Below are 57,671 nucleotides of genomic sequence, written 5' to 3'. Positions count from 1 at the left end.
CGTGGTGCGCACCTCCATCACCCGGCCGCTGTCGGGGTCGGAGAGGACGGCGGCGACCCGCGGCTCGCCCACGGCCTCGCCCGTACCGCCGCAGTTGCCGCGCAGCACGAAGCAGTGGTCGTACCCTCCGGCCGTCTTGATCTGCGGGTCGGCGTCCCGCACGCCGTCGCCGAGGGGGCGCGGCTCGTTGAGGTCGAACGGCGTCCCCTCCACGGCCTGTTCCGGCCCCCAGGGGATGGACTCGGGCGTGGCGGGCAGGAAGCGGTCGGCGTCGACGTACAGGGTGTGGCGCAGCACGTCGCCTCCCGCGATCCGCGACGCGGCTTCGGCGCCGTCCCTCGCCTCCGACCCGCCCAGGTTGAAGTACGCGTGGTTGGTCAGGTTGACCACCGTCGGCCGGTCGCTGCGCGCCTCGAAGTCCAGCGACAGCGTCCCGTCGTCGTCGAGCGCGTACGTCACCGTGACGTCCATCGCGCCGGGGAAGCCCATGTCGCCGTCCGGGCTGTGCAGCGTCAGCCGCAGCGCGCCGGGCAGCGGCTCCGCCCGCCAGACGCGGCTGTCGAAGCCCTCGGGGCCGCCGTGCAGATTGTGGCCGCCGTCGTTGTCCGGGAGCCGGTAGTGGCGGCCGTTGAGCGTGAAGCGGGCCTCGCTGATCCGGTTGGCGTAACGGCCGACGAGCGCGCCGAAGTACGGGGTGTCGGAGGCGTACGCCGCCAGGTCGGGCAGGGACAGCACCACGTTGGCGGGGCGGCCCGTCGGGTCGGGCACGTGCAGCGCGTGCAGGACGCCGCCGTAGGTGAGGATCTCGGCGCTCACCCCGGAGGCCGAGCTGAGCCGCCAGCGTTCCACTCGCCACCCGTCGGGAGTGGTGCCGAAGGGTTCGCTGAGCGGGGTGGGACGGGGCATCGGCAGTCCTCGTAAAGGGGGTCGGGGCGATGGATGCCGGACGCAGCGGGCGTCCGACGGCGGGAAGGGCGGCGGGAAGGCGGCGGGAAGGCGGAGAGAAGACGACGGGGAGACCGGGCGGGGAAACCGGCCGGGGGCGCGACCACGGGCGACCAGGGTCGGGCACCGGTGGCCGACCCCCCGGGGACAACGCTACGCGGCGCGCTCACCCCGCTCTGGGCGCGGTCGACTCCCTGGTGACCAGCGTGTATCCGGGCGTGATCCGCTCCGGCCTGATCTGCGGCGTACCGGTCAGCCGCGCCACGACCCGCTCCACGGCGAGCCGTGCGATGGCCTGTTTGTCCGGGGACACCGTGGTGAGCGCGATCGTCGAGAAGCGGCCCTCCTCGACGTCGTCGAAGCCGACCACCGACACGTCCTGCGGCACCCGCAGCCCGCGCTCGACCAGGGCCCGCATCGCGCCGAGCGCCATCAGGTCGTTGTACGCGAACACGGCGTCGGGGCGGGTGCCGCGGTCGAGCAGCGCGTTCATCGCGGCGGCGCCGTCCCAGCGGCCGTAGCCGTCGGTGGCGGCCACCAGCGAGTCGTCGTCCGGCAGCCCGGCCGCCGCCAACTCCTCGCGCCAGCCGCGCAGTCGCAGGTGCGCCGGTTGCCTGGCGCTCTCCCTGCGGGCGCCGAGGAACGCGATCCGCCGGTGCCCGAGGCCGGTCAGGTGCCGTACGGCGGTACGGGCCGCCGCCACGTTGTCGATGGCGATCTGGTCGTACGGGGCGTCGTACTCCCGCTCGCCGAGCAGCACCAGCGGCGCGTCGTCCATGCGGCCCAGCAGGTCCGCGGCCTCCAATTCGATCGGGCTGAGGATCAGGCCGTCGATGACGTGGGCCCGGAAGCCCTGCGAGACCAGCACCTCCTTCTCGCGCTGGCCCGCGGTGTGGTCGAGCAGCACCGTGTAGTCGTGCCGGGCGGCGGCGTCGATGACGGCCCCGGCCAGCTCCGCGAAGTACGGGTTGCCGAGTTCGGGGACGGCCAGCGCGATGATGCCGGTGCGGCCCTTCCGGAGATGGCGGGCCGTCAGATTCGGCCGGTAGCCCAGCTCGTCGATGGCCCGCTGCACGCGCTCCCGCATCCCCGGCGTGACATGCGGATAGTTGTTCACCACATTCGACACGGTCTTGACGGACACGCCCGCCAGTCGCGCGACATCCTTCAGGCTGGCGCCCACGGAGTTCCTTCCCTCGGCCGACCTCGTGCGAGGCGCGGCGGTTCCGGCCTCAGTGTGCTGGAGCCGGTCCCGCGGATCGCGGACGGCCCCTCCCGGCCCGGTCAGGTGCCCCGGCGGGCGGCCGACAGATAGCGCTGGGCGACGACGACCACGATCAGGAAGCCGCCGCTGACCACCGACTGGTAGGAGGAGTTGAGCGAACCGATCTGATTGATCAGATTCTGGATCACACCGAGCAGCAGCACGCCCCACAGCGTGCCCGACACCGAACCCGCGCCACCGACCAGCAGCGTGCCGCCGATCACCACCGCGGAGATCGCGTCCAGCTCCATGCCGACACCGATGATGGTCACACCCGAGGACAGCCGGGCCGCGTTCAACGCGCCCGCCAGCCCCGCGAGCAGCCCGCTGAGCGTATAGACCAGCACCTTCGTACGGGCCACCGGCAGCCCCATCAGCAGCGCCGCGTCACCGCTGCCGCCGACGGCGAACAGCGCCTGGCCGAACGAGGTGCGCTGGAGCACGAGACCGCCGACCCCGAACAGGGCCAGCGCGATCAGCACCGGGTAGCCGAAGCCCCACACCGCGCCGCCGCCCAGCTCCTGGAAGGCCGAGCCGCGCGGCACGAGATACGTGGTGGCGCCCTCGTGGGTGAGCGCGAGCAGCAGCCCGCGCGCGCCGAGCAGCGAGGCCAGCGTCACGATGAACGGGGCCATCCCGGCCCGCGCGACCAGCAGTCCGTTGAAGGTGCCGATCGCGCCGCACACCACGAGCGGCACCAGCAGCGCGGGCAGGAATCCGTACTGCGAGGCCCACGCGGCCAGTACACCGCCGAGCGCGAAGACCGAGCCGACCGACAGGTCGATGCCGCCGGTGACGATCACCATCGTCATGCCGAGCGCGACGATCGACAGGAACGACGCCTGGATGGTGATGCCGCGCGTGTTGTCGAGGGTGGCGAAGGAGTCGAAGACGAAGGACGAGATCAGGCAGAGCAGGACGAGGACGGCCAGGACGCCCTGGCGCTGGAGGAGTTCGGCGGCGCGCTGCCGCCCGGAGGGGCGGGACTCCGCGCTCACCGGCAGCGGCGCGTCACCGGCCACGGCGAGCGCGGGAGCGGGGGCGGCTGTTTTCACGAGGGCTTTCATCGGGATCGACGCTCCCGGGCGACGTAGACGGCGACGAGGATGATGCCCGCCTGGACCATCTGGGCGGTGGAGTCGTGCAGATTGTGGGTGACGAGCGTGGCGTGCAGGAGCTGCATCAGCAGCGCGCCGAACACCGTGCCGAGGACGCGTACCGAGCCGCCGGTCAGCGGGGTGCCACCGACCACGACCGCGGTGATGGCCGACAGCTCCATCAGATTGCCCAGCGAGGACGGGTCGCTGGCGGTCAGCCGCGCGGTGGCGAGCACACCCGCGAGCGAGGCCAGCACCCCGCACAGCACGTACACGCCGATCAGCACCCGTTTGACGGGAAGTCCGGCGAGCCTGGCCGCGGCGCGGTTGCCGCCGATGGCCACCAACTGGCGTCCGAAGGTGGTGCGTTGCACCAGAAAGGCGACCAACAGCGCGAGCACGCCCGCGATCAGCACGACGATCGGGACGCCGAGCACGCTGTTCGTGCCGAGGTCCAGCAGATTCTGGTTCTCGATCTGCTTGAGCTTCCCGTCGGCGATGACCAGGGCCAGGCCCCGGCCGCCGACGAAGAGCGCCAGAGTGGCCACGATGGGTTGCAGCCCGACCAGCGACACCAGCGAGCCGTTGATCAGGCCGACGAGCACACCGGCGAGCAGCGCCACCGACAGCGCGGGCAGCAGGCCGTATCCGAGGTAGAGCGGCAGCACGGAACTGGCCAGCGCCATCGTGGAGCCCACCGACAGGTCGACGCCCTCGGTGCCGATCACCAGCGCCATGCCCAGCGCCACGATGACGACGGGGGAGACCTGGACGAGCTGCGTGCGCAGATTGTCCGTCGTCATGAAGTGGTCGGTGAAGACGCCGTTGAAGACCAGCAGCGCGGCGACCGCGGCGTACACGCCGTACCGCTGGAGCCAGTCCGCGATCCGCGACCGGTCCAGGCCGCGCGGGAGTGAGTACGGGGCCGAGGTCATCGCGGGTCCTCCTTCGCGGTGGCGGAGCCGGAATCCGCCGCGGGAGCGGGTGCGGGCTCTGCGTCGGCGGGTACGGGCTCCGGGTCGGCGGCTGCGGGCTCCGCGTCGGCGGCTGCGGGTTCCGGGTCGGTGTCCGGCGCGGCGGCGCTGTCGTCGTCCCCGGTCTCCGCCAGTACGGCGAGCAACGCGCTCTCCTCGACGTCGTCGCCGGTCAGCTCACCGGCCACCGCTCCGGCGCGCAGCACCACGATGCGGTCGGCGCCCTCGACCAGCTCCTCGATGTCGGAGGAGATCAGCAGGACGGCCAGGCCCTCTCCCGCGAGGTCGTCGATCAGCGACTGCACCTCGGCCTTGGCGCCGACGTCGATGCCGCGGGTGGGCTCGTCCAGCAGCAGCACCTTCGGCTCCAGGCAGAGCCAGCGGGCCAGCAGCACCTTCTGCTGGTTGCCGCCGGACAGCTCGCCGACCTTCTGCTCGGGGCCCGCGGCCTTGATCCGCAGCCGCTTCATGAAGATGTCGACGATCCGGTCCTGCCGCTGCCGGGACACGATCCCGGCGCGGGACAGCCGGGGCATCGCGGCCAGCACGATGTTCTCCCGGACCGAGAGGCCCGGCACGATGCCCTCGGCCTTGCGGTCCTCGGGCAGCAGGCTGATCCCGGCCCTGATCGCGGCGGACGGGGTGAGGCGGCGCACGGTGTGCCCGCCGACGGTGACCTCGCCGCTGTCCAGTGACAGCGCCCCGGACAGCGCCTTGGCGGTCTCGCTGCGCCCCGAGCCCAACAGGCCGCCGAGGCCCAGCACTTCGCCGGGCCGCAGGTTCAGGCCGATGTCGTGCAGCAGATGACGGCGGGTCAGTCCTTTGGCCGTGAGCACCGGTTGGCGCTCGGCGGTGTGTCCCTCGCCGAAGCTGGTGGCACCGTGCCTGCGGACCTCGGCGATCTCCCGGCCGAGCATCAGCGAGACCAGCCGCACCCGGTCGGTGTCGGCCAGGTCGCCGCTGTGCACGAGGCGGCCGTCGCGCAGGACGGTGACGCGGTCGCAGATCCGGTACAGCTCGTCCATCCGGTGGCTGACGTACAGGATCGAGATGCCGCGCTCGTGCAGCTCACGGATCACCCGGAACAGGGTCTCGACCTCGCGCGGTTCGAGCGACGAGGTGGGCTCGTCCATGACGACCACCCGGGCCCGCACGGAGACGGCGCGGGCGAGCGCGACCATCTGCTGGGTGCCGATGCCCAGGGTGTGCAGCGGGCGGCGCGGGTCGGCGGTGATGCCGAAGCCGCCGAGGAGTTCCGCGGTCTCGCGGTGCATCCGGGGGAAGTCGATCAGGCCGAAGCGGTTCTTCGGCTCCCGGCCCAGGAAGATGTTGCGGGCCACGCTCATCAGCGGGACCAGGTTCACCTCCTGGTAGATGGTCGAGATCCCGGCCCGCTGCGCCTCGTGCGGGTGGTGGAAGGCGATCGGCTCGCCCGCCAGCCGCAGTTCGCCGTCGTCGGGCCGGTAGACCCCGGTGAGCAGCTTGATCAGCGTCGACTTGCCCGCGCCGTTCTCCCCGACCAGCGCGTGGATCTCGCCCTCGCGCAGGGTGAAGGAGACGTCGTCGAGCGCCACCACGCCGGGGAAGCGTTTGCTGACGCGGACGGCCTCCAGTACGGCCCCGGCCGCCGGTGGCGGGCTCGGCGGACCGGGCGGCGCGGACTGGGCCGCGGCGGCTTCGGGTGGTGCCATGGTCGTGGCCTTCCGGGGTCGCGGGGAAGCGGGAACTCTTCTACGGGCTGACGGGCTGACGGGCTGTACGGGCTCTACGGGTTGGGCGGGCTCTTACGGGTGGGGCAGGCTCTACGGGCTGGGCGGGCTCTACGGGTGGGGCGCGCTCTTACGGGTGGAGCTGGCCGGCAGGCGGCGGCCCTGTGGTCGTACGGGCTACAGGCGCCCCCACCGGCTCGACGGCCCGGCGGGCCAACCCGCCGATGGTGCGGCGTACGGCGGGGAGGCACCCCGCCGTACGCCTGTCCGAGGGGTGGCGCGGGGGGAGCCGCGCCACCGGTTCCTCCTGACCGAAGGTCAGAACGCCCCGCCGACCGACGCCTTGGCGTTGGACTCGTCGTAGGCGCGGTCCGAGATGATGACGTTCTCCGGGATCGCCTCGCCGCTGTAGAACTTCTGCGCGGTGGCGAAGGCCAGCGGGCCGAAGCGCGGGTTGGACTCGATCACCGCGTTGTACGTGCCGTTGACGATCGCCTGCACGGCGTTGCGGGTGCCGTCGACCGAGACGACCTTGACGTCCTTGCCCGGGTTCTTGCCCGCGCTCTTGAGCGCGGTGACCGCGCCGAGGCCCATCTCGTCGTTCTCCGCGTAGACCGCGGTGATGCCCGGCTTGGACTGGATGAGCTGCTCCATGACCTGCTGGCCCTTGTCACGGGTGAAGTCACCGGTCTGCTGGGCGACGACCTTCAGGCCGGGCGCCTTGGCGGCGATCTCGTCCACGAAGCCCTTGGTGCGGTCGGTGGTCACGTTGTTGCCCGAGGAGCCGAGCAGGATCGCGACCTGGCCCTTGCCGCCGGTGGCCTTGATCATGGCGTCCGCCGCGCGCTTGCCCTGCTCGACGAAGTCCGAGCCGAGGAAGGTGACGTAGTCCTTGCAGGACGTGGCGTTGATCTTCCGGTCGATGGTGATCACCGGCACGTGCTTGGCGGCGGCGGCCTTCAGCGCCGGGTCCAGGCCGTCGGAGTTGAGCGGCGCGACGATCAGGAGCTGCGCACCCTGCGCGAGCATGTCCTGGATGTCGCTGATCTGCTTGGGGAGTTGGGACTGCGCGTCGGTGGTCAGCAGCTTCTTCACGCCGAGCTTGGCGGCCTCGTCCTTGATGGACTGGGTCTCGGCGATACGGAACGGGTTGTCCTCCTTCTCCGACTGGGAGAAGCCCACCACCGCGTTCTTCAGGTCGAGCTTGGGGGCGCCGTACGCCGTCAGGGTGCAGCCCGCGCCGGACGCCGTCGGGTCCGTGGTGACCTGCTGCTGCGCCGCCTGGTCCGAGCCGGAGGGGGAGGCGCCCTTGTCACTGGACTCCGACTTGGAGCAGCCGGTGGCGGCCAGCCCTGCGGTGGCCAGCAGCAGACAGGTGGCGGCCAGTGCGCGGGTTCTGTGGTTCGTCATGCTCACGACACTCCTTGGTCGCGACGGCAGCGGCCGTCGAGTCGTACGTGGGTCCGGCTCCGTGCCGGGGCGGGTGCGCTTCCGGGGCCCGGTCCGGGCTCCCCGAGGAGGCGGTATGACGTGCGGAGATGGCGGCGCTCCGGGGGTGGGAACGCCCGTTCCCTCCCTCGGCTTTACAACGTTATATACGCGCGGCGGCACCTCGACAACCCGTCGTTCCCGATGTTTCCAAAATGCTTCCCACCGCTGTGATCCGTGCTCAGGCAACAACCCCGACAGGCCCGTACGACTTCTGTCGCTGCTCTGGACATGCCCATCCCTGCGTGCTGTCATTCCGGGTGGCACTGCCGTTTCCAACGTTGGAAGGACCGTCGCCGCCAGGGTTCGCGCCCCCGCAGCGCCCCACCCGAAGCCACCAGGAGCCACCCCCCATGCCCCTGAACCGTCGTCAGTTCGCACTCACCGCACTCGCCGCCGGCACCGCAGGGCTCCAACTGCGGTTCGCGGGCGGCGCCCAGGCCGCCCCCACCCCCGCCGCGGCCCGCGTCGCCCCCGCCCGCGGCGGCCTCTACGCGCCGAACGCCGCACCGCTGGCCCCCACCGCCTTCCTGCGGCTGCCGCCCGGCGCCGTCACCGCGCGCGGCTGGCTCGACGGCCAACTGCGCCTCCAACTCGCCGGTCTGTGCGGCCGGTACGCCGACATCTCGCACTTCCTCGCCATGGACAACAGCGGCTGGGCGCACCCCGACCGCGCCGGCTGGGAGGAAGTGCCGTACTGGCTGCGCGGCTATGTCGACCTCGCCGTGCTCACCCAGGACGCCACCGCGCTGGCCGCCGTACGCCGCTGGATCGACGCCATCGTGGCCACCCGGCAGTCCGACGGCTTCTTCGGCCCGACGGCCCTGCGCACCTCGCTCGGCGGCGGCCCCGACTTCTGGCCGTTCCTCCCGCTGACCTGGGCACTGCGCAACTGGCAGGAGTACAGCGGGGACACCAGGATCATCCCGCTGCTGTCCGCCTTCTTCCGCTACATGAACGCCCAGGGCCCCGGCGCCTTCAACCAGAGCTGGGTGTCGGTGCGTTGGGGCGACGGCCTGGACAGCGTCTTCTGGCTCTACAACCGCACCGGCGAGAGCTATCTGCTCGACCTCGCCGACAAGATCCACGCGGGCGGCGCCAACTGGGTCAACAACCTCCCGTCGCTGCACAACGTCAACATCGCCCAGGGCTTCAGGGAACCGGCGCAGTACGCGCTCCGCTCGCCGTCCAACGCCCTCACCCAGGCCGCTTACCAGAACTACACCGCGGTGATGTCCGCCTACGGCCAGTTCCCCGGCGGCGGCTTCGCGGGCGACGAGAACGCCAGGCCCGGCTTCGGCGACCCCCGGCAGGGCTTCGAGACCTGCGGCATCGTGGAGTTCATGGCCAGCCACCAGTTGCTGGCCCGGATCACCGGCGACCCGCTGTGGGCCGACCGCTGCGAGGACCTGGCCTTCAACTCACTGCCCGCGGCCCTCGACCCGGCGGGCAAGGGCGTGCACTACATCACCAGCGCCAACAGCGTCGATCTGAACAACACCCCGAAGACGCAAGGGCAGTTCCAGAACGGCTTCGCCATGCAGTCCTTCCAGCCGGGCGTCGACCAGTACCGCTGCTGCCCGCACAACTACGGCATGGGCTGGCCGTACTTCACCGAGGAGCTGTGGCTCGCCACCCCCGACAACGGCCTGGCCGCCGCGATGTACGCACCGAGCAGCGTCACGGCCAAGGTCGCCGACGGCACCTCGGTCACCATCACCGAGACCACCGACTACCCCTTCGCGGACACGGTCACGCTCAAGATCGCCGCACCGCGCGCCCTGGCCTTCCCGCTGTACCTGCGGGTCCCCGGCTGGTGCTCCGCCCCGCGCGTCACCGTCAACGGCCAAGCGGTCAGCGCCCCTTCGGGACCCGCCTTCACCAAGATCAGCCGCACCTGGAACAGCGGGGACACCGTCACCGTCCAGCTCCCGCAGCAGACCACCGTCCGCACCTGGTCCGCCAACCACGGCGCCGTCTCCGTCGACCACGGACCGCTCACGTACGCGCTGAACATCGGTGAGAACTACGTGCGGTACGCGGGCAACGCCGAGTTCCCCGAGTACGAGGTGCACGCCACCACACCCTGGAACTACGGGCTCGCGCTCGACTCCGGGTCCCCGTCCTTCACCAAGTCGGGCGGCTCGCTGGCCGCCAACCCCTTCACGCACGACGGCACGCCGGTACGGATCACCGTGCCCGCCCGCCGTATCGCGGAGTGGAAGGCGGACGGACAGCAGGTCGTCAACCCGCTCCAGACCAGCCCGGCCCGCAGCACCGCGGCCGTCGAGACCGTCACGCTGATCCCGATGGGCGCCGCCCGGCTGCGGATCTCCGCCTTCCCCACCGCCACCCCCAACGGCACCCCGTGGGCACCGGCAGGCGACTACCTGAGGATCTGGAACAAGAATTCCAACAAGGTCATGGGCGTCGACCTGATGTCGACCGCGAACAGCGCGCACGTCGTGCAGTTCGACGACAACGGCACCGCCGACCACCTGTGGCAGCTCGTCGACAACGGCGACGGCTGGTACCGCATCCGCAACCTCAACTCGCAGAAAATGCTGGGCGTGGACCTGATGTCGACCGCGAACAGCGCCCAGGTGGTGCAGTTCGACGACAACGGGACCGCCGACCACCTGTGGCAGCTCGTGGCCAACGGCGACGGCTGGTACCGCATCCGCAACAAGAACTCGGGAAAGGTGCTCGGCGTCGACCTGATGTCGACGGCCAACAGCGCGCCGGTCGTGCAGTACGACGACAACGGCACCGCCGACCACCTGTGGCAACTGCGCTGAGCCCCCGGCTCCCCCCACCCCCGCTCCGCTCTCCTTCCCCCCACCTCTGAGGACGGACTCCCGTGACCCCCGACGACTCCGCGACCCCGCACGCCCGCCCCGGACGCCGCGAACTCCTGCGCTGGAGCGGCGCGTTGACCGCCGCCGCGGCCACCGGCGGCTGGCTCGCCGCCGTGCCCGCACAAGCCGCCACAGCGAACGCCGTCACCGCGACGGCCGTTCCGGGCGCGGCCCCGCACGCCGCCCAGGCGGCGGCCTCCACCTTCAGCCCGCTGCGCCCGCCCGCCGTACCGCTGGCCGTCCGCTCGCCGTACCTGTCGACCTGGCTGCCCGCCGACAACCTCGCGGGGACCTGGCCCGCCTTCTGGACCGGCCACGTCACCGCGCTGTGCGGTCTCGCCCGGATCGACGGCGCGGCGTACGTCTTCCTCGGCAACCCCGCGCTGCCCGGCGGCCCCGCGCTCACCACCATGCAGCAGGTGTCGCTGCAACTCACCGCCACCCGCTCGGTCTACCAGCTCAGCGGCGGCGGCGTGACGCTCACCGTCACCTTCTTCTCACCCGTCGACGTCGGCGATCTCCAGCGCCAGTGCGTACCGCTCAGCTACGTCACCGTGCGGGCCGCGAGCAACGACGGCCGCTCCCACACCGTGGTCGTCCACCTCGACGCCTCCGGCGAGTGGGTGCACAACAACGTCGCCACGCCCATCACGTGGGACCGCACGACCACCGGCCGGATGACCGTGCTCAGCGCGGAACCCGCCACCCCGGGCGTCCTTCAGGAGAGCGGCGACCAGGCGTCCTGGGGACGGCTCGTGCTGGCCACCGCCACCGGCGGCGCGGTGACCCATCAGATCGGCCAGGACACCGTGGTGCGCGCGGCCTCGGCGGCCACCGGGCGGCTCGACGGCTCGGTGGACACCGCCAAGCCGCGCGCGATCAACGACCGATGGCCGGTGCTCGGCCTCAACCGGGACTTCGGCACCGTCGACTCCGGTACACCGTCGGCGGAGTTCACCGTCGTCCTCGGCCATGTCCGCACCCCCGCCGTCACCCACCTCGGCGCACAACTCCAGCCCTGGTGGACGCACTACTGGAGCTCCTGGACCGCGATGGTGGACTGGTTCGACGCCGACCGCGGCGCCGCGCTGACCGCCGCGACCGCCCTCGACCAGAAGATCCACGACGACGCGGTCACCGCGGCCGGCGGCGGAAGCACCGGCGACCACTACGCCGCCGTCTGCGCCCTCGCGCTGCGCCAGGCCGTCGCGGGCACCGAAGTGGTCGACCGCGACGGCGGCCCCTGGGCGTTCTTGAAGGAGATCTCCTCCAACGGCGACATGTCCACCGTCGACGTGATCTACCCCGCCTTCCCCGCCTACCTCTACCTCTCCCCGGCCTACCTGCGACTGGTGCTCGAACCGCTCTTCCACTACGTCGAACACGGCGGCTGGTCACAGGACTTCGCACCGCACGACCTCGGCACCTACCCCAACGCCTTCGGCCGCGCCGACGGCAACGAGGAGAGCATGCCGGTCGAGGAGTCCGCGAACATGCTCATCATGGTCGCGGCGATCGTCCAGCGGCTGCCCACCGCTGACGGCGCGTCATACGCCGCCGCCCACTACGCGGTGCTGCGCCGCTGGGCCGAGTACCTGGTCGCCAACACCCTCGACCCCGGCTACCAGAACCAGACCGACGACTTCACCGCCTTCATCGCGCACAGCGCCAACCTCGCGCTCAAGGGCATGGTCGGCATCGGCGCGATGGGCGTCATCGCCGCCGCCACCGGCAACACCGCGGACGCCGCCCGTTACCGCTCGGTCTCCCGCGGCTACCTCAGCCAGTGGACCACCCTCGCCCAGGACTCCTCCGGCACCCACCTCAAACTGGCCTACGACCAGGACGGCACCTGGAGTCTGAAGTACAACGGCTTCCCCGACCGGCTGCTCGGCCTCGACCTGGTCCCGGTCGGCTTCGCCGAACAGGAGGCCAACTGGTACGCCTCCCACGCCGGCGCCTACGGCATCGAACTCGACCCGCGCAACGACTACACCAAGGCCGACTGGGAACTGTGGACGGCGGCCTGGCTCGCCGACCGGCCCGGCGTCCGCGACCTGCTCGTCAACGGCGTCCACGCCTACGCCGACACCACCGGACAGCGCGTCCCGTTCAGCGACTGGTACACCGTGGCCAGCGCCGCCCAACGCGGCTTCCAGGCCCGCCCGGTGGTGGGCGGCGCGCTGGCCCTGCTCCTGAAACCCGCCGTGTCCACCGTGGTGTGGTGCCGGATCCAGAACCGCAACTCCGGCAAGGTGCTCGCCGTCTCCGGCATGTCCCGCGCCGACACCGCCGAGGTCACCCAGTACGCCGACAACGGCACCGCCGACCACGTCTGGACCGTGCTCGACAACGGCGACGGCACCGTACGCATCATCAACCGCAACAGCGGCAAAGCGCTCGCCGTCCACGACCAGAGCCTCGACGACGGCGCCCACGTCCAGCAGTACCAGGACAACGGAACGCCCGACCACCTGTGGCGGATCGTCGACAACGGCGACGGCTGGAAGAAGATCGTCAACGTCCGCTCGGGCAAGGTCCTCGCGGTCGACGGCATGTCGCAGGCCGACGCCGCCCAGGTCACCCAGTGGACCGACAACGGCAGCGCCGACCACCTGTGGCGGATGATCTGAGCGCCCTCGCCCGACCGCTCAGCAGGGATCCCGCCACGCGTCCAGCGAAAGGTGCTTCACCATCGAACTGAGCCCCAACTTCCTCGCCTGAGAGCAGAACTGACCGGTCTTCAGCTTGTACTCGACGTGGAAGACCGGCTTGTCCGCCGCGATGAACGGCGCCATTTGCGCACACTCGTCGTACTGCGCGCACTCCTCGTTGACCGCGAAGTCGAAGTACCGCACGAGCGTGGCCACCTGGCCGACGTCGTTCTTCAGACCGACGGCCAGCCCACGCTCGTGCGCCAGGTCGGCGATCATCCGGTTGTACGTGATCTGCTGAGCGGCCGTCAGCGGAAAGCCGGTGGTGTTCGCGTAGCCGTCCATCAGGTCGGGCTCCACCGCGTCGAAGCCCTTCTCGCGGCACATGTCGAAGCGGGCGGCCATCAGCGGGCGCAGGACGTCCACCCGGCGGATGTCCAGCCAGCGTTCGCCGTCCCAGCCGTCGCCCTCGCCGCGCACCGAAGCGGGGAATTTCCCGCTGTCGGGGCGGAAGGACTCCCACGCCCCGACGTTGATGTAGCAGATCACCTTGCGCCCGGCCGCGTGCAGCGTCCTGACCACCTCGGCGCCGTTCTCGAAGCCGTCGATGTCGTAGACCGGTACGTCCACCGAGGTGTCGACCGTGCCGCTGAGCTGCCACTGCCAGGGTGTGCGGGCGCGCGGATGCCAGTACGCGGGCGCGCCCCGCCCGGTCGCCGTGTGCGTGGGCGTACCTTCCGGGGCGCTCGCCGGGCCGGTCGTGGCGGGGCTCGACGCGGCGCCCTTCGCGGGCCCGGACGCGGTCACCGAGGGACTGCCGCCCGCCGTGCCCCCGCCGTCCGTACCTCCACCTCCACCTCCGCCACCGTCCCCGTCGCCCGACGACGAGCAGGCCGCCAGCACGAGCAGCAGGGCGGCGGTCACCGTGCGCACGGTGAGATTCAGCGCCTTACGGCGGGCGGTCATACGTTTCCTCCGATCGGGACGGGCGCGGTCCGCCACGGATTGGGCGGCAGACCGGGGACCGCGCAGCGCACGGCCGCACCGCGCAGCGCCGCCAGCCGGGCCGCCCGCCCCGCGAGACCGTCGGGCACCCCGTACACCAGATGGCAGAACCGTTCGGCCGGATGCCCGGCCGTCCAGCGCGGCACGCCCGCGCCCTGGTAGTCGTCCCAGGTCCCCTCGAAGGTCACGAGCAGGTCGCAGAGACGGGCGTAGCCGGGATCGGGGTGCACCCCTGGATTGAACACCACCGTCCGCGCCCCGCAGAGCCGGGCCGTCCTGGCCAGCCACCGGTAGTACGGGATCCGCCGCGCGTCGGACGCCACCCGGTCGAAGAACACGCCGTCGGTGGCGTACCAGGCCCGGTGCCTGCGCAGATCGCGGTAGACCGTGTGCGCCGGGCGGGCCGCGTAGTCGGTGTCGACATAGCCGAGCACCGGCGCCCCGGCCTCCCGCAGCCGCCGCGCGGCGAGCGTGTACACCGGGTCCGGCCGGTCGCCGGGACCGTCCGCGGCGTTGAGCACCACCCCGTACAGGGCCGGTGCCGCGTCCTCCAGGGCCCGCCACGCGGCCGGGTCCACCGCCGGGTGGACATACAGCGGCACGAGCAGCGAGCCCGCGGAGGGCGCGGGGGAGCCATGGCTCACGGTGAGATCCTGACCGGCTCGCCCGGCACCGCCGCCCACAGGGCGGTGAGCGCGTCCCGCAGCGTCCGCGTGGGCTGCCAGCCCAGCGCGTACGCCGCGAGCGTGATGTCCGCCTGGTGCCAGGACACCCCGGCCGAGCGCTCCGAGCCCCGCCCCGACTCCTCCAGCCGGCCGGTGAAGCCGCTGACCGAGGCCAACTCCGCCGCCAGCGTGCGCACTTGGGTCGCCTCGCCCGAACCGATGTTGACCACGGGCGGCACCGAGCCCGGCGCGGCCACCGCGAGGGCCACCGCGTCCGCCACGTCGTCCGCGGCGACGAAGTCGCGGTACGCGGCCAGGCTGCCGGTGCGCACCACCCCTTCGCGCGGCGCCTCGCGGAAGGCGGCGGCCAGCCTGCCGGGCAGCCCGGAGGTCGGCGAGCCCGCGCCGACCGGGTTGAAGACCCGCAGCACCACCGCGTCCAGGCCCGAGCCGGTCACGGCGAGGGTGCCCGCGAGCTTGGCCGCCCCGTAGACGCCCTCCGGCCGGGCGGGCGCCGACTCCGCCAGCGCGGCGCCGGGCTCCGCCGGTCCGTACTCGGCCGCCGAGCCCAGGTGCACCAGCCGCGCCGACGGAGTGGCGAGCGCCATCGCCTCGCACAGCGTGGCCGGCCCCCGCGCGTTGGTCGCGCACAGCGCGCTGGCGCGGCCCGCCACCACGCCCGCGCAGTCGACCACCGCGTCGGGGGCCAGCGCGGCGAGCCGCCTGGCCAGGACGTCGACCGGCACGGTCGCCAGGTCGGCCGCCAGATCGAGTCCGGCGCCGCCCTTCGGACCGCCCCGCGTACCGCCCTTGGCGCCGTCCCCCGCGCCCCGCCCGCCGCGCAGGATCCGCGCACCGGGCGTCCGCTGGAGCCGCGCGGTCACCCGGGAGCCCAGGAAACCGCCACAGCCCAGTACGAGAATCCGCGTCCGCGTCATGTCCCCTCACGCCCCCTTGAGCAACAGGCCGCGACGGCTGCTGAATTCGGCGTTCGCCCGGTCGTAGTCGTCGGGGCGGCCGATGTCGAGCCAGTAGCCGTCGAAGTCGAAGGCCCGCGGCTGCGCACCCGCGGCCAGCAGATCGAGCACCACCTCGTCGAAGCCCAGCGGCAGACCGGGGGTGTAGCGCAGGAGCGTGCTCCGGGAGACCCCGTACACCCCCATCGACACCCGGTAGTCCATGCTCGGCTTCTCGGTGAAGGCGACCACCCGCCCGTCGTCGGTGCTGAGCACCCCGAAGTCGATGTTCACGGTACGGGCGTAGGTGGCGATGGTGAGCGGCGCGCCCGTGCCCCGGTGCTGGTCGAGGACAGCGGAGAAGTCGAGGTCGGTGAGCACGTCGCCGTTCATCACCAGGAAATGTTCGGGGAGTTGGTCGATCATCGTGAGCAGCGGGCCCATCGTGCCCAGCGGACTGTCCTCGGTCACGTAGTCGACCTCGATGCCCCACTGGGAGCCGTCCCCGACGTACGCGCGGATGATGTTGCCGAGGTGGCCGATGGCGATGGTGCAGCGGCGGAAGCCGAAGCCCGCGAGCTGGCGCATCACGATCTCCAGGATCGCGTGGCTGTCGCCGATCGGCACCAGCGGCTTGGGCAGCGCGGTGGTGTACGGCCGGAGCCTCACGCCTTTGCCCCCGGCGAGAATGACTGCGTGCATGGTGGTCCCCCCTGCGGTTGGATGTCAGCGGTTCTCTGCTGCGATGAAAGTGGTCAACAGGTGCCCGGCGCGGCGCTGATGAGGCGGCGTCAGACGTTGTACGCGGTGGTCTTGTAACGGGCCAGGTGGGCCGGGTCGCGGAAGAAGTCGATGGTGTGCGCCAGCCCGTCCTCCAGGCTGTGGGCCGGTCGCCAGCCGGTGGCCTCGCGCAGCCGGGTCGCGTCGCAGACCAGCCGCATGACCTCGGAACCGGCGGGCCGCAGCCGCTGCGCGTCCTCGCGCACCAGCAGCTCGGTGTCCATCAGCTTGCCGATCAGCCGCACCAGGTCGCCGACCGAGATCTCGCCGCCCGTACCGGCGTTGAAGGTCCGGCCGACCACCTTCTCGGCGGGCGCGGTGCCGACCGCGAGGAAGGCCGCGGCGGTGTCCTTGACGTAGCTGAAGTCCCTGGTCGGCCGCAGGTCCCCGAGCGTCACCTCCCGCTCGCCCGCCGCGACCTGGCCGATCACCGTCGGGATCACCGCCCGCATCGACTGCCGCGGCCCGAAGGTGTTGAACGGCCGCAGCGTCACCACCGGCGTCTCGAAGCTGGCGTGGTAGCTGTCCGCCAGCCGGTCCCCGCCCGCCTTCGACGCGGCGTACGGCGACTGCGTGACGATCGGGTGGTCCTCGGTGATCGGCACGGTCCGCGCGGTGCCGTACGTCTCGCTGGTGGAGGTGTGCACCAGCCGCGGGACGCCGAACTCCCGCACGGCTTCGAGGACGTTGAGGGTGCCGGACACATTGGTGTCCACATAGCTGCGCGGCGCGCGGTACGAGTACGGGATCGCGATCAGCGCGGCCAGGTGGTAGACGGTGTCGCTGTCGGCGACCAGATCCCGTACGGAACCGGAGTCGCGGACGTCGCCGAGGACCACCTCGACCCGGTCCAGCACGTCGGGCGCGAGCACTTCGAGCCAGCCGTGGGACGAGAACGAGTTGTACTGCACCATCGCGCGGACGCGGCGCCCGGAGGCGACCAGCGCCTCCACCAGGTGCGAGCCGATGAAGCCTTCCGCGCCGGTGACGGCGACGGGTGTCTCGGTGGACACGGATGAATCTCCTTCTGCGGAGGGTCGGTTGGAGTAGTGAGGTCGGAGGTCGGTGGTGTGGGGCGCGGGTGTGCGCGCCGCGGACGCGGGGTCAGCGGTGGGTGGTCACGCGGCCGGTCATCGTGAAGGCCGCCGTGAGCAGGACGGCGGCGGCTCCCGCGCAGACCAGGCCGAGTACGGTCCCGGCCGTCGCGGTGTGCGCCGCCAGCAGCGCGACGGCCGTCAGGACGGCGGCGGCGAGCACGTAACTCCCCGTCCACGCCCGGCCGCAGGACTGGAGGAGCAACGACAGCCACAGCGTGCCGCCGAGGGCCAGCAGCACCGACAGGTGCGCCGGGTTCCAGGCGGCGGCGCCGGGCACGACCGCCGCCTCGACGGCCGCGAGCGCGGCCAGCGCGACGGCGTAGAGCGCGAGACAGCCCGCCAGCACGCGCCACGACCTGGCGAGCAGCCGCTCGTGAACGGTCGTCCCGCGCAGTGCGGTCAGACACCGGCTGCGGAAGCGGAAGAGCAGCCATTCGGCGACGCCCATGCTCACCGTGAGCGCGGCCACGAACTCCCCGGTGAGCGCCGCCGCGACCACCAGCGCGCCGCCCGCGAGCCCCGCCATCCCGTGCGGCAGCGACAGATACGGCGACAGGCCCTTGGCGTCGGTGACGCCGTCGTCGGCCCGCCACAGCAGCCGGGCCGCCTCCGGCAGGGTCCGGAGCGAGGAGACGAGCCCGGTGCGGGTGCCCGTACCGGGTCCGGCTGCCCTGCGGCCGAATCGGCCGGGTGTGGTGGGGGTGTCCGTGCCGGGTCCGGCTGCCCTGCGGCCGAATCGGCCGGGTGTGGTGCGGGTGTCCGTATTGGTCATGGCGGGCCCGCGGCCGAACCGGCTTGCGCGAGCGCGCAGTTGGGCGCCGCGGTCGGCGCGCACACGCTCGCGCCAGGGCGCGCGCGGCGGCTTGGCGGGCCCGCGCTCGGGCGGCTCGCCGGTCAGGGCGGTGCGCAGCGCGGTGGCGAGGGCCGCCCCGCCGGCCGCCGCCGCGGTGGCGACCAGGACGGCGGCGACCGCGGGCGACGGCAGGCCGCCGGCCCCGCAGGCGACCGCGACGGCGAGCGGCGTCAGGACATAGAGGAGGGAGCGCTCGCGGCCGAGCACGAGCAGGACGGTCGCGGACGCGACGTACACCGACTGGCCGGCCGCGAAGGCGAGGGCGGAGAGATGGCCGGGGCCCGCGACGGCCGCGGCGGCGGCGCCGGCCAGGCAGGCCCCGACCGCCGCGCCGGTGACCAGGCAGCGCGCGGCGGCCCGCGGTCGCTGGGCGAGCAAGTGCAGGTGCGCGCGGTGCGCGAGCGCCTGGTTCCAGCCCCACCCGCACAGCGCCGCCGCGCCCCACGCGGCGACCGCGCGGGACACCCCGAACGGCCCGTCGTCGCCGCCCGCCCAGCGCCCGCCGAGCACATAGGCGACGCCGGGCAGCGCGAAGGTCAGGCCACGCAGTACGCAGCGCCACACGTCGACCTGCCACGGGTCGTCGGCGGGCTCGGGCTCGGGGAAGCGCCGCGGCACCGTCTCGAACAGCTCCCGCGCGAGCGAGAACAGGTCCGGGTGCCCGTAGCGGCCGGTGATCTGCTCGTCGGTCAGCCCCTCGGACTCCAGGACCGCCGCGATCTCGTCGGGGTGCACGGCCGCCGAGCACGCCGCCGACAGCCGCTCCGCCAGCTCCGCGACCGGGTCGCCGACCGCCCAGGACGGCACCCGGCGCGGGCGCGGCAGCTCGGGCAGCGCGGCCATACCGCCGCCCGCGACCCTGCTGAGCAGGGACATCGGCCCGCTCACCGGCCGTCCCCGACAGCCCGCACACCGACGACTGTCACGTCATCGGCGTTCTCAGCGGCGGCTGTTGACAGTCCATCAGCTGCGGCGTCCGCTGAACCCCCGTGCCAGACACGGGACATCCAGGTGACACCGCCGTAGATCTGCGCGCCGCGGTCCTCCACCCGGCTCAGTCCCGTGTAGATCCCCCGGAAGGCGTCGATCGTCTGACGGAGCGTGAACTGGTCGATGACCCGCAGCCGCGCCTCCCAGCCCATCGAGGCCCGCCGCGCCGGATCGCGCAGCAGCTCGACCGCCGCCCGCGCCATCGCCTTCGGATCGCGCGGCGGCACGACGAGACCGGTGTCGCCCACGGCCTCCCGTACCCCGCCGACATCGGTCGACACGGTGCACCGCCCGCAGGACATCGCCTCGATGAGGGTGAAGGGGAAACCCTCGCTGATGCTGGAGAGCATCACGACCTGCCCGGCCGCGTACGCGGTGCGGATGTCGTCCACCCGACCCTCGAAGGTGACCGCGTCGGCCGCGCCGACCGTCGCCGCCAGTGCCTCGCACCGCTCGCGGTACGCCTCGCCGCCGCGCGGAGTGCCGCCGAAGATCCGCAGCCGCGCGGCGGGTATCTCGGCCCTGACCAGCGCGAAGGCGCGGATCAGCGTCTCCAGGTCCTTGATCGGGTCGATCCGCCCCGCCCAGGTGAGCGTCGGCACCTCCGGCTCGGGCCCGGCCATCGGGAACGCCCCGGGATCGACTCCGTTGTAGACGGTACGGATCCGGTCAGGCGCCGCCCCGCCGTGCTCCTCCCACCGCCGGTTGTAGCGGTTGCCCGGCGTGATCAGCGCGCTGTTGCGGTACGTCTCGCGCGACAGCAGCCGGAAGAAGGTGAGCAGCAGCGCCTTGACCGGCCAGCGGTACGGGCCCGTGCGGTAGCCGAGATAGCGTTCGCGCTGGTAGACGCCGTGCTCGGTGAGCAGCAGCGGAGTGTCGTACCGCTCGTGCGCCACCAGTCCCGGCAGCGTGGCCAGCCCGCCGCTGACGGCGTGCGCGACCTGACCCGGCGGCGGTACCACGGCCAGCGGGCGCAGCGCGTGCTCCAGCAGATCGATGGCGCTGAGCGCGTCGGCCTGGGTCGGCACCGCGGCCGACACGGTCGTGCCGGGGCGGCGCCACAGCCGGACCAGCGTCCGCACCGCCTCCTCCGAGCGCAGCCCGGCCGACAGCGCGCCCATGCCCGCCCACCCGGCGAGCGCGTACAGCGCGGGTCCGAAGTCCTCGTCGGGCGCCGCGGACCGGCCGCCGCGGGCCTGCGGTTCGTCCGCGCCGTCCTCGTGCAGCAGCGCCCGCAGAAAGCGTTCCCACACCGCGAGGAACGCGCGGCGGTCCCGGCCGCGCGGCGCCCTGCCCTCCGGCGCCTGCCCCCACAGCGGGACCACGTCGAGCCCGGTGACCTGCGCCGGGAGCGGCCAGACCGGGGTCTCGCGGCCGGTGCCCGTCACCGCGATCACCGAGAATTCGACGTCCGGCATCCCCTGGACCAACTGGTCGCACCACACGCTGACCCCGCCGGGGCTGTGCGGATACGTGCCCTCGGTCAGCAATGTCACCCGCGCGGTGCGCGAGGGCGGTGCGCCGAAGATTCTGTGCGTGGAAATGGTGTCCCCCCTGGACGTTCTCGTGTCACGGGGCGCCGGTGACCGTGCGGCGCCCCGGTACCGCGGGCGGGGCCGAGTACGCCCCGCCCGCGGGTGGTTCACTTCCCGGTGCTACTTCCTGGTGTGGTCGCCCGGTCCCACGGGCACGGCCTTGGCGACGCCCTTGGGCACCGGCAGATGGCCGACGGAAGCCTTGATCGTGATCGGCCCGAGCGAGACGTTCAGGTTGACCAGCGCGGGCACCGCGCCGGACGGCAGCGTCAGCGACACATTGCTCTGGAGCACGCCGGGCGTGGTCCAGCCGGACACCTTGCCCGCGTAGGAGCTGCCGAAGGCGGTCGTGCCGAGCAGTTGGGACTGGCGCGTACCGGCGGGCATCGTCGCGGTGATCTGCGTACCGCTCGGCGCGTTGACCGTCACCGCGTCACCGATCCGGTAGGCGGTCACCTGGCCGCCCTTCCACGCCGTGTCCCACGCCGCCCTGCGCTGCAACTCGGTGGCGATGTCCGAGGTCCGCAGGTTGACGGTCGGGGTGCTGGCGGCGAACAGCGACGCGTAGTCGCTGAGGATGCGCTCCAGCACCGGGTAGGCGATGCGGCCCTCCGCGAGGTTGGACTGGTGCATGAAGTGCGGGCGCGGGTTGTTGCCCAGCACGTGCCCGAGGTCGATCTTGGCCTCGAGCGGCACGATGTACGACGCGTAGCCGGTGTCGGTGTCCAACGGCGCGGTCAGACAAGTGGAGTTGCCCGAGGTCGCGCAGGCGCCGCTGCCGCCCTGGGCGGAGCTGGTGTAGATCCAGTTGTACTCGTCGGTCTCCTCCTGCGCCGTACCGGCGTTGTAGAAGACGTTCATCGGGAAGCGCGGCACGGTGACCGCGGGACCGACCTGACGCTGGCCCGGGTCACGGGAGTTGTCGCTGGCCAGGTACTTCACGCCGAGCTGGGTCAGCGCGGGCGCGAGGTTCGGATTGTCGACCGGCTGCTGCGGCAGCACCTTGAGCCCGGAGTGCTCACCGGTCACCAGCTCCTGGTTGTTCAGCGACAGCCCGTGCGAGGCGGCCCAGTTGCGGTTGTCCTGCACCGAGGCCGTGATGTCGGCCTTGCTGACCCACTGGACATTCCCCGAGGCGTCCGTCCCGCAGGCCCACGGCACCACGCTGACGTCCTGGACACAGCCGAGGAAGGGGTGCAGATACGTGTGGTTGACCCAGCGGTAGGCGCTCTTGTCGGCCAGGAGCTGGGTGGCCAGCGGGTCGACGGTGGTGTCGTGGTCGGCCTTCCAGTCCTCGCTGCCGCCGCCGTTGAAGACGAAGTCGAGGGTGAGGCCGTGCGCCTGCGACCACTGCTTGGCGTATTGCGCGTCCGCCGCGGTCATCCGGATCGGATCGGTGTCCTCACCGGTGCCGATCGGGCAGTCCACGTCGCCGGGCGTGCAGTTGAGGGTGGTGTTCCACCGGTCGTCGGCCAGGAAGATGTCGTCGACCTGCACCTCGAAGTAGTTGCGGTCGGCGCCGAGGTGGATGCCCTGGGTCATCCACTCCACGATCCCGCGCGCCAGCAGCCGGAACTGCCGCTGGTACTGGTTGTAGACGAACGGCAGCACCAACTCGCTGCGCCCGTCGTGGTTGTACTGCCCGACCAGCACACCGCGCGCCGAACTGTCCGGAATCGGCGCGTCGACCAGCGTGGTGAAGGTCGCCCCGGCGGCCTGGGTCGCCAGCGGCGTCGCGAGGAAGCCGTAACTCTCCGCCACGTTCGGGTCGTTGTCCTCGAAGGGCACCGCGCCCTTGAGGTAACCGAAGTCGCCCGCGGTGCCCTGCGCCGTCACCTGGCCCTGAATTCCGTCGAGTTGGCCGATGTACCCCGGATCCTGCGCGTAGTTCAGCCCGACGCCGGGCTGCGCGTAGGTGTACGCGTCCACCTGGCGGATGCCGAAGTCCGTCTCGTACGCCGCCAGTGCGGCCATCTCGGCGGAACCCGCCCCGAACGGGTTGTCGTTGGGCAGCACCACCGACTGGAACTTGGCGCGTGCCCGGCCGCTCACGGTGTCGCTGAGGTAGGCGGCGTTGATGGTCGGCCGGCCCGCCTGGTTGAGATCGATCCTCGTGTACGGGGTCCCCGCCCCGTCGAGTTCCGCGGTGATGGCCTGTGTCGCCGGTCCGCCGTCGTCGACGACCAGTACCCTCAGATCGATACGGGGCGGTGTCGCGGCCTGCGCCCCGCTCGGTGCCACCCCCAGGGCCACGAGAACCGCCGCTGAACTGAGAGCGGCAGCACGCAATGCTCTGCCCATAGTTTTCCTCCCCCGGAAGACGGCATGAATCGGCTCAGCGTCTTCCAACTGGCAGCGGCCGAATCCCGGCCGCAATTACGGGGACCATCGTGGGGCACGGTGCGGAGGACTTGTGACCATTCTGCGGAGGTGGCCGGAAGGCAGGGGACACCGAACGGCGTGACGCGCCTGCCCGACCCTTCCCACCTGCGAGTTTTCTGAATGACATGAGCACGGCGCGAAAGGATTATCGACCTGAATGATGAATCATCGCTCGGATTTACGATTTTCTCGACCGTGGTGAGGATCGATCGCCCGCGTGGTGGAAAATGACCGGAAAATGATCGAATCGAATTCCCGGAGAACGAGGGGAATACGCGGGGCGTATAAGGCGCACAGCGGGGGCGTACCGGGGCGAGACCGTGCGGAAAGCGGTTACGGGGCCAATGCGGCGCGAGTGCAGGGGCCATAGACACCCGTGGGGTCACAGGTGATTCCGCGGTCCCGCTGAATCTGCGTCACACCGCGCACGGTGGCGTCGTCGTACACCCCGGTGGGCGACACATAGGTGAATCCCTGCGCGAACAGCAGCCGCTGAAGATCGATCACATCCGATCCGCTGTCACCCGCCCGGAGCGTCCGGGGAGTTGGGGCCGTCGCGCTCGGCGCGGGGGAGTCGCTGGGGGCGGTGGCGGGCGGCGCGCCGGTCACGCTCGACCCCGGCGCGGGGGAGCCGTTCCCGTGCCCGGTCCCGGTTTCCGCTCCGCTTCCGGGCATCGCTGACGGCCCCGCCGGTGGCGTGGCCCGACGGGTCGGATCGCCGTCGGCAGCCGGGGCCCGGCCGGTGTGGCCGCCGGCCGAGGGCAGCGCTCCGGCCGCGTGGCCGGATATCCCGCCGCTGGTCAGCGGCCGGGTGCTGGAGGGCGGGGGAGCCGGCCGGTCGGGCGCCGTCGCGCCGGGCGACTGCGGCCACACCTGCCAGGCGATCACCGCCGCCACCGCGACCGCGGCGATGGACACGGCGCCGAGCAACAGCGGGCGCTCGCGCAGCCGTTCACGTCGGCCGGGCCCGCCACCGGGTCCTGCGGCCGCCGCGCGGCCGGTGTCCTCGGGCCCCGGCACGGGGAACACCACGTCGATCACATCCGGCGGCTGCTGGCCGCCGCCTCGGGACTCGGGTGCCGCCACCGCCGTCGCCGCGCGGTCCGGCCGGTACCGACGCTCCCCGTCCGCTGCCCGCTGCCCCGCCCTGTCGTCTTCCATGTCCATCACCGGTTTCACTCACGCCACTGCCGGATCATCCCCACCCGCGAAAACTTCCGCACCCCAGGGTGCGGTAACAAGGTGGCCCCGCCAAGGGGGCCTTGACATCCGCGGACAAGGGTGAGCCATCGGGGAGCCGACGGGCCGAACCGGTCCCTCGGCGTCCCCTCTTTCGTATCAACAGGCGCAGTGGCACCGTGCGTGATCCACGGTTGTCGCCCGCGGCCGGGCCCGACGCGGCAGAATTATCGTTTCTGCTGCGCGTCCGGCCCGGCGACCGGCGGTGCGGCGGCGCTGCTCAGTACATCGACGGCGGCGGCGGGGGCGGCGCGGGACTCGGCTCAGGCGTCGGCGGCACCGGGTCGGGCGCCGGGCCGGGAGGCACCGGCTCGGGTCCCGGAGGTGTCGGCGTCGGATCCGGCACCGGGACCGGACCCGGGCCGGGGGTGGGACCGGGCACCGGCGACGGGAACGGATCGGGCCCCGGCGTCGGGAAGGGCTCGGGCACGGGGTTGGTCATCGCTGCCTCCGAAGGTCCTGGCGAGGGCCTCTTCGTGATCCTCGCCGACTGGACACGACACGTACCCGGTCATCGCGCGCCTATGCCGCACGCCCCCGCGCGCGCTCCCGTGGGAGTGAACCGCTCCGGCGCCCGCAACTGCGCGCCCACGGCGCGTTGTCTGTCCGGGGGACCGATCCACGGCGGAAGGAGCCGGTGATGGCAGAGGACTGGGAAGACCTTCGGGAACCTGGTGTGGTGCACGTCCTGATCACCGCGCGCGACGAGGCCAGCGCGTATCGCGTCTTCGACGCCCTGGTCGACCGCTTTCCCGCGGTCGGTCCACCTGCCCCGGCCCGCTCCCGGCCCGGCCTCGTCGTCCTGTCCGTCCTCGCCCCCACCGCCTGACGGCTCCCGCCTCAGGGGCGGGCGGTGACCTTCGGGGGCGTCGTGCCTGGTCGCGCCTACGCGGCGGCAGCCGCTCCGTGCCGGGACGTGCCCCGTAGGGGCGCGGGGAACTGCGCGGCCGGCCCCCACCGGCGGGTGGTCCGGGGACGACCAGAATGCCCCTTCGGGGCGGGTGGTGACGTGCGGGGGCGTGGTGGCTGGTCGCGCCCGCGCGGCGGCAGGCGCTCCGGGCCGGGTCGTGCCCCGTAGGGGCGCGGGGAACTGCGCGGCCGGCCCCCACCGGCTGGTGGTCCGGCGACAACCGAACCGTCCCTTCGGGGCGGGTGGTGACGTGCGGGAGCGTGGTGGCTGGTCGCGCCCCCGTGGCGGCAGCCGTACATCGAACGCGGCCCCGCGCACCTCACGGCATGGCCTTGCGCAGGGCCAGGGCACCTCGCGGCGGCCTTGGGGAACCGCGTTCCGCGCGGTGCGGGGACGGCGGCCGAATGGCCCATCGGGTGTTTGGGGGTGCGCGCCCGGCCGACGGGATGAGGTGTCACCCGGATGGGTCGGAGGCCGGGGACGGGGCGGGCGGGGACAAGGGGGCGCGGCGATAAGGGGGTTGGGAGGAGCCGGACGGCCGGAGGCGACGGCAGGGAAGGCGGACAGCGACGGCGCCGGGTTGGGTGGGGGGCGTGCCGGTCCCCCCATGAGCGGTCGCCAGACCGCCCCGGTGCGTGGAGAGACCACATGCGCTCTGGACGTGCCCCCGGACGGACAACGGCCGCCCTCGTCGCGGGGACGGCGCTCGCGCTGGCCCTGGCCGCACCCGCCGCGCGGGCCGACTCCGACCTCACGTCCTTCGGCTTCGGCGTCTCGCCGACCACGGTCGTGCCCGGCGGGAAGGTCACCCTCACGGCCACCGACTGCGCCGGCCAGGCGACCGCCTCGGCCCCGGCGCTCTTCGGCGACGTGACCCTCGGCAAGGGCGACGGGTCCGGGCAGGTCGCCACCGCCACGGTGGACGGCGAGGCCAAGCCCGGCGCGCGGTACGTCGTGACCTTCACCTGCGGGAGCCAGCGGGGCACCGCAGCGCTGACCGTCGCGGCCGGTACGACGTCCACCGGTACGAAGCCCACCGGCGCGGTGCGGACCGGCGCGGTGCGGACCGGCCTCGGCGGCGATGTGTCCGCCCCGAACGCGCGGGAGATCCTGGCGGGCGGCGTCCTGGTCGCCGCCGCGGGCGTGCTCGTCGTCCGCCGCAGACGCGCCGCCCGCGGCTGACGGCGTACCGCCGCCCGCGAGGCTCCCTCGCGCGGTCGTCCACGCGCACCTGACGCGCATCCCCACGGAGCCCCGACTGAGTCCTGCACGGGCGGCCCGTACGAGCGGCCCGTACGAGCGGCCTGCACGAGCCACCTGCACGAGCCGCCCAGAAGGCGGAAGCGCGGCCCCGTGGCGGAATGTGGGACGCTGGATAATGTCCCTCATGGCGATAAATCATGCCAAAGCTATCCTGGTGGTCCGTGTGGCCCGCCTCGCGGATGTGGTCAGATGACCGCCGCCCGACCCCGGAGCAGGTGCATGACGGCACGCAAGCGGCCACCAGGTGGCGGCTACGACCCCCGCGTGGGGCCTTTCCCGACGGGTCTGCCGACGGCCCCGGAGATCGGCCCCGGGGAGCGGCTTGCCATGAACGGCATGGGCACCTTCGACTGGGACCTCGACCTCGGCACCTTCGACCTCGACCAGGCGGGACTCGACGTCTTCGACCTGCGCCCGGAGGAATTCGACGGCCGGATCGACTCGCTGGTGCTGCGGGTGACCCCGGAGGAGAGCGCCCGCCTCGACATCGCGCTGCGCAGGGCCCTGCAAGCGGGCCGCCGCAGCTACGGCGGATACTTCCAGGTCACCCGCAGGGACGGCGCCAAGCAGTGGACGCACACCCAGGGCGCCATCCTGCGCGACGACCTCGGCAACGCGTACCGCGTCCTGGGCATCGTCAGGGACGCGACCGCCGAGCTGACCCAGACCCCCGCGCCCAGCACCCCGCCGCCGCGGCACGAGCGCCGCAGCCTGCCCTCGATCGTGCGCCGTACGATCGAGGCGCTGTCCACGGCCGTCACGGTCGACGACGTCATCGCGGTACTCACCGGCGCGGGCGGCCTGGAGCGCTTCGGCGCCGACGGACTGACGCTCGGCCTGATAGAGACCGGCAATCTCAAGGTGGTCGCCTTCAGTGGCCGGGAGATGTCCTTCTACGAGGGGCTGCGGCTGCGGCGGCTCGACGACTCGCTGCCGCTCACCCAGGCCGTCATCACGCAGCAGCCGCGGTTCGCCACGGACTTCCCGGCGCTGGCCGAGAAGTTTCCGCTGCTGCGCGCCCAGATGAAGCCCGGCGCGGGTGTCGACTCCGACAGCAACTTCGCGGCGGCCTTCCTGCCGCTGGTCGCCCAGGCCCGCTCCATCGGCGGCCTCGCGCTCTTCTACCACGACCGCACCGAATTCCGGCCGGAGGACCGCGAGCTGTACATGACGCTCGCGGGCATCCTGGCCCAGTCCCTCCAGCGCGCGATCCTCTTCGACCAGGAGCGGGAGTTCGCCACCGGCCTCCAGGCCGCGATGCTGCCCCGGCACATCCCGCGCGTCGACGGCGCCGAGATCGCCGTCCGCTACCACGCGGCGCGCAGCGGGCGGGAGGTCGGCGGCGACTGGTACGACGTGGTCGCGCTGCCGCAGAACCGGGTCGGCCTGGTCGTCGGCGACGTGCAGGGCCACGACACGCACGCCGCCGCCGTGATGGGCCAGCTCAGGATCGCACTGCGCGCGTACGCGGCCGAGGGCCACCCGCCGTCCACCGTGCTCGCCCGCGCCTCCCGCTTCCTGGCGGAACTGGACACCGAGCGCTTCGCCACCTGCGCCTACGCGCAGATCGACCTCGCCACCGGCTCCGTCTCCGCCGCCCGCGCGGGCCACCTCGGGCCGCTGATCCGGCACACGGACGGGCGTACGGGCTGGCCGAATGTGCGCGGCGGCCTGCCGCTGGGCCTGGCCACCACCCTGGAACTGCACGAGTTCCCCGAGACCCGGATCGACCTGGTGCCCGGCGAGACGCTGGTGTTCTGCACCGACGGCCTGGTCGAGGAGCGCGGTCTGGACATCACCATCGGTATGGAGGCGCTGGCCGAGGCGGTGCACTTCGGCCCGCAGCCCGCCGAGGCGCTCGCCGACCACCTCGCGGAGAACCTCTGGGAGCGCTGGGGCTCGGGCGACGACGTCGCGCTGCTGATCCTGCGCCGCGCCCCCGACACCGGCACCCCGCGCGCCCCGCGGATGCACAGCTACGTCCACCAGGCCGACCCCGAGGGCCTGGCCGACGCCCGGTCCGCCCTGCGGCAGGCGCTCACCGACTGGGGCCTGGCCGACCTCGCCGACGACGTGGAGCTCGCCGCGGGCGAGCTGCTGGTCAATGTGCTGCTGCACACCGAGGGCGGCGCCGTCCTCACCCTTGAGGTGCTGCCGGAACCGGTACGCCGGGTGCGGCTGTCGGTCCAGGACCGGTCGAGCGTCTGGCCGCGCCGCAGATCGCCCGGCGAGGCGGCCACCTCGGGCCGCGGCCTGCTGATGATCGACGCGCTCGCCGCCTGCTGGGGCGTGGAGCCGCGCGGCGACGGCAAGGCCGTCTGGTGCGAATTCGACCCGGACGAGACCGGTACGGACGGCTGAGCCCCCACTCCCGGGACCCGGCCGTCCGTACCGCGGCCGCGCTCAGCTCACGTTCAGCGCCGTGTCGTCGATGACGAACGAGGTCTGGAGCTTGGAGCCCTCGGTCCCGGTGAACTTGACGGTGACCGTCTGCCCCGCGTACGCGCCCAGGTTGAAGGTGCGCTGCTGGAAGCCGGAGGCCGCGTTGACGTTGGAGTACGTGGCCAGGGTGCTCAGTACGGTGCCGGAGGAGTTCAGGACCTGCGCCTTGAGCGTGTCGTAGGCGGTGGTGCCGGTCTCCGCGGTGTCGATGTGCAGCCAGAAGCTCAGACTCGCGGCGCAGCCCGCCGGGATGGTCGCCGACTGCGCGACGGTGTCCGTGGTGGCGGTCCCGTAACCGTCGAGCCACGCCTTGTACGAGCCGCTGTGCGCCGCCTGCGACGCGTTGTTGTTGATGACGCCGCTGGTCGCCGTCCACGACGAAGTGCCGGACTCGAAGCCGGGGTTGGCCAGGAGCTGGCGTGCGGTGCAGGTGCCGCCGGTCGGCGGGGTGGTCGGGGGAGTGGTGGGCGGCGTCGTGCCGCCCGATCCCGAACCCGCCAGCCAGGCCGTCGCGTTGAGCGCGAGCGCGGCGTCGGTGCCCGCCGGGTCGTCCCAGCCGTTGTAGAGGGTGTTGCCCGACTGGCCGGTGCCGTCGTCGGCGGGTGAGCTGTCACCCCAGATCGCCACCCGGCCGCTGCCGAAGGTGCTGGTGACGAAGAACGCGCCGGTGTTGCCGGACGAACCCGTCTTGTACAGCAGCCCCTTGACGTTCGGATTGTCGGCGGGCTTGAGGGTGAAGGTGGTGCCGTCGCGCAGGATGCTGCCCGTCACATTGCCGAACGGGCCGTGCAGCACCGGGTTGGACGCGTCACTGATCGCCCGCGGATTGTCGGTGCTGATGTCCAGCAGGTCGACGGAGAAGCCGAACGGGTCGGTGTTGTCGACCCCGTTGCTGGTCAGCAGGTCGTTGATGACGCAGGGGGAGTCGCAGCCGTCGTTGTTGCGGTCGCTGTTGTTGTGGTCGGAGATCAGGAAGAGCCCGCCGCCGTTCTGCACGAATTTCATCACGGCGGTCTTCTCGGCCGCGCTCAGCTTCACGTTCGGCTCGGGCAGCACGAAGGTGTCGAAGTTGCTGAGGTCCTGGGCGTTGGAGCTGTTGCCGTAGGTGATCGTGCGGCCGGACGGCAGGGTGTTGAGGGTGTACCCGCCCGCCTTCTGGAGCGCGACGCCCCAGGCGGAGAAGGCGCCGGTCCAGTCCGTCTCCTTGGTGGGGTTGGCGTTCTGGCCGAGCGGGTCGGGCTGGCTCGTGCTGATGATCCAGTCGGCGTTCCCGGCCGTCTCGGCCTTGGTGTTGTCGAAGAGCACGCGGTGCGTCGTCGCCGCGGCCGGCGCGACCGGGGCGCCGGGGGCGGCCTGAGCGGAGCCGCCGCTGAGACCGGCCGCGCCGAGCGCGATCGCGCCCAGTGCGGCTGCCGCGCCGATCAGCACACGGCTGCGGGGCACACGGGTTCCAAGCATCCGTCAACCTCCAGGTGGGGGGCGGTCAGTGGGGGTGCGGGAGATGATTCTGCGCGCGTAGAACCTGTGACTGATGTGCCGTGCGTTACGAGCGGGTGAATGCTGCCGGTCGGCTCTCGCCGCGCGCGTCCGGTGGGTGGGGGCCGGAAACTCCGCGCGTCACTCTAGGCTCATGACGCGACCCTGACAACATTGCCGCCCGGTGCGCCGGAGCGCGGATCGCGGTCCTCGAACCCCCCGACCCCCCGGTCCGGCAACCCCCTGCCCCGGACATACGTCCGCCTCCCCGTGTGAACCGTCATCACATACGGGGAGGCGGACGCGCCTACCGCGGCGGGCGCGGCGTCGCGGTTACTGCGACACGCGCACGTAGTCGATCAGCATGCGCTGCGGGAAGACCGTGGTGGCGTCGGGAGCTCCGGGCCAGTCACCGCCCACCGCGTTGTTGAGGATGATGTAGAACGGGTGGTCGTACACCCACGGACCCCTGGTCGCCTCCACTGTCGCCTTGTCGGCGGTGAAGAAGGCGTGGCCGTCCACCGAGAACGTCATGTGGTGGGAGTCCCAGTCCACGGCGTAGGTGTGGAAGTCCGAGGCGAAGTCGCTGCCCGCGAGGGTGTACGGGGACCCGTAACCGTTTCCGCCGTTGTAGGCGGGGGCGTGCAGCGTGGAGTAGACGGAGTCGGCGACCTTGCCGACGTGCTCCATGATGTCGATCTCACCGGAGTTGGGCCACGGCGTGCCCGTCTTGAAGTTGGACCCCAGCATCCAGAACGCGGGCCACAGACCCTGCGTGCCGCTCACCTTGATCCGCGCCTCGACGTGGCCGTAGGTGAAGTTGAAGTGGTCCGAGGTGTTGATCCGGCCCGAGGTGTACTGGTGGCCCTGGACATTCTCCTTCCTGGCCTCGATGACGAGGTTGCCGTTGCCGTCCATCGAGGTGTTGTCGCCGTTGGTGTAGTACTCCAGCTCGCCGTTCTGCCCGCCGCCGATGTCCTGGGTCCACTTGCCGGTGTCCGGCTTGGTGCCCGCGGCGCCGTTGAACTCGTCGCTCCACACCAGGTGCGTGGGGTTGCCCGGGTCGGGCGGCAGGGCGGGCGGCGCGGTGGGGTTGCCGCCGGTGCCGTAGACGTCGAAGGTCCACAGCGAGTACCCGTAGCCGTTGCTGCGCGCGGTGCCGTACATCCGCACGTAGCGGCCGGTGCCGTCCACGTTCAGGGTCTCCTTGAAGCCCTTGCCGGTGGTGGTGGAGTAGATGCTCGTCCAGTTGGTGTTGTCCGGCGAGACCTGGATCTGGTACGCGGTCGCGTAGGCCGGGTCCCACTGGAGGACGACCTGCGTGATGTGCGCGGTCGCGCCCAGGTCGACGCTGATCCAGCCGGGGTCGACCCAGCCGTTGGTGTCGCTGGTCGCCCACCGGGTGGCCGGGTCCTCGTCGAACGCCTTGGCCGGCGTGCAGCCGACGCAGCTATTGGCGTTCTGGTAGGTCGAGGCGGAGGCCGGCTTGTTGTACGACAGCAGGACCGCGCCGCCCGGCGGCGTGGTGGGCGGGGTGGTCGGGGGTGTGGTGGGGGGTGTGGTGGGGGGAGTGGTCGGCGGGGTCGTGCTGCCGCCGCCACCGGTGAAGATCTGGAACTCCCAGAGCGAGACGCCGTATTGGGTGGCGCGCGCGGTGGTGTAGACCCGGACGTAACGGCCGGTGCCGGTCAGGGTGATCAGCTCGGTCGCGCCGGGGCTCGTGGTGGTGGAGTAGGCGTTCGTCCAGGTCGTGCCGTTGGCCGAGACCTGGATCTGGTACGCCTTCGCGTACGCCGTCTCCCAGCTCAACTGCACACCGCACACGTTCTGCGAACTGCCCAGGTCGACCTGGAGCCACTGCGGGTCGGCCGCCGCGCTGGACCAGCGGGTGCCCATGTTGCCGTCGACCGCGGCCGACGCGGGAGTGCCCGCGTTCTCCGTGGACGAGGCCGTCGCGGGCTTGTTCAGCGCGGAGTTGGCCGTACCGCAGGCCGCGTTGCCCGTGCCGGTGGAGCCGTAGACCTTGAACTCCCAGAGCGAGACGCCGTATTGGGTGGCGCGCGCCGTGGTGTTGATCCGGACGTAGCGTCCGGAGCCGGTGACGTCGAGGGTTTCGGTGCCACCGGCGCCGGTCGTGGTGCTGTAGACGTTCGTCCAGGTCGTGCCGTTGGCCGAGACCTGGATCTGGTACGCCTTCGCGTACGCCGTCTCCCAGTTGAGCACCACCTGGGAGAGGGTGGACGTGGCGCCGAGGTCGACCTGGAGCCACTGCGGGTCGGCCGCCGCGCTGGACCAGCGGGTGCCGAGGTCGCCGTCGACCGCGGCCGACGCGGGCGTGCCCGCGTTCTCCGTGGAGGAGGCGGTGGCCGGTTTCGCCTGCGAGAGCAGGGTGCTCGCGGCCTTGGCCGGAGTCTGTGAGACCGCCAGCGCGAGCGTCGCGACGAGGGCCGCGACGAAGGCGAAGATCAGCGATCTGGGGAATCGTGTCGTGGGGGACGGAAGGGTCTGTGGGGGGTTGCCGATCACGGCGTCTCCTGATTGGTCGCCGAGCGAGAGAGCGCTCTCTGAATGCTGCGATGATTACGGGGCTGTTGCTGACACGTCAAGAAAGTGAACGAGATTCGCCCCGCGAATTCACTCGGGTCCGCCTTGATGTCGACACCCGAAGGGTCAACGAACCACTCGTCCCGATAAGGGAGTTAAGCGGCTTGTCGCTGTGTGCAAGAGCTTGAGACGGTGAACACCACGATGGCGGCGGAGAAAAATCTCCGCCGCCATGATTGGTCCAGTCCTGCGCGTCAGCCGCAGGTCAGTACCGGCCCCGCCCAGTCGGCGTGGTCGGAGTCGTTGCCGTTGCCGCCGTCGGTGACCACCAACCGCAGCTCCGTACCGCCGCTCAGAGCGGCCGTCAGATGGCGGGCCGTGTCACTGCCGGTCACCACCCCGCTGTCGGCGACCAGCGTCGAGTCGCGGTAGATCTGGAAGTCCACCGAGCCCTTGCTGCCGACCTCGTCGTCCACCCCCACGTCGGCGGTGACCGAGGAGCACCCGCCGCCCAGGTAGTAGACGACCGTGCTGGCCGCGTGCACGCCCAGCCCCTTGCTGTACGTGGTGCCGCCGACGGTGAGCGTCCTGCCGTCGCCAGCGGCCTGTTCGCCGTTGCTGCGGTCGCGCTCGACCGGGCCCCAACCGCTCACCGCCGACGACCAGTTGAGGTCGCTGAGGGCGTGCGTGCCGGCCGAAGGGCCTTTGCCGCAGGCCATCTTGGCGTCGGCCCAGTCGGCGTGGTCGTAGTTCATGCCGTCGCCCGCGTCGGTGGCCACCAGCCGCAGCGTCGTCCCTCCGGTCAGGTCGGCGGTCAGGTGCGCCGCCGCGTCGTTGCCCGTACGGGTCCCGCTGTCGGCGACCAGGGTGGAGTCGCGGTAGATCTGGAAGTCCACCGAGCCGTTGCTCCCCACCTCGTCGTCCACCCCGACGTCCACGGTCAGCTTTCCGCACAGACCGCCGACGTAGTAGGAGATGTCACTGGGCGCGTGCACCCCGAGCCCCTTCGCGTACGTGGTCCCGCCGATGGTGAGCGTCCTGCCGTCGCCCGCGGCCTGTTCGCCGTTGCTGTGGTCGCGCTCGACCGGGCCCCAGGCGTTCACCGCCGAGGTCCACGACAGGTCGCTCAGCTCGTTGAGCCCGGTCGGCGGCGGCACCGGGCTGCCCGGGGTGACCCGGAACATCACCGTGCCGTGCGCGGGCACCGACGCGCTGATCGTGCCGCCGGTGCTCGATGTCGCCTTGGACCACAGGTCCTTGAGCGCGTACGAGGACGCGCCGCCGACGCCGACGGCCTGCGCGGTGGTGCTGACGGTCTGGGCGGAGGCGTTCTCATTGGTGAGCGTCACCGCGCGGTCGCCGTTGGCCAGCGGCTTCGACATCACCACGAGCCCGCCGGAGGAGGAGACCACCGAGCCCTGCTTGCCCAACGGGTCCTGGTCCACCGCGATCACGTCGGCGTTCTTCAGGATCGTCAGCGTGGCGGCGGACGCGGTCCTGATGTCGCTGCCGATCAGCAGCGGCGAGGCCATCTCCGACCAGAGGCTGAAGTGGGTGCGGTACTCGGTGTCGGTCATGCCGCCGTTGCCGACCTCCAGCATGTCCGGGTCGTTCCACGCGCCGGGCTTGGCGTACGGCGCGAGCTGCTGGTTCTGGTGCGCGATGTTGATCATGCTGGACCACGAGTCGCTGATGTCCCCGGTCGTACGCCAGGAGTTGCCGACCGCGGGCGCCCAGTTCCACGGCTGGTTGGAGCCCCATTCGCAGATGCTGTAGAGGATCGGCCGGCCGGTGGCCTTCAGCGCGTCGCCCATCGCCTTGTAGCGCTGCTGCGCGTCGACGTTGTTGTTGTTGCAGTTGTCGTACTTGAGGTAGTCCACGCCCCAGGACGCCCACAGGTTGGCGTCCTGCTGCTCGTGGCCGAGGCCGCCGGGGAAGCCCGCGCTGTTGCAGGTCTTGGTGCCCGCGGAGGAGTAGAGGCCGAATTTCAGCCCCTTGGAGTGGACGTAGTCGGCGACGTTCTTGATGCCGTCGGGGAAGCGCACGGGGTCGGCGACGAGGTTGCCCGAGGCGTCGCGGCTGGGCAGCGCCCAGCAGTCGTCCAGGTTGACGTAGGTGTATCCGGCGGCCTTGAGGCCCTGGGAGACGAAGAGGTCGGCGATGCCCTTGACCATCGCCTCGTTGAACTGGGACCCGCAGCCGGTGGAGTTCCAGTTGTTGAAACCCATCTGCGGGGTCAGGGCCAGGCCGTTGTCGAGGGCCGCGGCCGGTGGCGCGGCGGCGATCTGAGCGGTCACGGCGGCGGTCGCGGCCAGTGCGGTGAGTCCGGCTCCCGCCCCGGCGACGAGGGTGAGCGACGCGGCCGAGGCCGCGAGACGCTGCCGGAGGTGGTGTGTTTTGGTGTGTCGTTCGTGCGGCATGTGCGGCTCCGAGTCATTTCAATGGCGCACAATCCAACGGGGTCGAACGAAAGCAACCACATTTCAGCGGTGCAGCGTGAGCATGTCAATAAGCGCGGTGCGGTGAACCCCGAAGTGCCGTGCGCCAATCCCGAATGACCGTACGAGGCGCGCCACCGGCCGTTCCGGAGGAGATCGACTTTAGGGTGGGCCCGGACCACTGAGATCGCCGAGAGCGGGAACGTGCACGGGATGCCCGACGTACCAGAACCCATGGTCAAGCTGGTCCGGTGGACCACGGAACCGGCCGCGGCCCAGACCCTCAGGTCCACCGCCGCGGCCGTCATCGCCTATGTCGCCGCCGTCCAGCTCACCCCGCAGCCCGCCCCGCTGACCGCGCCACTGACGGCTCTGCTGGTCGTCCAGGTCACCCTCTACTCCACGCTGACCACCGGCATCCGGCGGGTGAACTCGGTGGTGGTCGGCGTCCTGATCGCCATCGGCTTCAGCGCGCTGGTCGGGCTGAGCTGGTGGAGCCTGGGTCTGACGATCTTCAGCGCGCTGCTGATCGGCCGCGTCGTACGGGTCGGCGAGTTCGTGCCCGAGGTCGCGATCAGCGCGATGCTCGTCCTCGGCGTGACCCGGGTCGCGGACACCGCGTGGGACCGGGTGCTGGAGACGCTGATCGGCGCGGGCGTCGGCCTGCTGTTCAACCTGCTGTTCGCGCCGCCGGTCTGGGTGCAGTCCGCGGGCGGCTCCATCGAGTCGCTGTCCCGCCGGATGGGCGCCCTCTTCCGCGACATGGGCGGCGAGCTGGCCGGACACCTCCCCGTCGAGCGCGCCGCCGCCCGGCTGCACGAGGCGCGCCGCGTCGACCACGACATCGTCGAGGTCGACGCCTCGCTGCGGCAGGCGGAGGACAGCCTGCGGTGGAATCCGCGGGTCCGCGAGGGCGTGCTCTCCCGGATCGTGCTGCGGACGGGGCTCGACACCCTGGAGATCTGCGCGGTGGTGCTGCGCGTGCTGTCCAGGACGCTCACCGACCTCGCCAAGCACCGCACCGAGGAGTCGCTGTTCCCCGACGACGTCGCCGTCGAACTGGAGGAGCTGTTCGACCACGTGGCGCACGCGATCGAGAGCTTCGCCGTACTGATCACCACCCAGGTCGCGGCCAACGCGCAGTCGGCGGAGGAGCAGCTGGCGCAGGCCCTCACCGACAGCACGGCCAGCCGCGACAGGACCGCCCAGCTGCTGCTCGCCAAGGTGCGCGAGCACCCCCGGCAGTGGCAGCTGCACGGCGCGCTGCTGGCCGAGGTCGACCGCATCCTGGACGAGCTGGCCGTCGAGAAGCGGTCCGAGCGCCTGGTGGAGGAGCTGGACCGCTACTCGCGCGAGCAGAGCGACCGGCACCCCTGGCTGCACATGATCAAGAAGCGGCTGGGCGCTGCCCGTGCGGTCCTGCGCTGACGGCCGGCGCGCGAGCTCGCGTCAACGTACGGCTGACGTGCGCGGCGACCGTATACGACCGTACGGCTCAGGCCCCGGTCTCCTCCTGCGGGCCGAACCAGTCGAGGCAGACCACCAGCGCGTCGTCGTCCGCTTCGTGCCCCCGGTAGTCGGGCAGCTCGCGCAGCACCGCGCCCGGCACGTCGGCGGCGGGCAGCAGACTCGTCGCCGACAGGCCGCGGATCAGCGCCCGGTCGCCGTACGCGTCGCCCTCGGGGGAGTACGTGGCGTAGACGCCGTCGCTGGCGAACAGCAGCCGGTCGCCGGGCAGCACCTGGAACTCCTCGGCCACGTACAGGGTCTCCTCGAACATCCCGAGCGGCAGCTGCTCGTCGAATGCCACCCGCTCGACGGTCTTGCCGCGCTGCCGCCACAGCCGGGGCGACCCGGCGTCCACCACCTGCACCACACCGCTGGGCACGTCGAAGGAGAGCAGCAGCGTGGCGACGTGGGCGGCGCCGCGGTAGCGCGACCACAGCGCCTGGTCGGCGAGCGCGGCCTGGTCGGCGATGCCGATGCCCGCCCGGCGCGCGTTGCGCAGCGCGTTGACGGCCAGGCTGGTCAGCAGGGACGCGTCGATGCCCGCGCCCATGCCGTTGGTGATGGCCAGGGTCAGGGTGTCCGGGCTGGCCGACCAGTCGAAGTTGTCGCCGTGGATGGCGTAGGCGGGCTCCAGTTGGGCGCCGAGCGCGTACTCGGGCCGGGCGAAGGCGCGGCCCGGCAGCAGCTCCCACTGCATCTCGGCCGCCAGGGTGAGCCGCGTGGCCCTGCGCGCGATCAGATAGTGGTCGGTGTCCCGCTCGGCGACCACCAGTTCGCGTCCGAGCAGCTCCGCCACCTCGGCCAGCTCGCCGACGCCCTGCACGGCGTGCCGGTCGGCGGGCAGCACGACCGTGAGGATGCCCAGCCGGTCGCCGCGCACGGTGACCGGCAGATGCACGGTGACCTCGCCGTCCCGCCCCGCGCGCTGCTCCACCGGCTGCTGGCTGCCGAACGCCCTGCCCTGCGGGGTGTTGTGCACCGGCAGCGAGAGCCTGGCGGGCGCCGAGACGTCGACCGACTGGAGCACCGTGGTGCTGTAGTCGGCCAGCAGCAGGTCGGCCGAGACCGTGCCGTAGTGCTCGGCCAGCGCGGTGCGCGCGGTGTCCAGCAGAGCGTAGGGAGCCGCGGAGCGCAGAGCGCGTTCTACGGCCAGGAAGTTCGTCACGGGCGGGACAGCCTTTGCGATCGGTGGGAGAGACGGCGTGTGGGGGGCTGAAGCGGTGCTGACGGACAGTGGCGGTGAAGGGGGTCGGGGACGGCGGCCGAGGTGAGGGCGGGGTGACGAGGTGGGCGCGGCGGGTGGCAGGGGGCCCGTGCGGGGAGGCGCGGGCTGACAAACCGCCGTCGTCAGTGGCACAGTGGCCAGGTGCCCCACATCGTTCCGCCTCACCGCCATGAGCAGGTCGCTCATGAAGCCAGTGCTGTGTCGGAACTGCTGGAGGTCCTGTGGGGGAGAGGCCAGGAGGCCGCACCGTCCGGCCCCCTGTCACCGTCGCAGGTGCGGGCGCTGTTCGCGATCGAACAGTACGAGGGCGCCAATCTGCGGACACTGGGCGACGCGCTGGGATCGCGGCCGTCCTCGGTGAGCAGGCTCTGCGACCGGCTGGAGGCGGTCGGTCTGGTGGACCGGCAGACGAGCCCGACCAGCCGCCGCGAGGTGGAACTGCGGCTGACCCGGCGCGGGCACGCGGCACTCGCCGAATTCCGCGACTTCAGGGCCCGCGAGGTGAAGGCCGTGCTGGGCCGGATGGCGCCGGACGAGCTGGCGGCGCTCGCCGAGGGACTGACGGCCTTCCGCCGTGCCGCCGCCGGTGCGGCCGTACCCGGTGCGACCACCGCCGACCCCGCACGCCGTGCGGCGGACTCCGCCTAGCATCACGCACCGCTCCCCGCCCCGGGCGCTGTCGCCCGCGCACTCGCATCCCGACCCGCACCCATGCCGTGACACGAACACGTGTGCGTCGGCACAGACTCTTGTCCGATGGATATTGTTGTCAAGTGGCAACGATCTTACTAGGGTGGCTCGCGTGACTGCGCATGTCGGGCAGCGCGGGGGCGACGGAACGCCTCGTACGGCCGCCGGTGCGGCAGAGAGTGAAGGAAGCGCTGTGAGCGGTGGCGGAGAGGGTGCCGGGAGACCGGTCGAGGTGGCCGTCCGCCGGGCCGGGACCGCGCTGGTCCTCGCCTTGCGCGGCGAGCTCGACCTGGAAACCCTGGAGCCGCTGCGGGCTGCGCTGGCCGCGGCCAGGCGCGACGACGCGCCCCGCGTGGTGCTCGATCTGTCGCAGGTCACTTTCTGTGACTCCTCCACGGTGAACGAGTTGCTGCGGGCCGATGTCGATCTTGGCCCCGGTCGCCTGTGGCTCGCCGCTCCCTCTCCCTTCGTCGCCCGGCTCTTCGGCCTGGTCGGACTGCCGATGGTGCTGGCCGTCCGTGACTCCGTCGAAGAGGCGCTGGCCGGCTCCGACGACCGCGCGTAACGCTCGGCGCCGCACTGCGCGCCTTCCCCTGAAGCACGGGGGCGAACCCGCTGTGACGTGAGACCGCTCTCACGCGTACCCACTGTCACCCGACCCGCCCACGCGCGGGCGCTCAGGCATGTCCGGAAACCGGCAGGTCCGCCAACTGGCTTTGCCATGGCATGAATCGTTGCCTTCCGAGGCGTAGACGCCGCCGTAGCGCGTCTGTAACACTCTGCCAACACAAACGCAAATTTTTCGCAGAACAACGATGGATCTGCATGGGAAGAGCGCAACTTCATATGCTCAACCCGCACGTTTCGGATAGTCCGTCTCCTGAACCTCCCACCGCTCCGGTCGCGACGAAGCGCCGGACACGACATAGAGGGACGCTATGAGAACGAAGCGCTCCATCCCACGGCTGATGGCGGGGGTGACCGCGACGAGCCTGCTGCTCCTGGGCGGGTCCGCTCTTCCCGCCATGGCATCGGGAGAGCCAAGTCCGGCGACCGACAGCGCGGTCTCGGTCAGTAGCACCAGCGGCAAGAACAGCGCCGCCCACCTCAACGACGGCGACCAGAACACCTATTGGCAGAGTTCGGGCAAGTCCCTGCCGCAGTGGGCGCAGATCGACCTGGGCCGCACCACCCGCATCGACCAGGTGCGGCTGAAGGTCCCCTCGGGGTGGAAGTCCAGGTCGGAGACGCTCTCGATCCAGGCGAGCGAGGACGGCGAGACCTTCAACACCCTGGTCGGCTCGGCGAAGTACACCTTCAGCCCGTCGACCGGCAACACCGTCAAGATCTCCTTCCCGGCCTCCATGGCGCACTACGTGCGCGCCGAGGTGACCGGGAACTCCGCCGGGTCCTCCGCCCAGCTCTCCGAGATCACCGCGCAGGCCGCCGCGGCCTCGACGGTCAACCTCGCCAAGGGCAAGCCGACCGCGGAGTCCAGCCACGCGGACGTCTACGGCTCGGGCAACGCCGTTGACGGTGACGCGAATTCGTACTGGGAGAGCTCCAACAACGCCTTCCCGCAGTGGCTCCGGGTCGACCTCGGTTCCGCGGTGGCGGTCAACCAGGTCGTGCTGAAGCTGCCGCCGGCCACGAGCTGGTCGACGCGCACGCAGACCCTGGCCGTCCAGGGCAGCACCAACGGCACCACGTTCACCGACATCGTCGCCTCGGCGGGTTACTCCTTCAACCCGTCGTCGGCCAACACGGTGACCATCAACTTCAACTCGACGACGACCCGGTACGTCCGGCTGAACATCACCGGCAACACCGGCTGGCCCGCGGGCCAGATATCCGAGTTCGAGGTGTACGGGCCGACGACCGGTGACACCACCGCGCCGACCGCGCCCGCCAACCTGGCGTACACCCAGCCCGCGTCCGGCCAGGTCAAGCTGACCTGGAGCGCCTCCACCGACGACACGGGCGTCACCGGCTACGACGTGTACGCCAACGGCGCGCTGCGTACCTCGGTGGCCGGGAACGTGCTGACGTACACCGACAGCCAGCCCGACACCGCGACCGTGGCGTACTACGTGGTCGCCAAGGACGCGGCGGGCAACCAGTCGGCGCACAGCAACACCGTGACGCGCACCGGCACCTCGGGTGACACGCAGGCGCCGACCGCACCGGGCAGCCTGGCGTACACCCAGCCCGCCTCCGGCCAGATCAAGCTGACCTGGACGGCGTCGAGCGACAACGTCGGTGTCACCGGCTACGAGGTCTTCCGCAACGGCAGCCAGATCGCCACCACCGCGGCCAACGTGCTGACCTACACCGACAGCCAGCCCGACACCGCGACCGTCTCGTACTTCGTACGGGCCAAGGACGCGGCCGGGAACGAGTCGGCGAACAGCAACACGGTGACCCGCAACGGCACCAGCGTCGGCGGTACGAACCTGGCGGTCGGCAAGCCGATCGTCGCGTCCGCCACCGTGCAGAACTTCGTCGCCGCCAACGCCAACGACGACAGCCTGTCGACGTACTGGGAAGGCAGCGGCACCAGCACCCTGACCGTCTCGCTGGGCTCCAACGTGGACACCAGCTCCGTGGTGGTCAAGCTCAACCCCGACGCCTCGTGGGGCAACCGGACCCAGACCATCGCGGTCTCCGGCCGGGAGCAGAGCGCGAGCACGTTCACCCAGCTCTCGCCCGCGACCGCGTACAACTTCAGCCCGTCCACCGGCAACTCGGTGACGATCCCGGTCTCCGGCCGGGTCGCTGACGTGCGCCTCACCTTCAGCTCCAACACCGGTGCGGGCGGCGGCCAGGCGGCCGAGTTCCAGGTCATCGGCGTACCGGGGCCCAACCCCGATCTGACCGTCAGCTCCCTGACGGCCTCGCCCGCCTCGCCGATCGAGACCGACCCGATCACGCTCAGCGCGACGGTGAAGAACATCGGCACCGACGCGGCGGCCTCCACCGACGTCAACTTCTACCTCGGCACCACCAAGGTCGGCACCGGCACCGTCGGCGCGCTGGCCGCGGGCGCGAGCAGCGTCGTGACCGCCAACATCGGCGCGAAGGACGCGGGCAGCTACCAGCTCACCGCCAAGGTCGACGAGTCCAACAAGGTCGTCGAGCAGAACGAGACCAACAACAGCTACACCAACCCGACCGCCCTGGTGGTCAAGCCGGTCGACACCTCCGACCTGGTGGCCTCGCCGGTCGCCTGGTCGCCGGGCAACCCGTCGGCGGGCAACAACGTCAACTTCTCGGTGGCCATCAAGAACCAGGGCACCGTGGCCTCGGCGAGCGGCGCGCACAACGTCACGCTCACCCTGGCCGACGCCACCACCGGCAGTGTCATCAAGACGCTGACCGGCTCCTACAGCGGCGCCATCGCGGCCGGAGCGACCACCAGCCCGATCAACCTGGGTAGCTGGACCGCGGTCAACGGCAAGTACACCGTGAAGACGGTGATCGCCGTCGACGCCAACGAGGTGGCGACCAAGCAGGCCAACAACACCAGCACCCTGTCCTTCTTCGTCGGTCGCGGCGCCAACATGCCGTACGACTCGTACGAGGCCGAGGACGGCGTGCTCGGCGGCGGCGCCCAGGTCGTCGGTCCCAACCGGACCGTCGGCGACATCGCGGGCGAGGCGTCCGGCCGCAAGGCGGTGACGCTCAACTCCACCGGGCAGTCGGTGTCCTTCACCACCCGCGCCAGCACCAACACGCTGGTGGTCCGCTACTCCATCCCGGACGCCGCGGGCGGCGACGGCATCAACTCCAACCTGAACGTCTACGTCAACGGCACGTTCCTCAAGGCCATCGACCTGACGTCCAAGTACGCCTGGCTGTACGGCAACGAGACCGGCCCCGGCAACAGCCCGGGTGCGGGCGGCCCCCGTCACATCTACGACGAGGCCAACCTGCTGCTCGGGACGACCGTCCCGGCGGGCAGCACGATCAAGCTCCAGAAGGACGCCGCGAACACCAGCACGTACGCGATCGACTTCATCAACACCGAGCAGGCCACGGTGATCCCGAACCCGGACCCGACGAAGTACGTCGTGCCGGCCGGCTTCACCCAGCAGGACGTGCAGAACGCCCTGGACGCGGCGCGACAGGACACCACCAAGCTCGGCGTCTACCTGCCGACCGGTGACTACTCGACCGCCCAGAAGTTCCAGGTCTACGGCCGGTCGATCAAGGTGATCGGCGCCGGTCCGTGGTTCACCCGCTTCCGCACTCCGGCCGACCAGTCGAACACCGACGCCGGATTCCGCGCGGACGCCACCGCCAACGGGACGACGTTCTCCGGATTCGCGTTCTTCGGCAACTACACCTCGCGCATCGACGGTCCCGGAAAGGTCTTCGACCTCTCCAACGTGGCCAACATGACCATCGACAACATCTGGGTCGAGCACACGGTCTGCATGTACTGGGGTGCCAACACCGACAACATGGTGATCAGCAACTCCCGTATCCGTGACACGTTCGCCGACGGCGTCAACATGACGAACGGCTCCACGGACAACCACGTCTTCAACAACGAGTCGCGGGCGACCGGTGACGACAGCTTCGCGCTGTTCTCCGCCATCGACGCCGGCGGCGCGGACGAGAAGAACAACGTGTTCGAGAACCTGACGTCGCTGCTGACCTGGCGCGCGGCGGGCGTCGCGGTGTACGGCGGGTACAACAACACCTTCCGGAACATCTACATCGCGGACACCCTGGTCTACTCCGGAGTCACCGTCAGCTCGCTGGACTTCGGTTACGCGATGAACGGCTTCGGAACCGTGCCGACCAACATCCAGAACGTGTCGCTCGCCAGAACGGGCGGTCACTTCTGGAACGGCCAGACCTTCCCCGCCATCTGGCTGTTCTCGGCCTCGAAGGTGTTCCAGGGAATCCGCATCAGCGATGTGGACATCACCGATCCGACGTACAGCGGCATCATGTTCCAGACCAACTACGTGGGCGGTCAGCCGCAGTTCCCGATCACGGACACCATCTTGACCAACATCTCGATCACCGGTGCCCACAAGAGCGGTGACGCGTACGACGCGAAGTCGGGATTCGGTCTGTGGGCCAATGAGCTGCCGGAGGCCGGCCAGGGACCGGCCGTTGGTTCCGTCACCTTCAACGGTCTGCACCTGAGCGACAACTTCCAGGACATCAAGAACACCACCTCGACCTTCACCATCAAGGTCAACAACTAAGGGCAGCCGCTGAGGAGCGGCCGTCAGCTGGGAGGTGTCCGCGTTCGGCTCTCGAACGCGGGCACCTCCCGCATGCGTTCGCGGGCGGGGTTGGAGAGCAAAAGGCGTGCGGTTGTCTTCAGTTGGTGAACGTGAGGGCTTGACGTGGCATTGGTCTAGTCCTACCTTCGCCGATGCGCCCTCAGTCATGTCGGAGTCCGCCGTTCACGGATCAGAACCGATCCGGGTGCGCGGGTCCGGCTGTCCGCTACCGGAAGGTCTCCCCCCATGAACAGACCGCGCATTCGGCTCAAGGCGCTGACCGCACTCGCCGCCGTCCCCGCACTCGCGGCGGGACTGCTGCTGGCCGCGGGCGCTCCGGCGCAGGCCGCGGCCAATCCGGGCCCCGGCTTCCCCGCGCAGTACGCGGCGCCCTACGCCGAGGTCTGGAACTCCCCGTCGGCGCTGGCGGCGGTGAAGAACGCCACCGGGCTGAAGTACTTCACCCTCGCGTTCGTCATCGACGGCGGCGGCTGCAACGCCACCTTCAACGGCAGTACCTCGGTCACCGACGCGAGCTGGACGTCGGCCATCAACACCCTGCGGTCCGGCGGCGGCGATGTCATCGCCTCCTTCGGCGGCGCGGGCGGCACCGAGATCGGCATCTCCTGTACGTCGGTCGCCGCGCTCAAGACTCAGTACAAGCGCGTGATCGACGGACTCAACCTGACCCGCCTCGACTTCGACATCGAGGGCGGCGCGCTCAACAACACCACCGCCAACGACCGGCGCAACCAGGCCCTCGCGCAGCTCCAGCAGGAGTACGCGGCGGCCGGCAAGAAGCTCGACATCGACTACACGCTCCCGGTCAACCCCACGGGCCTGGAGTCCAACTCGCTCAGCCTGCTGAACAACGCCAAGAGCAACGGCCTCAACGTCAACCTCGTCAACATCATGACGATGGACTACGGGCCGTCGATGGACATGGGCCAGGCGGCCATCAGCGCGGCCACCGCGCTGCACAGCCAGCTCGGCGCCATCTGGAACACCAAGACCTCCGCGCAGCTCTGGGCGATGGAGGGCAACACCCCCATGATCGGGGTGAACGACTCGACCAACGAGGTCTTCTCGACCGCCAACGCGCAGTCGCTGGAGACCTTCGCGAAGAACAACGGCATCCAGGAGCTGTCCTTCTGGTCGCTCGGCCGTGACAAGGCATGTGCCACCAACGGCCAGTTGTCGGACTCGTGCAGCGGCACACCCCAGTCGCAGTACCAGTTCTCCAGCATCTTCAACGCCATCACCGGCGGCGGCACCACTCCGCCGCCCACCGGCGGCGCCACCGGGCCGATCCGGTCCGGTTACGCCAACAAGTGCGTGGACGTGGCCTCCGCGAGCAGCGCCAACGGCGCGGCGGTCCAGCTCTACGACTGCAACGGCACCACCGCGCAGAACTGGACGGTCGGCAGCGACAACTCGCTCCAGGCCCTCGGCAAGTGCATGGACGTGGCCGCGGCGGGCACCGCCAACGGCAGCCAGGTGCAGCTCTACGACTGCAACGGCACGGCCGCCCAGAAGTGGACCCGCAGCGGCAGCACCCTGGTCAACACCGGCTCGGGCAAGTGCCTGGACGCGACCGGGCCCAGCTCCGCCAACGGCACCCGGCTCCAGATCTGGACCTGCGCGGGCGGCGCGAACCAGCAGTGGACGCTGCCTTCGTGACCCGCGCGTCCGCTGAGCGCTAGCTGAGCGGACAGGCGAATCGACCGGTCCCGGGCGGGGACGATGTCACCCGCCCGGGACCGGTGCGCTGTATCGCAGTGATCTTACGGGCTCCTCGCAAACAATCGACGTGGATACGTAAAAAATCTGCGGTGCGGAGATATTGCGGAGTATGTGCGCGGGGCGGGAAGGAGTAGTGGGCGCCGCCGCTTGTCATCGGTGGCCCGCTGTCGATCCTTCACGAGGAGCCCCGATGAACAGCACGGAACTGCTGGCCGACGCCTTCGGCCGGATCCAGGAAGTGGTCCACGACGCCGTGGACGGCCTCACCCCCGAAGAGCTGGCCTTCCGCGTGGACGAGGGCGCCAACAGCGTCGGCTGGCTGATCTGGCACCTGACCCGCGTCCAGGACGACCATGTCGCCGAGGTCGCGGGCACCGAGCAGGCGTGGACCGCGCAGGGCTGGGACGCCCGCTTCGACCTGCCCTTCCCCGCCGGGGCGATCGGCTACGGCGACGGTCCGGACGACGTCGCCGCCGTCCGGGTGAGCTCCGCCGACCTGCTCACCGGCTACCACGACGCCGTATACGAGAACACCGTCCGCCATGTGCGGGAGCTGACCGACGACGACCTCGACCGCGTCGTGGACAAGCGCTGGAATCCGCCGGTGACCCTGGGTGTACGCCTGATCAGCGTCGTCTCCGACGACCTGCAGCACGCCGGGCAGGCGGCGTATCTGCGGGGGCTGCTGATGCGCAGGCGGTGACGGCGTCGGTGTCGGCGTCGGCGTCGGCCGTTCACCCTTCGGTGTTAGAGTTACTTAACCTAAGTTAAGTACCTGCGCGACCTGTGGGGTGTGAGGGTTGGCGAGCGAGAAGACGGCCGAAGAGCCAGCGGCACGAATACAACGGAGGCCACCGCGCATAGCGGCCGACCATCCGCGCTACAAGTGGGTGGCACTGTCGAACACCACGCTCGGCATGCTGATCGCCACGATCAACTCCTCGATCGTGCTGATCTCGCTCCCCGCGATCTTCACCGGTATCCACCTCGACCCCCTCCAGCCCGGCAACGTCAGCTATCTGCTCTGGATGCTGATGGGATACATGCTGGTCACGGCGGTCCTCGTGGTCACCCTCGGCCGGCTGGGGGACATCCTCGGCCGGGTCAAGATCTACAACTCCGGCTTCCTGATCTTCACCGTCACCTCGGTGATCCTCTCCCTGGACCCGATGCAGGGCGGCGGCGGCGCGCTCTGGCTGATCGGCTGGCGCGTCGCCCAGGCCGTCGGCGGCTCGATGCTGATGGCCAACTCGGCCGCGATCATCACCGACGCCTTCCCGGCCCGCCAGCGCGGCATGGCGCTCGGCGTGAACATGGTCGCGGGCATCGCCGGATCCTTCATCGGCCTGGTCCTCGGCGGCCTGCTCTCCGAGTGGGACTGGCGCTCGATCTTCTGGGTCAACGTCCCGATCGGCCTGATCGGCACCGTCTGGGCCTACCGCTCGCTCCACGAGACCGGCATCCGCCGCAAGGCCAGAGTCGACTGGTGGGGCAACGTCACCTTCGCCGTCGGCCTGACCGCGCTGCTCGCGGGCATCACCTACGGCATCCAGCCCTACGGCGGCCACACCATGGGCTGGACCAACCCCTGGGTACTCGCGGGCCTGATCGGCGGCGTCGCGATGCTCGCCGTCTTCTGCCTCGTCGAGGCCAAGGTGCGCGAGCCGATGTTCCCGCTCGGCCTGTTCCGCAACGTGGCCTTCGCGGGCGGCAACGCGGCCACCCTGCTCGGCTCCATCGCCCGCGGCGGCCTCCAGTTCATGCTGATCATCTGGCTCCAGGGCATCTGGCTGCCCCTGCACGGCTACGACTACGTCGACACCCCGCTGTGGGCCGGTATCTTCCTGCTGCCGCTCACCGTCGGCTTCCTGGTCTCCGGGCCCATCGCGGGCTACTTCTCCGACCGGTACGGCGCCAGGCTCTTCGCCGCCGCCGGATTCGTCGTGATGGCCGCGTCCTTCGCGGGACTGCTACTGCTCCCCACCGACTTCAACTATCTGGCCTTCGCGTTCCTGATCTTCCTCAACGGGGTCGGCGGCGGTCTGTTCGCGGCGCCGAACACCTCGATCATCATGGCGAGCGTGCCCGCCGAGGCCCGCGGCGCCGCCTCCGGCATGCGCGCCACCTTCCAGAACGCGGGCATGGTGCTCTCCATCGGCGTGTTCTTCTCGCTCATGGTCGCCGGACTCGCCCGCTCGCTGCCCGGCACTCTCAGCAGCGGCCTGGTCGCCCAGGGCGTGCCGGGGGCGAACGCGCACGAGATCGCCAATCTGCCGCCGGTCGGCACGCTCTTCGCGGCCTTCCTCGGCTACAACCCGATCCAGCACCTGCTCGGCCCCGACCTGCTCGGCACGCTCCCGGCGGCCAACCAGCACACGCTCACCGGCCGTGAATTCTTCCCGCACCTGATTTCCGGGCCGTTCCACGACGGCCTCGTGGTGGTGTTCGCCCTGGCCATCGTGATGTCCTTGGTCGCGGCGGGCGCGTCACTGATCCGCAGCCGCGCCGTCCGCGCGGCCCACGCCCCGCAGGAGTAACCGAACCGACCGAGGAGGCGCCCCCCGCCATGGACCACACCGACGGGCGCGGGGGCGCCACTCCGGCCGCGGTCGCGCTGATCGTGGCCCGGCTCTACCGCCAGCTCGCCCAGGCGTCCGCCGACGACCTCAACCTGACGTACGCGCAGCTCTCCGCGCTCGCCAGGATCGGGCAGTTCGGCCCCATCCGGCTCGGTGAACTCGCCGCCCGCGAACAGGTCGCCGCCCCCTCCCTGACCCGTACGGTCAGGCCGCTGTCGGAGGCCGGGCTGATCGGCAAGGAGGCCGACCCCTCCGACGGCCGCTCCTGGCTCGTCAGCATCACCCCGGAAGGACGCGCCCTGCTGGAGCGCATCCGCCGCGAGCGGGCGGCACTGCTCGCCCGGAGGATGGCGTGGCTCACCGACGAGCAGCGCGCGACGCTGGACGCGGCGCTCCCCGTCCTGGAACTGCTCCTCACCGAACGGACCCCGCCGGACTGACCCCGGCGGACTGGCCTCCGGCCCTTACGAACTGCCCCCGCGGCTGCCCCCGCCTCTCAGGCGGGCTGCTCCGGCTGTCCGGGCCGCTCGGGCCGGCCCGGCTCGACCGGGGGCGCCAGCACACCGCAGTGCGGCGCGCACTCCGGCTGCGCGAGCGGCCCCTTCGCCCCGTCCTCGCGCAGCGCACCCGACGGCACCAGCACCGCGGCCAGCACCGCGGCGACGGCGCACAGGCCCGCACAGATCAGCATCGCCTTCCCGAACGCCGAGTTCACCGCGTGCGGCGACCGGTAGGCGTGGTCGGACAGGCCGACGGCCAGGGGGAGGGCCGCGACGATCAGCAGTTGCGCCACGCGGGCCGCCGCGTTGTTCACCCCGCTGGCCACCCCCGCGTGGTCGACCTCCACCGAGGCCAGCACGGTCGCGGTCAGCGGCGCCACGAACAGGCACATGCCGAGCCCCTGGACGACGACGGCGGGCAGCACGTCGACGACGTACGAGGAGGTGTCCGGCGACACGCGGGTGAGCAGCAGCAGGCCGCACGCGGTGACCAGCGGACCGACCGTCAGCGGCCAGCGCGGCCCGATCCGCTGGGCGAGCGCGCCCGCGGGCGCGGACAGCAGCAGCATCAGGACGGTCACCGGCAGCGTCGCGAGACCGGCGCGCAGCGCGCTGTACCCGGCGGCGATCTGGAGCTGCACCGGCAGCACGAAGAACACCCCGCCGATGGCCGCGTACAGACAGAGCGTCACCAGATTCATCGAGGTGAACAGCTTCGAGGCGAAGACCGACAGCGGCAGCATCGGGGACGGGCGGCGCCGCTCGGTGCGCAGGAAGGCCCAGCCGCACGCCAGACCCGCCGCCGCGGGCACGGCGACCGCGACGGGGGAGGGGTGACCGGACGCACTGATCAGCGCGTAGGTGACGCCCGCGAGGCAGAGAGCGGCCAGTACCGCGCCCAGGATGTCGAAGCTCCCGCTCGCCGTACGGTCGCGGCTCTCCGGCACGTGCCGGACGGCGATGGCCACCACGACCGCCGCCAGCGGCAGATTGATCAGGAAGATCCACCGCCAGCCGGGACCGTCCACCAGATAGCCGCCGAGGAACGGGCCGATCGCGCCCGCCACGCCGCCGAGGCCCGACCAGGCGCCGACCGCCTTCGCGCGGTCCTGCGGGCGGTACGTGGACTGCACCAGGGCGAGCGAACCGGGCGTCAGCAGCGCCCCGCCCACGCCCTGGAGCGCCCGCGCCGCGATCAGCACGCCGCTGTCGGGCGCCGCGCCGCACAGCGCGGACGCCAGCGCGAACCAGACGACGCCGATGACGAAGACCTTCCTGCGCCCGTACCGGTCACCGAGGCCGCCGCCGAGCAGGATCAGCCCGGCGAGCGTCAGCAGATAGCCGTTGACGGTCCACTGGAGCGCCGCCAGGGTCGCGCCGAGGCCCTCCCCGATCCGGGGGAGCGCGATGTTGACGATGGTGCCGTCCAGCATCGCCATGCCCGAGCCGAGCACCGAGCAGGCCAGCACCCAACGCCCGGTCGCCGAGGAGAGCCGCACACCCTCGGCGGGCGGCTCCGGATTACTCATGACCGTCACCATAGAGCGCCGGGAGCCGAGGCGTGAGTGTCGCGGCCCCGCGCCGCGGCAACCGTGAAAACCGTGCCCGCCGCGCACCCGCGACCGTGCCCGCCGCCCACCCGCGACCGCGCCCGCTGATCACCGGCGCGCATCGGGGGTAAGAATGGTCAGGGCAGGCCCGACCGATGACGCAGCGAAGGAGACGCGGATGCCGCACGAGCGCGCCGGAACACCGGCACGGCCGGACGACCTGGTGGACGTACCCCGCCTGATCACGGCCTACTACGCGCTGCACCCGGACCCCGGCGAGACCGGCCAGCGGGTGGCGTTCGGCACCTCGGGGCACCGCGGCTCGTCGCTGAACACCGCGTTCAACGAGGACCACATCGCCGCCACCAGCCAGGCGATCTGCGACTACCGCACCGCGCAGGGCACCACGGGACCGCTCTTCCTCGGCGCCGACACGCACGCGCTGTCCGAGCCCGCGCGGGTCACCGCGCTCGAGGTCTTCGCCGCCAACGAGGTCTCGGTGCTGATCGACGAGAGCGACGGCTGGACGCCCACCCCGGCCGTCTCGCACGCGATCCTGTCGTACAACAGGGGCCGTACCACCCACCTCGCCGACGGCGTGGTCGTCACCCCCTCGCACAACCCGCCCGCGGACGGCGGCTTCAAGTACAACCCGCCGAGCGGCGGCCCCGCCGCCTCCGACGCCACCGGCTGGATCCAGGACCGGGCCAACGAGCTGATCGCCGACGGCCTCAAGGGCGTGCGCCGCGTCCCGTACACCCGGGCGCTCGCCGCCGACACCACCGGGCGCTACGACTTCCTCGGCCGCTACGTGGACGACCTGCCGTCGGTGCTCGACCTGGAGACCGTACGGCGCGAGGGCGTCACGATCGGCGCGGACCCGCTGGGCGGCGCGTCGGTCCAGTACTGGGGCCGGATCGCCGAATGGCACGGCCTCGACCTGACCGTGGTGAACCCGGTCGCCGACCCCACCTGGCGCTTCATGACGCTCGACTGGGACGGCAAGATCCGGATGGACTGCTCGTCGCCGTACGCGATGGCTTCGCTGATCGCCCGCAAGGACGAGTACCGCATCGCCACCGGCAACGACGCGGACGCCGACCGGCACGGCATCGTCACGCCCGACGGCGGCCTGATGAACCCCAACCACTACCTGGCCGTCGCCATCTCCTATCTGTCGCGGCACCGCGAGCAGTGGCGGCCCGACCTGGCGATCGGCAAGACGCTGGTGTCGTCCTCGATGATCGACAAGGTGGTGGCCGACCTCGGCCGTCCGCTGACCGAAGTCCCGGTCGGCTTCAAGTGGTTCGTGGACGGGCTGCTCGGCGGCACGCTGGCCTTCGGCGGCGAGGAGTCGGCGGGCGCGTCCTTCCTGCGGCGCGACGGCTCGGTGTGGACCACCGACAAGGACGGCATCCTGCTGGCACTGCTGGCCGCCGAGATCACCGCCGTCACCGGCCGCACCCCGTCCGAGCACTACGCGGACCTCACGGAGCGCTTCGGCGCCCCCTCCTACGCGCGGATCGACGCGCCCGCGACCCGCGAGGAGAAGGCCGTACTCGCCGAGCTCTCGCCCAAGCAGGTGCCCGCCGCCGAACTCGCCGGAGACCCCGTCACCTCCGTGCTCACCCACGCCCCCGGCAACAACGCGGCCCTGGGCGGCATCAAGGTCAGCACCGACAACGCCTGGTTCGCCGCGCGGCCCTCGGGGACGGAGGACGTCTACAAGGTCTACGCCGAGTCCTTCCTCGGCGACGACCACCTCGCCACCGTCCAGGAGGAGGCACAGGCCATCGTCGCCCGTGCGCTGAACGGCTGACGGCCGCGCCCTCCACCCGACGGAGCGACACCGGAGCGCGTGCTCCGCTCCGTCGGGTGAGGGACGACAGGCCCTTCGACGCGCGGGCGGCTCAGGCCAGTTGGGCGGCCTGGAGACCCGCGTACGCGCCGCCGCCGCGCACCAGCTCGGCGTGCGGCCCGACTTCCGCGATACGGCCCTCGTCCAGGACGACGATACGGTCGGCGTTGCGGATCGTGGACAGCCGGTGGGCCACCACGAAGACCGTACGGCCGCGCACCAGCCGGGTCAGCGCCTGCTGGACCAGCGCCTCCGAGCGGGAGTCGAGCGCGGACGTCGCCTCGTCCAGGACCAGCACGCGCGGGTCGCGGATCAGCGCACGGGCGATGGCCAGCCGCTGCTTCTGCCCGCCGGAGAGCCGGGCGCCCCGCTCACCGACGACGGTGTCGAGACCGTGGGTCATCCGGTCGATGAACTCCAGCGCGTTGGCGTCCCGCAGCGCCGCCCTGACCCTCTCCTCCGGCACATCGGTCATGCCGTAGGTGACGTTGTCGCGGACGGTGCCCTCGAACAGGATCGAGTCCTGCGGCACCACCGACAGCCAGGTCCGGTAGTCGCGCAGGTCCAGATCCTCCATGTCGACGCCGTCGAGCAGAATCCGCCCATGCGTCGGCCGCAGGAAGCCGATCACCAGATTGAGCACGGTCGACTTGCCCGCGCCGGAACCGCCCACCAGGGCGACCGTCTCGCCCGGCCGCACGTCCAGATCGAAGTCGACCAGCGAGGGCCGGTCGCTCTCGGGATAGGTGTGGCCGACCCCGCGGAACTCGAAGTGCCCCACCACGCCCTTCACTTCGGCCTTGCCGTCGTTCTGCTCCAGGTCGGGCGCCTGGAGCACCTCGCCGATCGAGCGGACCGACTCCAGGCCCTTGCCGATCTGCGGGGTCAGCGTCAGCAGCGTGGTCACCGACCCGGTGAGGCTGGAGAAGTACGCGCTGAGCATCACCACGGTGCCCGCCGAAACGTTCAGCCAGCCGTAGTAGGCGACCAGCGCCGAGCCCGCCAGGCAGGCCACACCGATCGCGTTGAGCAGGATCCAGGCCAGCGAGCCGAACCACCCGTTGAGCCGGTCGAGCCGCAGCCCCGCGTGCAGCACCTCGCCCAGCGTGCGGTCCACCCGGTGCAGCGCGGTGTTCTCCAGGCCGTGCGCACGGGTGATGGGGATCAGGGTCGTCATCTCGCTGACCCGCGAGGACAGTTGCTCCACCTGCTGGCGGAAGGACTCGTTGTCGTGCCGCAACCGGCGGCGCAGCCGCACCACCAGCATCGCGGAGGCGGGCACCACGATCAGATAGACCGGCAGGAAGGCGGGCGCCTGGACGCCGATCACCACCAGGCCGCCGCTCAGGGTGGCGATCGCGGCCAGACCGTTGTCGGCGGTCTGCTGCGCCGCCGTCTCGATGGTCTCGACGTCCCTGATCACCTTGGCCTGGAGCACGCCGGCGCTGACACGGGAGTGGTAGCCGATGGAGAGCTGCTGCATCCGCTGGCAGATCGCCGTGCGCAGCCGGGTGCCGGTCCTGCGGATCGAGCCCTGCATGCAGCGCACGTACGCCAGGTGCAGCGGGAGGTTGAGGCTGAGGATCACCAGCAGGACGGCCGAGTTCCACCACAGCACCGATATCGGCCGGTGCTGCACGACGACGTCGACCACGTTGGCCGTGATGAGCGGCAGCAGCCAGACGGGGGTGTGCTTGGCGAAAAAGGCGAGTACGGCGAACCCGACCCGGCGACGGTCGGGTTCGAAGAGGTAGAGGAGGGTACGGACGGGGTGTTCGCCGCGGTAGCGGTGGCTGAGCGTGCCTTGCGGCAGCGCCATTGAAGGCTCCTCGAAATGACGTCTTCGCAGTACAGGTGCGCGCATGCGCCTCATCGCGCATGCGCCCGCCTTCACCTTAGAGCCGCTACAGCACCACGACCGAACGCAATACGTCGCCCTCGGACATCCGCGCGAACGCCGCCTCCACCTCGTCCAGCGCGATGGTCTCCGTGACGAACGCGCCCAGGTCCAGGCGCCCCTGGAGATGCAGGTCGATCAGCATCGGGAAGTCCCGCGACGGCAGGCAGTCGCCGTACCACGACGACTTCAGCGCGCCGCCGCGGCCGAACACGTCCAACAGCGGCAGCTCCAGCGTCATCTCCGGACTCGGCACCCCCACCAGGACCACCGTCCCGGCCAGATCGCGCGCGTAGAACGCCTGCTTGTACGTCTCCGGGCGGCCGACCGCGTCGATCACGACGTCGGCGCCGTTCCCGCCGGTCAGCTCGCGGATCGCCTCCACGGCGTCACGGTCGCGGGAGTTGACGGTGTGCGTGGCGCCCATCGCGGACGCCGTGGCGAGCTTGCGGTCGTCGATGTCGACGGCGATGATCCTGGCCGCACCGGCCAGCCGCGATCCCACCACGGCCGCGTCGCCGACGCCGCCGCAGCCGATGACCGCGACCGAGTCGCCGCGGCCCACGTTCCCGGTGTTGAGCGCCGCGCCGATCCCGGCCATCACCCCGCAGCCGAGCAGCCCGGCCACCGACGCCGACACCGCCGGGTCGACCTTCGTGCACTGCCCGGCCGCGACCAGCGTCTTCTCCGCGAAGGCGCCGATGCCCAGCGCGGGCGACAGCTCCGTGCCGTCCTTGAGCGTCATCTTCTGCTTCGCGTTGTGGGTGTCGAAGCAGTACCAGGGGCGCCCGCGCAGACACGCGCGGCACCGGCCGCACACGGCCCGCCAGTTGAGGATCACGAAATCGCCCGGCGCGACCTCGGTGACGCCGTCGCCGACGGTCTCGACCACGCCGGCGGCCTCATGCCCGAGCAGGAACGGGAAGTCGTCGTTGATCGCGCCCTCCCGGTAGTGCAGGTCGGTGTGGCAGACCCCGCACGCCTGGATCCGCACCACCGCCTCGCCCGGCCCCGGATCCGGCACCACCACCGTGTCCACCCGTACCGGCTCGCCCTTGCCCGGTGCGATCACTGCGCGGACTTCCTGTGCCATGTCCGGTCCTTCCCTTCGTCGTGTGCCCAGCGTTCGGCCACTGTTCGCTGCCGACGATAGGTGCCGCGACCCCGCGGCGGGCAGTACCCGGAAAGGCGCACATGGGTGGACCGGCACCGGGCATACGTCACTGCGGGCCACAGGTCGCCTACCGCTCGACGCTGTGAGGGGCACTTTTGACCACTGAGGACAGCGCGGTCCGCGGCACGCGGCCGGCTGACAGAAGACGGCTGCCGAAGACCGTCGCGACCTTCCGCGCCATCCGGGCCCTCGGCCGCGCCATAGGGGCGGCATGGGAGGAGGACGCCACGGAGCGGGCGGCGGCCCTCACGTACTACGCGGTGCTCGCGCTCTTCCCCGCGCTGCTGGTCACCGTGTCGGTGCTGGGCCTGGCGGGCGGTGCCTCGGAGAATCAGCTGGCCTCCGAGGTCACCTCCCTGCTCCCGACCGCGTCCCGGCCGATCGTCGCCTCCGCGCTCCAGGACATGGCCGACGACCGGTCCGCGACCCTCTCCCTGGTGATCATCGGCAGCGCGGGCGCCGTCTGGTCGGCGTGCAGCTACTCCAGCGTCTTCCGGCGCGCCCTGCACTCGATGTACCGGGTGACCGACCACCGCCCCGCCTGGCGCACCGCCCCGCGCATCGTGATCACCTCGGTGGCGCTGCTCGTCCTGCTGGTGTGCAGCGCCAGCAGCCTGGTGGTCAGCGGCGAGGTCGCCCACCGGATAGGGGAGCTGCCGCACATGAACACCCCCGTGATCACCGCCTGGCGGGTGTTGCGCTGGCCCTTGCTGCTGGTGCTGGCCGCCGCGCTGGTCCTGGTGCTCTTCCGCTCAGGTCCCCGCGGCACCCGCGGCCTGCGCGCGATGGCCCCCGGCGGCGCCCTCGCCGTCCTGCTGTGGCTGCTGACCTCGGTCGGATTCGCCGCGTACACCGCCCGCGCGGGCACGTACAACCGGCTCTACGGCCCGCTGGCCGGCACCGTGGTCTTCCTGGTGTGGCTGTGGTTCTCCAACCTGGCCCTGCTGGTCGGCGCCCACTTCAACGCCCAGCGGGCACTGGACGGCAAGGCCGCGCCGCCGCCGGAGGCCCCGGCGGCGTCGAAGACGCCGGAAGCGGCCCCGGACGTCGCACCGCTGCCGGTTCAGCCGCGGCCGGGCCGGAAACGGCGGTAGAGCACGACGCCGCCGAGCAGCAGGGCGGCGCTGCCACCGGCCGTGTACGGCAGGCCGTCCGCACCGGTGTGCGCCAGCGTCGGGGCCGCGGGGTCCTCGACGTTCGGCGGCGCGGGCACCGGAGTGTGGGCCGGGGCGGGCGGGGTGGTCGGCACCGGAGTGGGCTTCACGACCGGCGGAGTCGAGCCGTTCGTCGAGGTGTTGCCGGTGGAGGGGTTGCCGATCCCGACGACATTGACGCTGTTGCCGGTGATGTTGACGGGCACGTCGATCGGCAGCCGGATGCTGTTGCCCGACAGCAGGCCGGGCGAGTTGCGGGTGCCGCCCGCCGCGTGTGCGCCGCCGCCCGAGCCCGAGTTCGTCCCGGCGGGGACGACGCGCTCATCGGCCGGTGCGCCCGCGTGCCGACCTGGCCTGGCGCCGGGGGCGGAGTGCGTGGCGGCCGGAGCCGAGGTGTTGGCGCAGGCGTTGCCCGTCACCGGATTCAGCAAACCGATCACATTGATCGTATTTCCGCATACATTCACCGGAATGGAGACGGGCACTTCCACCGAATTGCCCGACAGGACACCGGGCGATCCGGTGGTGTCACCCTGGGCGGCCGAATCGGCCTGGGCATACCCGGCGCCCGCCAACAGACCGCCGGCGACCATGGCGGTGACGAGTCCCTTCTGGGCAACCCTGTTCATACGCTTTCCTGCCTTCCGGAAATCCTCACGGGCCGCATGCCCGCACCGGAGACAACGCGCTCAGGGCCAATCAGGTCATGGCCGACGGATAAATCACCCCAACGAGTGACCGTGTCGCGGCCTCGTCCCTGACGGGCCGACAGGACGTGCGGCCAGCACTTTTCCCGGTATTCCGGCTATCGGTTCCGCTATTCCTATGAATTACCCATGAGCGGCCGATGGAACGTGGTAACGGATTGTCCCGACACGACAGCGGCGGGGGCCGCCGGGGGGGTGGGGCGGGGGCGCCCCGACGGAGGCGCGGGCGACCCCCGGGCCCGCGCCCCCCCCCCGCACAAAATGAAAAACCCGGCGAA

The 57,671-nt window shown here is 71.3% G+C and carries 38 protein-coding genes (1 of these 38 running past the window's edge); 15 read left to right on the top strand and 23 right to left on the bottom strand.

What is annotated here, in order from left to right:
• From ABZX65_RS31585 to ABZX65_RS31560, 6 genes are all read right to left on the bottom strand, one after another.
• Nucleotides 1–906 carry the 5' portion of an aldose epimerase family protein gene (locus tag ABZX65_RS31585; protein ID WP_355347759.1) on the bottom strand. 219 nt of this gene lie to the left of the window's left edge, so only the first 906 of its 1,125 coding nucleotides appear in the window; it begins with the start codon at nucleotides 904–906; its stop codon lies beyond the left edge, outside the window.
• A 205-nt stretch (nucleotides 907–1,111) separates the two neighbouring features.
• A complete protein-coding gene (locus ABZX65_RS31580; protein WP_355347756.1) occupies nucleotides 1,112–2,128 on the bottom strand; it encodes a LacI family DNA-binding transcriptional regulator in 1,017 nt (338 codons plus the stop codon).
• A gap of 101 nt (nucleotides 2,129–2,229) precedes the next feature.
• Complete coding sequence (locus ABZX65_RS31575) at nucleotides 2,230–3,213, bottom strand: ABC transporter permease (protein ID WP_355347811.1); 984 nt, start codon at nucleotides 3,211–3,213, stop codon at nucleotides 2,230–2,232.
• Nucleotides 3,214–3,272: 59 nt separating this feature from the next.
• Nucleotides 3,273–4,241 carry an ABC transporter permease gene (locus tag ABZX65_RS31570; RefSeq protein WP_355347753.1) on the bottom strand — a complete coding sequence of 323 codons (969 nt, stop codon included), beginning with the start codon at nucleotides 4,239–4,241 and terminating at the stop codon, nucleotides 3,273–3,275.
• Entirely contained in the window at nucleotides 4,238–5,971 is a 1,734-nt protein-coding gene (locus ABZX65_RS31565; protein WP_355347750.1) for a sugar ABC transporter ATP-binding protein, read from the bottom strand. The genes ABZX65_RS31570 and ABZX65_RS31565 overlap by 4 nt, the downstream gene beginning before the upstream one ends.
• Nucleotides 5,972–6,307: 336 nt before the next feature.
• Entirely contained in the window at nucleotides 6,308–7,399 is a 1,092-nt protein-coding gene (locus tag ABZX65_RS31560; protein ID WP_355347747.1) for an ABC transporter substrate-binding protein, read from the bottom strand.
• Nucleotides 7,400–7,830: 431 nt separating this feature from the next.
• On the opposite strand from ABZX65_RS31560, the gene ABZX65_RS31555 reads away from it, so the two are divergent.
• Nucleotides 7,831–10,275 carry an RICIN domain-containing protein gene (locus ABZX65_RS31555; RefSeq protein ID WP_355347744.1) on the top strand — a complete coding sequence of 815 codons (2,445 nt, stop codon included), beginning with the start codon at nucleotides 7,831–7,833 and terminating at the stop codon, nucleotides 10,273–10,275.
• A 62-nt stretch (nucleotides 10,276–10,337) separates the two neighbouring features.
• On the top strand, nucleotides 10,338–12,968 hold the full coding sequence (locus tag ABZX65_RS31550) for a DUF5127 domain-containing protein (RefSeq protein WP_355347741.1): 2,631 nt from the start codon (nucleotides 10,338–10,340) through the stop codon (nucleotides 12,966–12,968).
• 18 nt (nucleotides 12,969–12,986) lie between these two features.
• Here the strand turns inward: ABZX65_RS31550 and ABZX65_RS31545 are convergent, their stop codons facing one another.
• From ABZX65_RS31545 to ABZX65_RS31505, 9 genes are all read right to left on the bottom strand, one after another.
• Nucleotides 12,987–13,955, bottom strand: coding sequence for an endo alpha-1,4 polygalactosaminidase (locus tag ABZX65_RS31545; RefSeq protein WP_355347738.1), 969 nt, complete (start codon nucleotides 13,953–13,955; stop codon nucleotides 12,987–12,989).
• The gene (locus ABZX65_RS31540) at nucleotides 13,952–14,638 is read right to left on the bottom strand and encodes a spherulation-specific family 4 protein (protein ID WP_355347735.1); all 687 of its coding nucleotides are present in this window, start codon (nucleotides 14,636–14,638) and stop codon (nucleotides 13,952–13,954) included. The genes ABZX65_RS31545 and ABZX65_RS31540 overlap by 4 nt, the downstream gene beginning before the upstream one ends.
• Nucleotides 14,635–15,597: an NAD(P)-dependent oxidoreductase gene (locus ABZX65_RS31535; protein WP_355347732.1), complete on the bottom strand. Its 963-nt coding sequence runs from the start codon at nucleotides 15,595–15,597 to the stop codon at nucleotides 14,635–14,637. Before ABZX65_RS31535 ends, ABZX65_RS31540 begins: the two co-directional genes overlap by 4 nt.
• Before the next feature lie 6 nt (nucleotides 15,598–15,603).
• On the bottom strand, nucleotides 15,604–16,317 hold the full coding sequence (locus ABZX65_RS31530; RefSeq protein ID WP_355347729.1) for a sugar phosphate nucleotidyltransferase: 714 nt from the start codon (nucleotides 16,315–16,317) through the stop codon (nucleotides 15,604–15,606).
• Between the two features lie 89 nt (nucleotides 16,318–16,406).
• Nucleotides 16,407–17,408 (bottom strand): GDP-mannose 4,6-dehydratase, encoded by a 1,002-nt coding sequence (locus ABZX65_RS31525; protein ID WP_355347726.1) that lies wholly within the window; start codon nucleotides 17,406–17,408, stop codon nucleotides 16,407–16,409.
• 91 nt (nucleotides 17,409–17,499) lie between these two features.
• Nucleotides 17,500–19,233 (bottom strand): hypothetical protein, encoded by a 1,734-nt coding sequence (locus tag ABZX65_RS31520; RefSeq protein ID WP_355347724.1) that lies wholly within the window; start codon nucleotides 19,231–19,233, stop codon nucleotides 17,500–17,502.
• Nucleotides 19,230–20,831 (bottom strand): GT4 family glycosyltransferase PelF, encoded by a 1,602-nt coding sequence (gene pelF / locus ABZX65_RS31515; RefSeq protein WP_355347721.1) that lies wholly within the window; start codon nucleotides 20,829–20,831, stop codon nucleotides 19,230–19,232. Before pelF ends, ABZX65_RS31520 begins: the two co-directional genes overlap by 4 nt.
• 159 nt (nucleotides 20,832–20,990) lie before the next feature.
• Nucleotides 20,991–23,171, bottom strand: coding sequence for a hypothetical protein (locus ABZX65_RS31510; RefSeq protein WP_355347718.1), 2,181 nt, complete (start codon nucleotides 23,169–23,171; stop codon nucleotides 20,991–20,993).
• A gap of 414 nt (nucleotides 23,172–23,585) precedes the next feature.
• Complete coding sequence (locus tag ABZX65_RS31505; RefSeq protein ID WP_355347715.1) at nucleotides 23,586–24,413, bottom strand: peptidoglycan-binding protein; 828 nt, start codon at nucleotides 24,411–24,413, stop codon at nucleotides 23,586–23,588.
• Between the two features lie 718 nt (nucleotides 24,414–25,131).
• Between ABZX65_RS31505 and ABZX65_RS31500 the strand changes: the two genes are divergently transcribed.
• The 3 genes from ABZX65_RS31500 to ABZX65_RS31490 all read left to right on the top strand — a co-directional run bounded on the left by ABZX65_RS31500 (nucleotide 25,132) and on the right by ABZX65_RS31490 (nucleotide 29,025).
• Nucleotides 25,132–25,320 carry a hypothetical protein gene (locus ABZX65_RS31500; RefSeq protein WP_355347712.1) on the top strand — a complete coding sequence of 63 codons (189 nt, stop codon included), beginning with the start codon at nucleotides 25,132–25,134 and terminating at the stop codon, nucleotides 25,318–25,320.
• Nucleotides 25,321–26,049: 729 nt separating this feature from the next.
• Complete coding sequence (locus ABZX65_RS31495) at nucleotides 26,050–26,583, top strand: hypothetical protein (RefSeq protein WP_355347709.1); 534 nt, start codon at nucleotides 26,050–26,052, stop codon at nucleotides 26,581–26,583.
• Between the two features lie 408 nt (nucleotides 26,584–26,991).
• Nucleotides 26,992–29,025, top strand: a complete 2,034-nt coding sequence (locus ABZX65_RS31490; protein ID WP_355347808.1) for a SpoIIE family protein phosphatase — start codon at nucleotides 26,992–26,994, stop codon at nucleotides 29,023–29,025.
• 42 nt (nucleotides 29,026–29,067) lie between these two features.
• On the opposite strand, the gene ABZX65_RS31485 is transcribed toward ABZX65_RS31490, so the two are convergent.
• From ABZX65_RS31485 to ABZX65_RS31475, 3 genes are all read right to left on the bottom strand, one after another.
• Entirely contained in the window at nucleotides 29,068–30,564 is a 1,497-nt protein-coding gene (locus tag ABZX65_RS31485; protein WP_355347705.1) for a hydrolase, read from the bottom strand.
• A 351-nt stretch (nucleotides 30,565–30,915) separates the two neighbouring features.
• Nucleotides 30,916–33,048: a discoidin domain-containing protein gene (locus tag ABZX65_RS31480; protein WP_355347805.1), complete on the bottom strand. Its 2,133-nt coding sequence runs from the start codon at nucleotides 33,046–33,048 to the stop codon at nucleotides 30,916–30,918.
• Nucleotides 33,049–33,380: 332 nt separating this feature from the next.
• Complete coding sequence (locus ABZX65_RS31475; RefSeq protein ID WP_355347702.1) at nucleotides 33,381–35,546, bottom strand: NPCBM/NEW2 domain-containing protein; 2,166 nt, start codon at nucleotides 35,544–35,546, stop codon at nucleotides 33,381–33,383.
• A gap of 231 nt (nucleotides 35,547–35,777) precedes the next feature.
• On the opposite strand from ABZX65_RS31475, the gene ABZX65_RS31470 reads away from it, so the two are divergent.
• The gene (locus ABZX65_RS31470) at nucleotides 35,778–36,992 is read left to right on the top strand and encodes an aromatic acid exporter family protein (RefSeq protein ID WP_355347699.1); all 1,215 of its coding nucleotides are present in this window, start codon (nucleotides 35,778–35,780) and stop codon (nucleotides 36,990–36,992) included.
• Between the two features lie 67 nt (nucleotides 36,993–37,059).
• Here ABZX65_RS31470 and ABZX65_RS31465 read toward each other — a convergent pair whose 3' ends face one another.
• Nucleotides 37,060–38,238, bottom strand: a complete 1,179-nt coding sequence (locus ABZX65_RS31465) for a PP2C family protein-serine/threonine phosphatase (protein WP_355347696.1) — start codon at nucleotides 38,236–38,238, stop codon at nucleotides 37,060–37,062.
• A 201-nt stretch (nucleotides 38,239–38,439) separates the two neighbouring features.
• Between ABZX65_RS31465 and ABZX65_RS31460 the strand changes: the two genes are divergently transcribed.
• The 7 genes from ABZX65_RS31460 (at nucleotide 38,440) to ABZX65_RS31430 (ending at nucleotide 48,993) form a co-directional block, all read left to right on the top strand.
• A complete protein-coding gene (locus ABZX65_RS31460; protein ID WP_355347693.1) occupies nucleotides 38,440–38,946 on the top strand; it encodes a MarR family transcriptional regulator in 507 nt (168 codons plus the stop codon).
• 235 nt (nucleotides 38,947–39,181) lie between these two features.
• Nucleotides 39,182–39,553 carry an STAS domain-containing protein gene (locus ABZX65_RS31455; protein ID WP_355347690.1) on the top strand — a complete coding sequence of 124 codons (372 nt, stop codon included), beginning with the start codon at nucleotides 39,182–39,184 and terminating at the stop codon, nucleotides 39,551–39,553.
• Nucleotides 39,554–39,926: 373 nt separating this feature from the next.
• Nucleotides 39,927–44,210: a discoidin domain-containing protein gene (locus ABZX65_RS31450; RefSeq protein ID WP_355347687.1), complete on the top strand. Its 4,284-nt coding sequence runs from the start codon at nucleotides 39,927–39,929 to the stop codon at nucleotides 44,208–44,210.
• A gap of 267 nt (nucleotides 44,211–44,477) precedes the next feature.
• Complete coding sequence (locus ABZX65_RS31445; RefSeq protein ID WP_355347684.1) at nucleotides 44,478–45,911, top strand: ricin-type beta-trefoil lectin domain protein; 1,434 nt, start codon at nucleotides 44,478–44,480, stop codon at nucleotides 45,909–45,911.
• 253 nt (nucleotides 45,912–46,164) lie between these two features.
• Complete coding sequence (locus ABZX65_RS31440; RefSeq protein WP_355347681.1) at nucleotides 46,165–46,677, top strand: DUF664 domain-containing protein; 513 nt, start codon at nucleotides 46,165–46,167, stop codon at nucleotides 46,675–46,677.
• Between the two features lie 136 nt (nucleotides 46,678–46,813).
• On the top strand, nucleotides 46,814–48,511 hold the full coding sequence (locus tag ABZX65_RS31435; protein ID WP_355347802.1) for an MFS transporter: 1,698 nt from the start codon (nucleotides 46,814–46,816) through the stop codon (nucleotides 48,509–48,511).
• A gap of 29 nt (nucleotides 48,512–48,540) precedes the next feature.
• Nucleotides 48,541–48,993, top strand: a complete 453-nt coding sequence (locus ABZX65_RS31430) for a MarR family transcriptional regulator (RefSeq protein ID WP_355347678.1) — start codon at nucleotides 48,541–48,543, stop codon at nucleotides 48,991–48,993.
• Nucleotides 48,994–49,049: 56 nt separating this feature from the next.
• On the opposite strand, the gene ABZX65_RS31425 is transcribed toward ABZX65_RS31430, so the two are convergent.
• On the bottom strand, nucleotides 49,050–50,582 hold the full coding sequence (locus ABZX65_RS31425) for an MFS transporter (protein WP_355347675.1): 1,533 nt from the start codon (nucleotides 50,580–50,582) through the stop codon (nucleotides 49,050–49,052).
• 199 nt (nucleotides 50,583–50,781) lie between these two features.
• On the opposite strand from ABZX65_RS31425, the gene pgm reads away from it, so the two are divergent.
• Nucleotides 50,782–52,422: a phosphoglucomutase (alpha-D-glucose-1,6-bisphosphate-dependent) gene (gene pgm, locus ABZX65_RS31420; protein WP_355347672.1), complete on the top strand. Its 1,641-nt coding sequence runs from the start codon at nucleotides 50,782–50,784 to the stop codon at nucleotides 52,420–52,422.
• A gap of 91 nt (nucleotides 52,423–52,513) precedes the next feature.
• Here pgm and ABZX65_RS31415 read toward each other — a convergent pair whose 3' ends face one another.
• The gene (locus tag ABZX65_RS31415; RefSeq protein ID WP_355347669.1) at nucleotides 52,514–54,280 is read right to left on the bottom strand and encodes an ABC transporter ATP-binding protein; all 1,767 of its coding nucleotides are present in this window, start codon (nucleotides 54,278–54,280) and stop codon (nucleotides 52,514–52,516) included.
• A gap of 85 nt (nucleotides 54,281–54,365) precedes the next feature.
• Nucleotides 54,366–55,451, bottom strand: a complete 1,086-nt coding sequence (locus ABZX65_RS31410; protein ID WP_355347666.1) for an S-(hydroxymethyl)mycothiol dehydrogenase — start codon at nucleotides 55,449–55,451, stop codon at nucleotides 54,366–54,368.
• Nucleotides 55,452–55,627: 176 nt separating this feature from the next.
• Here ABZX65_RS31410 and ABZX65_RS31405 point away from each other — a divergent pair, with 176 nt between their 5' ends.
• Entirely contained in the window at nucleotides 55,628–56,626 is a 999-nt protein-coding gene (locus tag ABZX65_RS31405) for a YihY/virulence factor BrkB family protein (RefSeq protein ID WP_355347663.1), read from the top strand.
• Here ABZX65_RS31405 and ABZX65_RS31400 read toward each other — a convergent pair.
• Nucleotides 56,596–57,315: a chaplin gene (locus ABZX65_RS31400; protein WP_355347660.1), complete on the bottom strand. Its 720-nt coding sequence runs from the start codon at nucleotides 57,313–57,315 to the stop codon at nucleotides 56,596–56,598. The genes ABZX65_RS31405 and ABZX65_RS31400 overlap by 31 nt on opposite strands.
• Nucleotides 57,316–57,671 lie beyond the last annotated feature (356 nt).

Source organism: Streptomyces sp. NPDC003300 (assembly GCF_040610915.1).
Classification (GTDB): domain Bacteria; phylum Actinomycetota; class Actinomycetes; order Streptomycetales; family Streptomycetaceae; genus Actinacidiphila.
The sequence above is the reverse complement of the archived record's forward strand: the minus strand, read 5'-3'. Positions and strand labels throughout refer to the sequence as shown.

Excerpts from the sequence above, each read along its gene's own strand:
- ABZX65_RS31570 (WP_355347753.1), bottom strand. The coding sequence starts at position 4,241 with ATGACCTCGGCCCCGTACTCACTCCCGCGCGGCCTGGACCGGTCGCGG.
- ABZX65_RS31565 (WP_355347750.1), bottom strand. The coding sequence starts at position 5,971 with ATGGCACCACCCGAAGCCGCCGCGGCCCAGTCCGCGCCGCCCGGTCCG.
- ABZX65_RS31560 (WP_355347747.1), bottom strand. The coding sequence starts at position 7,399 with ATGACGAACCACAGAACCCGCGCACTGGCCGCCACCTGTCTGCTGCTG.
- ABZX65_RS31555 (WP_355347744.1), top strand. The coding sequence starts at position 7,831 with ATGCCCCTGAACCGTCGTCAGTTCGCACTCACCGCACTCGCCGCCGGC.
- ABZX65_RS31545 (WP_355347738.1), bottom strand. The coding sequence starts at position 13,955 with ATGACCGCCCGCCGTAAGGCGCTGAATCTCACCGTGCGCACGGTGACC.
- ABZX65_RS31535 (WP_355347732.1), bottom strand. The coding sequence starts at position 15,597 with ATGACGCGGACGCGGATTCTCGTACTGGGCTGTGGCGGTTTCCTGGGC.
- ABZX65_RS31530 (WP_355347729.1), bottom strand. The coding sequence starts at position 16,317 with ATGCACGCAGTCATTCTCGCCGGGGGCAAAGGCGTGAGGCTCCGGCCG.
- ABZX65_RS31510 (WP_355347718.1), bottom strand. The coding sequence starts at position 23,171 with ATGGGCAGAGCATTGCGTGCTGCCGCTCTCAGTTCAGCGGCGGTTCTC.
- ABZX65_RS31505 (WP_355347715.1), bottom strand. The coding sequence starts at position 24,413 with ATGGAAGACGACAGGGCGGGGCAGCGGGCAGCGGACGGGGAGCGTCGG.
- ABZX65_RS31500 (WP_355347712.1), top strand. The coding sequence starts at position 25,132 with ATGGCAGAGGACTGGGAAGACCTTCGGGAACCTGGTGTGGTGCACGTC.
- ABZX65_RS31495 (WP_355347709.1), top strand. The coding sequence starts at position 26,050 with ATGCGCTCTGGACGTGCCCCCGGACGGACAACGGCCGCCCTCGTCGCG.
- ABZX65_RS31490 (WP_355347808.1), top strand. The coding sequence starts at position 26,992 with ATGAACGGCATGGGCACCTTCGACTGGGACCTCGACCTCGGCACCTTC.
- ABZX65_RS31485 (WP_355347705.1), bottom strand. The coding sequence starts at position 30,564 with ATGCTTGGAACCCGTGTGCCCCGCAGCCGTGTGCTGATCGGCGCGGCA.
- ABZX65_RS31475 (WP_355347702.1), bottom strand. The coding sequence starts at position 35,546 with ATGCCGCACGAACGACACACCAAAACACACCACCTCCGGCAGCGTCTC.
- ABZX65_RS31470 (WP_355347699.1), top strand. The coding sequence starts at position 35,778 with ATGCCCGACGTACCAGAACCCATGGTCAAGCTGGTCCGGTGGACCACG.
- ABZX65_RS31450 (WP_355347687.1), top strand. The coding sequence starts at position 39,927 with ATGAGAACGAAGCGCTCCATCCCACGGCTGATGGCGGGGGTGACCGCG.
- ABZX65_RS31445 (WP_355347684.1), top strand. The coding sequence starts at position 44,478 with ATGAACAGACCGCGCATTCGGCTCAAGGCGCTGACCGCACTCGCCGCC.
- ABZX65_RS31440 (WP_355347681.1), top strand. The coding sequence starts at position 46,165 with ATGAACAGCACGGAACTGCTGGCCGACGCCTTCGGCCGGATCCAGGAA.
- ABZX65_RS31430 (WP_355347678.1), top strand. The coding sequence starts at position 48,541 with ATGGACCACACCGACGGGCGCGGGGGCGCCACTCCGGCCGCGGTCGCG.
- ABZX65_RS31425 (WP_355347675.1), bottom strand. The coding sequence starts at position 50,582 with ATGAGTAATCCGGAGCCGCCCGCCGAGGGTGTGCGGCTCTCCTCGGCG.
- pgm (WP_355347672.1), top strand. The coding sequence starts at position 50,782 with ATGCCGCACGAGCGCGCCGGAACACCGGCACGGCCGGACGACCTGGTG.
- ABZX65_RS31415 (WP_355347669.1), bottom strand. The coding sequence starts at position 54,280 with ATGGCGCTGCCGCAAGGCACGCTCAGCCACCGCTACCGCGGCGAACAC.
- ABZX65_RS31410 (WP_355347666.1), bottom strand. The coding sequence starts at position 55,451 with ATGGCACAGGAAGTCCGCGCAGTGATCGCACCGGGCAAGGGCGAGCCG.
- ABZX65_RS31400 (WP_355347660.1), bottom strand. The coding sequence starts at position 57,315 with ATGAACAGGGTTGCCCAGAAGGGACTCGTCACCGCCATGGTCGCCGGC.